The sequence below is a fragment of the Rhizorhabdus wittichii genome (assembly GCF_017607425.1).
GTDB lineage: Bacteria > Pseudomonadota > Alphaproteobacteria > Sphingomonadales > Sphingomonadaceae > Rhizorhabdus > Rhizorhabdus wittichii.
Genome location: NZ_CP059321.1, coordinates 57,356 through 115,026, shown reverse-complemented (window position 1 = coordinate 115,026; position 57,671 = coordinate 57,356). Strand labels below are relative to the sequence as shown.

Annotated in this window: 48 protein-coding genes (1 of these 48 cut by a window edge); 5 read left to right on the top strand and 43 right to left on the bottom strand. The window is 62.0% G+C overall.

The annotated features are described in order from the left end of the window. The 3 genes in view from HRJ34_RS28920 to HRJ34_RS28910 are tightly spaced (each overlapping or abutting the next) and all read right to left on the bottom strand, a layout consistent with a single transcriptional unit that may run on beyond the window. Positions 1-2,533 carry the 5' portion of an FtsK/SpoIIIE domain-containing protein gene (locus HRJ34_RS28920; protein ID WP_208634636.1) on the bottom strand. It extends 2,894 nt beyond the left edge of the window, so only the first 2,533 of its 5,427 coding nucleotides appear in the window; its start codon is at positions 2,531-2,533; its stop codon lies off the left edge, out of view. Then, entirely contained in the window at positions 2,530-4,080 is a 1,551-nt protein-coding gene (locus HRJ34_RS28915; RefSeq protein ID WP_319025647.1) for a hypothetical protein, read from the bottom strand. Before HRJ34_RS28915 ends, HRJ34_RS28920 begins: the two co-directional genes overlap by 4 nt. After that, on the bottom strand, positions 4,077-4,655 hold the full coding sequence (locus HRJ34_RS28910; protein ID WP_208634635.1) for a hypothetical protein: 579 nt from the start codon (positions 4,653-4,655) through the stop codon (positions 4,077-4,079). The genes HRJ34_RS28915 and HRJ34_RS28910 overlap by 4 nt, the downstream gene beginning before the upstream one ends. Positions 4,656-4,825: 170 nt before the next feature. Here HRJ34_RS28910 and HRJ34_RS28905 point away from each other — a divergent pair, with 170 nt between their 5' ends. Next, entirely contained in the window at positions 4,826-5,662 is an 837-nt protein-coding gene (locus HRJ34_RS28905; protein WP_208631555.1) for an IS5 family transposase, read from the top strand. Positions 5,663-5,669: 7 nt separating this feature from the next. Here the strand turns inward: HRJ34_RS28905 and HRJ34_RS28900 are convergent, their stop codons facing one another. Then, positions 5,670-6,797, bottom strand: coding sequence for a hypothetical protein (locus HRJ34_RS28900; RefSeq protein WP_208634634.1), 1,128 nt, complete (start codon positions 6,795-6,797; stop codon positions 5,670-5,672). A gap of 338 nt (positions 6,798-7,135) precedes the next feature. Between HRJ34_RS28900 and HRJ34_RS28895 the strand changes: the two genes are divergently transcribed. Both HRJ34_RS28895 and HRJ34_RS28890 read left to right on the top strand, forming a co-directional pair. Beyond that, on the top strand, positions 7,136-9,496 hold the full coding sequence (locus tag HRJ34_RS28895; RefSeq protein ID WP_208634633.1) for a sensor histidine kinase: 2,361 nt from the start codon (positions 7,136-7,138) through the stop codon (positions 9,494-9,496). Then, positions 9,493-11,496: a hypothetical protein gene (locus HRJ34_RS28890; RefSeq protein WP_208634632.1), complete on the top strand. Its 2,004-nt coding sequence runs from the start codon at positions 9,493-9,495 to the stop codon at positions 11,494-11,496. Before HRJ34_RS28895 ends, HRJ34_RS28890 begins: the two co-directional genes overlap by 4 nt. A 31-nt stretch (positions 11,497-11,527) precedes the next feature. On the opposite strand, the gene HRJ34_RS28885 is transcribed toward HRJ34_RS28890, so the two are convergent. From HRJ34_RS28885 to HRJ34_RS28805, 17 genes are all read right to left on the bottom strand, one after another. Further along, positions 11,528-12,361 carry a nucleotidyl transferase AbiEii/AbiGii toxin family protein gene (locus HRJ34_RS28885; RefSeq protein ID WP_208634631.1) on the bottom strand — a complete coding sequence of 278 codons (834 nt, stop codon included), beginning with the start codon at positions 12,359-12,361 and terminating at the stop codon, positions 11,528-11,530. Then, positions 12,361-13,191 carry a type IV toxin-antitoxin system AbiEi family antitoxin domain-containing protein gene (locus HRJ34_RS28880; RefSeq protein ID WP_208634630.1) on the bottom strand — a complete coding sequence of 277 codons (831 nt, stop codon included), beginning with the start codon at positions 13,189-13,191 and terminating at the stop codon, positions 12,361-12,363. Before HRJ34_RS28880 ends, HRJ34_RS28885 begins: the two co-directional genes overlap by 1 nt. Before the next feature lie 250 nt (positions 13,192-13,441). Continuing rightward, on the bottom strand, positions 13,442-14,392 hold the full coding sequence (locus HRJ34_RS28875; protein ID WP_208634629.1) for an LPD7 domain-containing protein: 951 nt from the start codon (positions 14,390-14,392) through the stop codon (positions 13,442-13,444). Then, entirely contained in the window at positions 14,373-16,343 is a 1,971-nt protein-coding gene (locus HRJ34_RS28870; protein ID WP_404947181.1) for a type IV secretory system conjugative DNA transfer family protein, read from the bottom strand. The genes HRJ34_RS28875 and HRJ34_RS28870 overlap by 20 nt, the downstream gene beginning before the upstream one ends. A gap of 7 nt (positions 16,344-16,350) precedes the next feature. Then, complete coding sequence (gene virB11 / locus HRJ34_RS28865; protein WP_024020093.1) at positions 16,351-17,355, bottom strand: P-type DNA transfer ATPase VirB11; 1,005 nt, start codon at positions 17,353-17,355, stop codon at positions 16,351-16,353. Positions 17,356-17,358: 3 nt separating this feature from the next. Next, on the bottom strand, positions 17,359-18,576 hold the full coding sequence (virB10, locus tag HRJ34_RS28860; RefSeq protein WP_208634627.1) for a type IV secretion system protein VirB10: 1,218 nt from the start codon (positions 18,574-18,576) through the stop codon (positions 17,359-17,361). Between the two features lie 5 nt (positions 18,577-18,581). Continuing rightward, positions 18,582-19,439: a P-type conjugative transfer protein VirB9 gene (virB9, locus tag HRJ34_RS28855; RefSeq protein WP_208634626.1), complete on the bottom strand. Its 858-nt coding sequence runs from the start codon at positions 19,437-19,439 to the stop codon at positions 18,582-18,584. Further along, on the bottom strand, positions 19,436-20,125 hold the full coding sequence (locus tag HRJ34_RS28850; protein WP_208634712.1) for a virB8 family protein: 690 nt from the start codon (positions 20,123-20,125) through the stop codon (positions 19,436-19,438). Before HRJ34_RS28850 ends, virB9 begins: the two co-directional genes overlap by 4 nt. Positions 20,126-20,457: 332 nt before the next feature. After that, the gene (locus tag HRJ34_RS28845; protein WP_011950748.1) at positions 20,458-21,402 is read right to left on the bottom strand and encodes a type IV secretion system protein; all 945 of its coding nucleotides are present in this window, start codon (positions 21,400-21,402) and stop codon (positions 20,458-20,460) included. Between the two features lie 14 nt (positions 21,403-21,416). Next, positions 21,417-21,635: an EexN family lipoprotein gene (locus tag HRJ34_RS28840; RefSeq protein WP_208634625.1), complete on the bottom strand. Its 219-nt coding sequence runs from the start codon at positions 21,633-21,635 to the stop codon at positions 21,417-21,419. Then, positions 21,632-22,348 carry a type IV secretion system protein gene (locus tag HRJ34_RS28835; protein ID WP_208634624.1) on the bottom strand — a complete coding sequence of 239 codons (717 nt, stop codon included), beginning with the start codon at positions 22,346-22,348 and terminating at the stop codon, positions 21,632-21,634. The genes HRJ34_RS28840 and HRJ34_RS28835 overlap by 4 nt, the downstream gene beginning before the upstream one ends. Before the next feature lie 4 nt (positions 22,349-22,352). Further along, entirely contained in the window at positions 22,353-24,770 is a 2,418-nt protein-coding gene (locus HRJ34_RS28830) for a VirB4 family type IV secretion/conjugal transfer ATPase (RefSeq protein ID WP_208634623.1), read from the bottom strand. Next, on the bottom strand, positions 24,763-25,098 hold the full coding sequence (locus HRJ34_RS28825) for a type IV secretion system protein VirB3 (protein WP_208634622.1): 336 nt from the start codon (positions 25,096-25,098) through the stop codon (positions 24,763-24,765). The genes HRJ34_RS28830 and HRJ34_RS28825 overlap by 8 nt, the downstream gene beginning before the upstream one ends. A 10-nt stretch (positions 25,099-25,108) precedes the next feature. After that, positions 25,109-25,450 (bottom strand): TrbC/VirB2 family protein, encoded by a 342-nt coding sequence (locus HRJ34_RS28820; protein WP_208634621.1) that lies wholly within the window; start codon positions 25,448-25,450, stop codon positions 25,109-25,111. Next, entirely contained in the window at positions 25,447-26,121 is a 675-nt protein-coding gene (locus tag HRJ34_RS28815; protein WP_208634620.1) for a lytic transglycosylase domain-containing protein, read from the bottom strand. Before HRJ34_RS28815 ends, HRJ34_RS28820 begins: the two co-directional genes overlap by 4 nt. After that, on the bottom strand, positions 26,118-26,480 hold the full coding sequence (locus HRJ34_RS28810; RefSeq protein ID WP_208634619.1) for a hypothetical protein: 363 nt from the start codon (positions 26,478-26,480) through the stop codon (positions 26,118-26,120). Before HRJ34_RS28810 ends, HRJ34_RS28815 begins: the two co-directional genes overlap by 4 nt. A 241-nt stretch (positions 26,481-26,721) precedes the next feature. After that, a complete protein-coding gene (locus tag HRJ34_RS28805; RefSeq protein WP_208634618.1) occupies positions 26,722-27,480 on the bottom strand; it encodes an autoinducer binding domain-containing protein in 759 nt (252 codons plus the stop codon). 264 nt (positions 27,481-27,744) lie between these two features. Between HRJ34_RS28805 and HRJ34_RS28800 the strand changes: the two genes are divergently transcribed. Together HRJ34_RS28800 and HRJ34_RS28795 are read left to right on the top strand one after the other, a co-directional pair. Continuing rightward, complete coding sequence (locus HRJ34_RS28800; RefSeq protein WP_208634617.1) at positions 27,745-28,311, top strand: hypothetical protein; 567 nt, start codon at positions 27,745-27,747, stop codon at positions 28,309-28,311. A gap of 161 nt (positions 28,312-28,472) precedes the next feature. Beyond that, complete coding sequence (locus tag HRJ34_RS28795; protein ID WP_208634616.1) at positions 28,473-29,867, top strand: ISNCY family transposase; 1,395 nt, start codon at positions 28,473-28,475, stop codon at positions 29,865-29,867. A gap of 210 nt (positions 29,868-30,077) precedes the next feature. Here HRJ34_RS28795 and HRJ34_RS28790 read toward each other — a convergent pair whose 3' ends face one another. The 22 genes from HRJ34_RS28790 to HRJ34_RS28685 form a co-directional block, all read right to left on the bottom strand. Beyond that, the gene (locus tag HRJ34_RS28790) at positions 30,078-30,764 is read right to left on the bottom strand and encodes a ZIP family metal transporter (RefSeq protein WP_208634615.1); all 687 of its coding nucleotides are present in this window, start codon (positions 30,762-30,764) and stop codon (positions 30,078-30,080) included. A 416-nt stretch (positions 30,765-31,180) separates the two neighbouring features. Further along, positions 31,181-31,666, bottom strand: coding sequence for an SRPBCC family protein (locus HRJ34_RS28785; RefSeq protein WP_208634614.1), 486 nt, complete (start codon positions 31,664-31,666; stop codon positions 31,181-31,183). Next, positions 31,659-34,193, bottom strand: coding sequence for a heavy metal translocating P-type ATPase (locus HRJ34_RS28780; protein WP_208634613.1), 2,535 nt, complete (start codon positions 34,191-34,193; stop codon positions 31,659-31,661). The genes HRJ34_RS28785 and HRJ34_RS28780 overlap by 8 nt, the downstream gene beginning before the upstream one ends. Next, the gene (locus HRJ34_RS28775) at positions 34,190-34,546 is read right to left on the bottom strand and encodes a DUF190 domain-containing protein (protein WP_208634612.1); all 357 of its coding nucleotides are present in this window, start codon (positions 34,544-34,546) and stop codon (positions 34,190-34,192) included. The genes HRJ34_RS28780 and HRJ34_RS28775 overlap by 4 nt, the downstream gene beginning before the upstream one ends. A gap of 14 nt (positions 34,547-34,560) precedes the next feature. Beyond that, the gene (locus tag HRJ34_RS28770; RefSeq protein WP_208634611.1) at positions 34,561-37,815 is read right to left on the bottom strand and encodes an efflux RND transporter permease subunit; all 3,255 of its coding nucleotides are present in this window, start codon (positions 37,813-37,815) and stop codon (positions 34,561-34,563) included. A 3-nt stretch (positions 37,816-37,818) separates the two neighbouring features. Then, on the bottom strand, positions 37,819-38,985 hold the full coding sequence (locus HRJ34_RS28765) for an efflux RND transporter periplasmic adaptor subunit (protein ID WP_208634706.1): 1,167 nt from the start codon (positions 38,983-38,985) through the stop codon (positions 37,819-37,821). A 125-nt stretch (positions 38,986-39,110) separates the two neighbouring features. After that, complete coding sequence (locus HRJ34_RS28760) at positions 39,111-40,373, bottom strand: TolC family protein (protein ID WP_208634705.1); 1,263 nt, start codon at positions 40,371-40,373, stop codon at positions 39,111-39,113. A gap of 66 nt (positions 40,374-40,439) precedes the next feature. Then, positions 40,440-40,775 (bottom strand): hypothetical protein, encoded by a 336-nt coding sequence (locus HRJ34_RS28755; RefSeq protein ID WP_208634716.1) that lies wholly within the window; start codon positions 40,773-40,775, stop codon positions 40,440-40,442. An 18-nt stretch (positions 40,776-40,793) separates the two neighbouring features. Continuing rightward, complete coding sequence (locus tag HRJ34_RS28750; protein WP_208634711.1) at positions 40,794-41,453, bottom strand: cation transporter; 660 nt, start codon at positions 41,451-41,453, stop codon at positions 40,794-40,796. A gap of 92 nt (positions 41,454-41,545) precedes the next feature. Further along, positions 41,546-43,489: an FTR1 family protein gene (locus tag HRJ34_RS28745; protein ID WP_404947180.1), complete on the bottom strand. Its 1,944-nt coding sequence runs from the start codon at positions 43,487-43,489 to the stop codon at positions 41,546-41,548. Between the two features lie 134 nt (positions 43,490-43,623). Beyond that, the gene (locus tag HRJ34_RS28740; protein WP_208634704.1) at positions 43,624-44,037 is read right to left on the bottom strand and encodes a MerR family transcriptional regulator; all 414 of its coding nucleotides are present in this window, start codon (positions 44,035-44,037) and stop codon (positions 43,624-43,626) included. 99 nt (positions 44,038-44,136) lie between these two features. Continuing rightward, positions 44,137-45,207 (bottom strand): DMT family transporter, encoded by a 1,071-nt coding sequence (locus HRJ34_RS28735; protein ID WP_208634703.1) that lies wholly within the window; start codon positions 45,205-45,207, stop codon positions 44,137-44,139. A gap of 89 nt (positions 45,208-45,296) precedes the next feature. Next, on the bottom strand, positions 45,297-45,869 hold the full coding sequence (locus tag HRJ34_RS28730; RefSeq protein ID WP_226949258.1) for a YgjV family protein: 573 nt from the start codon (positions 45,867-45,869) through the stop codon (positions 45,297-45,299). A 125-nt stretch (positions 45,870-45,994) separates the two neighbouring features. Then, positions 45,995-46,402, bottom strand: coding sequence for a copper-binding protein (locus HRJ34_RS28725; RefSeq protein WP_120252489.1), 408 nt, complete (start codon positions 46,400-46,402; stop codon positions 45,995-45,997). Beyond that, a complete protein-coding gene (locus HRJ34_RS28720) occupies positions 46,402-49,542 on the bottom strand; it encodes an efflux RND transporter permease subunit (RefSeq protein ID WP_208634702.1) in 3,141 nt (1,046 codons plus the stop codon). Before HRJ34_RS28720 ends, HRJ34_RS28725 begins: the two co-directional genes overlap by 1 nt. After that, positions 49,539-51,026 (bottom strand): efflux RND transporter periplasmic adaptor subunit, encoded by a 1,488-nt coding sequence (locus HRJ34_RS28715; RefSeq protein ID WP_024018519.1) that lies wholly within the window; start codon positions 51,024-51,026, stop codon positions 49,539-49,541. The genes HRJ34_RS28720 and HRJ34_RS28715 overlap by 4 nt, the downstream gene beginning before the upstream one ends. Then, positions 51,023-52,252 (bottom strand): TolC family protein, encoded by a 1,230-nt coding sequence (locus HRJ34_RS28710; protein ID WP_024018518.1) that lies wholly within the window; start codon positions 52,250-52,252, stop codon positions 51,023-51,025. The genes HRJ34_RS28715 and HRJ34_RS28710 overlap by 4 nt, the downstream gene beginning before the upstream one ends. Positions 52,253-52,380: 128 nt before the next feature. Beyond that, entirely contained in the window at positions 52,381-52,662 is a 282-nt protein-coding gene (locus tag HRJ34_RS28705) for a hypothetical protein (protein WP_024018517.1), read from the bottom strand. Positions 52,663-52,765: 103 nt separating this feature from the next. Further along, the gene (locus tag HRJ34_RS28700) at positions 52,766-53,125 is read right to left on the bottom strand and encodes a hypothetical protein (protein ID WP_024018516.1); all 360 of its coding nucleotides are present in this window, start codon (positions 53,123-53,125) and stop codon (positions 52,766-52,768) included. 43 nt (positions 53,126-53,168) lie between these two features. After that, positions 53,169-53,615, bottom strand: a complete 447-nt coding sequence (locus HRJ34_RS28695; RefSeq protein ID WP_031308719.1) for a DUF411 domain-containing protein — start codon at positions 53,613-53,615, stop codon at positions 53,169-53,171. 328 nt (positions 53,616-53,943) lie between these two features. Then, a complete protein-coding gene (locus HRJ34_RS28690; RefSeq protein ID WP_024018514.1) occupies positions 53,944-56,628 on the bottom strand; it encodes an NAD-dependent epimerase/dehydratase family protein in 2,685 nt (894 codons plus the stop codon). A 127-nt stretch (positions 56,629-56,755) separates the two neighbouring features. Further along, complete coding sequence (locus HRJ34_RS28685) at positions 56,756-57,313, bottom strand: DUF305 domain-containing protein (protein ID WP_037529695.1); 558 nt, start codon at positions 57,311-57,313, stop codon at positions 56,756-56,758. Between the last annotated feature and the right edge of the window lie 358 nt (positions 57,314-57,671).

Genomic DNA, 57,671 nt, shown 5'->3' with positions numbered 1-57,671 from the left:
TCTCGAGCAGTTCGGAATACACATTGCCGAGCTTGGAGCGGTCGCGGTGCCGGACCATCACATTGCAATGCACTTCATCCTGATCCTGGACCGAGTTGAGTGCATTAACGGTGGCGAGTGGGAGACCCGCAGCATCGCAATTATAGAGCATGATGCTGAGATTCGAGCGCTCATGCGGCTGAAGATCAAGATAGCGATCAAGAAGGCCTCGGATCTGCCGCGCCGCCTCGGCCGGATCGACATCGGTAGCCGTTTCCGACGGATCGCGTACCGGTCGTTCGAGTAGGCTATAGTCGTTTACGGTGCTGGTCTCAGCCAGCAGGACTGCCTCAGATCCGTTATAACCTACCGCGATCTCGGGATAGAGCGGATGGGCGAGCTCTTCGCGGAGATCCGAAAAGAAAAGTCTGGGATCCCCGAAATTCACGTCAACATCGGACAGCAGATAGTCGATTAGGCCAGTTAGCGATCGCATTTTGACCGCTGTTCCGGCCATTCGCAATGGGTGCCAGGGGGCGACGATCGCTGATGGCGCCGCTCCTGTGACCATGACAGCGCCGATGCCAAGTATCGGCTCCCACAGATCGCGCCTGCTGATATCGCCTGTGGCATTGACCGAAAGGGTGCGCAGCAACGCGCCATACGCTTCGGCCTGTTCAAGCAGCACCGATGAAGCATACCCCGAGCTCTGTAGTGCGCCGACGGCCTCGATATAGAGCAGCGAGAATCGTAGCCATGCCTCTTCGATCGCCTGTGCGCCTCCGGGGGAAAGCCGACCGGCAACCTTTGCTTCCTTCAGCTGGCGAGGAAATTGCTTGCCGATATCCGCGCCGGCATTGTTACGCGGAATGAGCGAACCGGAGTCCTGGCCGAACGCTGGTTGGAGCGTGCCGACCTCGGCGAGCGAGACAGCCTGAAGAGCGCCCTTCTGGCTGACAGGTAAACGCGCGACATTGGTGCGGACCAGCGGCCGCTTGATCAGCCGCGCCAGATCTCCTGGAAATTCAAGACCGATGGCATTGGGTTGCGCTTGCCAGACCAACTGGACGACTGCGCGCTCACCGCTCGCGCCGCTCCCGACCTCAAGTATTACATCGAACTTGATCTGGACGCTTGCGCGCGAGACCGACGTGTTGGGTTTGTATTTTTTCCGCCGTCTGGCGCGCTCAAGCAATTCTTCATAGGCGAACAGATAGGGTGCGTCCCATTGCACTGCAGGGCCCATGAGCGATTGCAGCCCACGATAGCGTAGCCCGAACGCCCGGCCGACATCAGCGTTGATGTCGAGCCACTGGCCACGCGTGCGGCGTGCCGACTTGATCTTGAGCGTGCGCTGGCTGCCATGCGCGTTGACCTGACCAAAGAGGCGCTCGATCGCCCGCAAAAGACCTTCCGCGAAATCGGTGCACTCGATAGGTCGCCCGAAGATGAAGCGCTCCCATTTTGCGCGGAGCGGCTTTTCCTTGGCGAGATCCTCGCGATGGGCCTCGAAAAACTCGCGGTCGTCGTCCCGGGCCTCTTTCAACGAGGTACGGGCTTTCAGCTGCGCAAGATATTGGAGATCGGTATCGCTCAGGCGGTCGGGAAACTCGAACTCGAAGAAGTTGATCGTCTCTTCTGGAAGGCGGGTTTTCTTTTGCTTCAACCCCGAAAAAAGCTGAAGGATGCTGTCGGATTCCCATTCGAAGGTGGCAAGGGTTTCGGCCTCATCACCCCAGCCAGGTGCCGCTTCGATAAAGGCTTCGATCCCCTCATAGGCATGCGGTGCGATATCTTCTCGCACCTGCTCGAACTGTGAGCGAAGCTCCTCACTCTCGATAATCTGGCGGTTGGCTCTCTGCTTGTTGAGCAGGGGCTTCCGATCGGAAACCAATTTCTCGAAAAGTTTCTTCCAGCGGCGCGACTGATCACTATCCTTGTCGGTCAGGCCGAGAAAATAGCCACTGTCCCGTGGCAAATGCAGAGCGGGAAGCGCCCAACCCAACGCTGCAGCCACTGGTGTTGACTGTTCCTCAATACGGGAACGGGTGAGGGCCACATAGTGGGCGATCTGATGGAGGGTCCAATCGTCGGCTTCATTCAACCCACGCAAAGCCGCAATCCAGGCCTTGGTCTGGCCTTCGAGCAAACCAAGGCCCGCGCTTGCCGCCTCAACCCAGGGCATGGGATCTTCGGTCAGCTGCTTGGCGCCGACCAAAGTGACATCGTGCAGCGAAGCGCCCTGGTCGTCATCAGCGTTGGCCATTAGCAGCGCCGGCCGATCGCACTCTGCATTGCGAACATGGGTCGTGCGCTCGTCCGTCAGGACATGCTCTGGAAGGTGGAAACCCGTAACGAGCGCGCGCGGGATTGCGATTTTCAGCAAAGCGTCTGTAGCGGAATCCTTGAGTAAGGCTGCTGCAATCGCTGCGACCTGCTCGCCCGAGAGACGATCGAGCAGGAAGCGTGCGACGCCGTCATCATCCGACGTCGTGCCAAGGCGCTGCCGCAGCGAGGCCGCGCCAGCGGCGCCGATAAGTTCTGATGGTTTCACGCCGTGTCCGTCCGCTGGAATGGGTTTTCGACATAGGCGCAGGAATCCGACAATCGCTTTAGCAGGCCGAGGCTCGCGAGCCGCTCTTCCAGCCTGCGGGCATTGTCGGAGAAATCTTCTTGGTCGGCGTTGCCGCTGGCAATCAGATCGCGCGCCTGGCCATCGCCAATGACCACTCCATAGCGCGTATAGAGCGCCTCAAGGAAATCCTTGAACTCCATGCGTCGCCCCACGCATGTCACCACAAGAGTTTTCAGAAGCCGGTCGGTCGGTGCGTAGCGAATTCGCCGGCTCGACCGCCGTGACGAGAGGCCGATCGCGCGCGACCAAGTCGCGTGCACCTTCCCGACATGCTGCTTGTGCCGGGTGATAGCGCGCTCTACCAAGCGGCTCACGAGCAAATCGGGATCTGTCCCAATATCGTCGGTGTCGTCAGGCTCCGGCCAGTCGAATGCCTTTTTCAGTATCTCGGCCGCATTGAACGCGGGCTCATCCGACGCCACCGCGTTTGTCCATGCTTGGGTTTCGGTCGACATTCTGATGAAGCGGTCCAGCGCTTGCTGTGGCAGCATATTGTTATGTTGGTAGGAGTCGCCCGAGAGATCACGGACCACCGATTTCTTGGGTGATACGATCTCGCAGACCAAGGTAATCGGCGGACGAGCGAGCACCTCGCGTGCTCTGTCGAGTTGATAGAGGACCAGATTGAGACCGGTAACCGTTACCAGGTGTGGGATCGCATCATAGGCGGGGATAGGCAGATCGAGGATCGCCAGCCAGTCTTCCGCAAGCCGGTCGAATACAGGATGGGTAGCGCAGGGCAGGAACGCCCCGCCCCGCTCGGCCCGGGACTTTTGCGGTTCTCCCTGCAGCGCCCGCACCATACCGTCATAGGGCGCTGGGTTTTCAAGAAAGCGCTCGATAAGCTTTGTGCGCAGCTCATCGGAGCGATTGCTGCGACAGAGCATCAGGTAAAGCAGCTCGCCGGTACGCGCGAAGAAACGTCGATCGGTCGAGATGCCACCCTTGGCACTGACGCTAACATCTTCATACAGTGCGTTCGGCCCGAAGGGGAAAACGAACTTTGAACTCCAGCGCTTGTTGCTGGTGCCTTCGATCGCCGATCCCTGCAGGAAATCGATTACCGCTGCGAAATCGTAGAAGGTTTCGAACCGCTCGCGCAGATAGGAAAAGTCGGGTTTGTCGATGCCGCCTGCCGACTGCGCCATTTTCTGCAGCCACAGCGACCAGGATGCGTCGTCTGACAGGTTTGCCGCCCGGACCGTGACGATATGCGGGTTGTTGAAGACGAGGTTGCGCAGTTTGAGCTGAACCTGTGGGCGATAGGAAAGCGTGTTCAACTCACCTTCGACCAAGGGTCTACCCGCTTCATGTTCGGCCAGCAGGACGGTCAGAAATTCGAGGAAAGTCAGCCAGGGTGATTGCTCATCATGAAGTCGATGACCCCATATGGCCTCATCGACCCATATGGCTGGGCCGCTCTTGTCCTCGAACAGCGATGGACGATCGAGCACTTCCATGGTCATGCTCGCACCATTACCCGACGTGGCGTGGCGCGCCCGTCATTGCCCAGTTCGATGAACCTCAGCACCAGTTCGCCCTCGGATGCCTGGTCATCGCCATCGAGCCGGCGTCTATTTTCTGTTTCACGCAGCAGCCTTGCCTTGAACGCGAGGAGATCCTCATGACATTCTAGTGAGAAGCTGCTGGGTAGTGCCCCCTCGGCAACTCGACCCAGAAATTCGAACCGCGTTGGTGATAGAGAAAGCGTCACGAGCGGGATATCGTTGCCGCGGACGAGGCGAACCGAAACGCCAAAACCACCAAAATCATCGGCGACCAGACTGACTTCCTCGCCAGCGGCTCGGGGTACTGAAATGAGTTCATCTAACAACGGGCTGCGCTTGCTCTGCGAATAGCTGCCAGATGTAGCGAGAACGAGTTCATCCTGATTTTGGACCAGCATGCCGGTGAATATCCGGTTCAACCCACGCACGACGAGCGACAGCGCGGTACGCGGAAGTTGCTGTCCGGCAGCTAGCTTTTTTGCCACGTCTAGATACAGGCCCGCAAACCGGAACACGGTCAGATCCCAGAACATATATTGGGCTTCGAGCGCCTTTGGCATCGTGAAAAAGAGTCGCTGGCGCTGTGATCGGAGCAGCGTAAGAGCCTGATCCGAAATTAAGTTGAGTGGTATCAGCAAGTTAGCTTGACGCTAGCGCCAGTCGTTGATTCAGGGGTTTTGCAACAAACTTCCGGAGATCGACGATGTGGACCGATACCACTCGGGCGCAATATGCCCGTACAGAACTGGCTTTGCCAAGCGATTTGACCGATGCCGAATGGGCGGTGCTGGAGCCCTTCTTTCCGCCGCCCTCGTCGGTGGGACGTCCGCGCAAGTGGCCGCTCAGGCGCATTATCGAGGCGATTTTGTATTTGCTGCGCGGCGGGCTGCCGTGGCGGATGCTGCCGCCGTGCTTTCCGCCCGTCTCGACGGTGCGGCGCTGGTTTTATCTGTGGCGCGACAACGGCCTGTGGCTGTCGCTCAATCATGCCCTGCTGTTGATCGGGCGGGAAGCTGTAGGCCGCGAGGCTTCGCCGAGCGCCGGGGTGATCGACAGCCAGAGTGTGAAGACCTCGGAAAGCGGCGGGCCTCGCGGCTATGACGCGGGGAAGAGGATCAAGGGGCGCAAGCGCCACATCCTGACCGACACCGACGGCAATCTGGTCCATGCCGTGATCCATACTGCCGATATCCAGGATCGCGATGGCGCGCCGTTGGTGCTGGCCGAGATCGTCCGTCGCTTCCCGTGGCTGCGCCATGTCTTTGCCGACGGTGGCTATGCGGGCGAAAAGCTCAGGGATGCCCTGCGCCGCATCGGCAAATGGACCGTCGAGATCGTCAAGCGATCGGATACGGCAAAAGGCTTCGTCGTGCTGCCCAGGCGCTGGGTCGTCGAGCGAACGCTGGCTTGGCTCAATCGAAACCGGCGCCTCGCCAAGGACTTCGAACAAACCATCGCTTCCGCAACCGCATGGCTCTTCATCGCTTCAATCCAGCTCTTCACACGAAGAATCGCAAAGCTAGGAAATTACGCCCGATAATTTTGAATCAGGCTCTAAGATACCGGTAACGGTCGCTGGTTTCGACCCCTTCGAGATAGGCGCGTTGCGCGCGTACATAGGCGGGCGTGGCACCATAGATCGGATCGCTCAGCACTAGCGCGGCATAAGCCTCGGCATAGGCCGGATCGTCCGCGCCATAGACTAGCAGATTATCGACCCGGTTGCTGGTCTCCGCGCCGATGCCGAAGATGTTCAGCTTCTTGAACAGTTCGGTTTTCTCGGCCCGGCTGGCCTTCAAATTTTCGCCGAAGATGTTGCGATAGATGCTGGCAAGATCCGACCGCCCGCTTTGCTGAATGTCAGGCACATCGGCGCACGACATCAGGCCATCGCGCGCATCCGGGTGCCCAAGAAGACTGTTCGACGCAAGCGCCAGAAGCTGGCGGACCGGAAAATGGCTGCCATTGCGTTCGCTCAGTTCGATCAGTGAGGATAGTCGGTCCTGGAACGGATCCTCCGGGTCTTCCGCCATCATTCGCCTGCGATTTTCGCGGATTGGACAGCATTGTTCCTCAGTTTGGGACGGGCATGTGTCGCACCCCTCCCAACCTTCATGCTGGGTAATTGCCTTGATTATATCGAGGGTCATCTTTGCCGCCGGGGCACGGCTGAGGTCACTCAGTTCGAGGCGTACGCCTGCATCCGCCGCCGTTCCGGTTACCAGCAGGTCTTCAATGACCTGCGCCAAGCGCTTCACGGCTGCCGTTTGGGGCGCGGTTTTGAGTTTTTCCAAGAGCTGGCCATGGTTGGCTGCAACAAGATAGACGGTCTTCGCGTCGGGCGTCGTTGCGTCCGCCGCGAATGTCTCGATCAGGTCTCCGCCTTCCTGATCCTTAAGCTCGCTGAGATCCTTGACGATGACAAGAGTGCGATCGCCGATGGCGATGCTATGAAGTTTGGCTCCCTGGTTCCAGATTGCGACATCGCCGCCAAGCTCCGTCCAAACTTCGCGGCAATGATAAGTTTTGCCATCTCCGGCAGTCCCGGTGATTATCTGCGATAGGGGCGCATCGCTGCGAAAATTCGCGAGGAGAGCCGGCAGAAATTGCGCCGGAAGCGCGATCGGCGCAATCTTATGACGCCTCAGCGCCCGCTGAATCGACTCGTCATACATGTTGTCATTGGTAGGAATTGGCCCGTAATTCCGGAGGAATCGAACCCATGCCGCTGTTGACGGTACCAATGACAATCTCTTCCCCCTCGCACTCCGGCTTTCGTTCTACGCAATGGTGGCGATCTAGCAACGGAAACCGAGAGACATCCATCATTGCGGGGACACTCCCAGGCAGCAAGTGTGGCGAACGCCGCCGACGTTATCGGCGAACTAGCAAATCCATCGTGTGTCACCGGCCAGCTCCCTACGCCATCCAGCTCTCCTTAGAAGGCAGCGGAACAGATTTCCTTGGCTGCGTTGGCAACCGGCTCTAGGTTGCCTTCAACGGGGGATCAGCTTTGTTTCGTATTACGGCCAGAACAGTATTAGAGCTCGGATCCGAGCTAATTAGCTCGGACATCATCGCATTCTACGAGCTTATCAAGAACGGCTTCGACGCGGGGACGAAAGCCGGCGTTGATGTGCGTTTCGATATCGCCCTTCCGCGGCGCGCCTATCTCAAGCTGGTCGAGAAGATCGGGGCGGGGGGCAGTGCCGAGGAAAACAAGGAAGCCGCGGCGGCAGCGCTTTTACACACGGCTAGCGATGAGGCGTTAGAGGGCTTTAGAGAAGCGATCGCGGCCGCCACGAGTCGGCGAAGCCTCCTCGACAATTTGGCAGAGGCCCAGAAGCGTTTCAACCGGATCATTGTGTCCGACACTGGCTCGGGCATGTCGCGCGATGATCTAGAGCGCAATTTCCTCGTGATCGGAACCGCTTCGCGGAAACGAGAGGTCGAAGCCGCACTGAAACGTGGCGATGCTCAAACCCCTTATCTCGGCGAAAAGGGTATCGGCCGCCTTTCTGCCATGCGTCTTGGTGAACGACTGCGTGTTGAGACAGCGCGAGCCGATGAAACCCATCTAAATCTGCTTGAAATCGACTGGCGCGCTTTCGGTGATGTCGATGCCATGCTCGATCAGATTCCCGTCGCGCCAACTGCAGGACCGGCAAAACCGTCTGAGACATGGTCTGGCACCTCTATTGTCATCAGCGACCTCACGGAAAACTGGACACAGGCCCGCGTTACCGAACTCACCGAAGACGATTTCGCTCGTTTAACCGATCCCTTTGCCGACGCCAGCACCAGGCCACGCATCGCGATATACTGGAACGGTGATCGCGTCGCCGTTCCGATCATGCCAACCGCCTTGCTAGAGGCCGCCCATGCCAAGGTCAGCGGAACTTATGAGATCATCGACAACGCACCGGTCCTGAAAATTGTAGCGGAGGCTCTGGATCTGGGTTTCGATCACCCTCAAGAGAAGCAGATGATCACCCTGACCGTGGATGATCTTCAGGGGGCGATCATCGGCAAAGAAGGGCATATCGAAGATAGCGCGCTCACTACGGTCGGCCCATTCTCGTTCGAGGCGCATTGGTACAACCGCCGCCGGCTTTCAGGGATCGATGCAATCGGCGAACAGAGAGCGGTTCGCGAGGTACAGGAACGTTGGTCTGGCATCCTCCTGTTCAGGGACCGCTATCGTGTATACCCCTATGGCGAGGAGGAAGACGACTGGCTCGAGCTTGATCGCCGGGCTCTGCGGCGTTCTGGTTACACGCTAAACAAAACCCAGTTCATCGGCCGCGTCAACATTTCGCGGATCGAGAACCCTTTGCTAGTCGACCAGACGAACCGGGAAGGCTTGCGCGTCACTCCGGAGCAACATGTTCTCCTCCAGGTGATTCGATATTCGATCCAGGATCTGCTGGCCGCCTTCCTGAAGGACGTCGAAAAACAGTACAAGCAGCAGAAGATCGATCTGAGCGACGCCCAGGAGCAGGTGACCCGTCTAGAAGACCGGGCAAAGACGGCCATCCGAAAGCTCAAACGACTGACACCGCCGGAAGGTGACGAAGCGATTGAAGACCTACAGCAGACGCTTCTCGAATTCTCCGAATTCGCCGCCAATGCCCGGCAACGTATCGCCGAGGTCGAGCAGGAAAGTCGGCAAATGATCGAGATGGCGGGCGTCGGTTTGATGGTTGAAGTGGTTGCGCATGAACTTGCGCGGGCCTCTGAAAATGCGCTCAAGGCCCTCGCAAGCCTGAAGGGTAAAGATGTGCCCGAACGGCTTCGCGCCCATTTTGCGACACTGCAGGCGGAAATGAAGAGCGTCAGCAAACGTGTGAGGATACTGGATCCACTCAGCGTTTCGGGGCGTCAGCGAACTGAGATTTTTACCCTCGACGAGCTTATCGCTGACACTGTTGAGGCCCATGAAGCCCAGTTCGGTCGCCATAAGATCAATATCGTTCTGGACAGACCAAGCCGCCCCGTTCGCATCCGTGCTGTCAAAGGTATGATCGTGCAGATTCTGGAGAACCTGATTTCCAATTCGGTCTACTGGCTTGATATGCGCGCTGATCGGGAGCCAAGCTTCAAGCCCGAAATCAAGATATCTATCCTGGGTGGCCCCCCGACGATCACCTTTGAAGACAATGGCCGAGGTATTGCGCCAGAAAACCGCGATCAGGTCTTCAAGCTGTTCTTTTCATTAAAGGACACCAGACGCCGGCGCGGCTTGGGCCTTTTCATCGCGCGGGAAGCAGCACAACATAATAATGGGACATTGTCGTTGGACGAGAACCCTTCACCCGAGACGGGGCGCTTGCATCGTTTCATTCTCGAGCTGCCTCTGGGGGCTGAACAATGAGCCTCGCAGATGCGCTTTCCGCCAACAACATCAAGTCGGCGCTGATCGTTGACGATGTCTGCGATGTTATCCCGACCGCTGCAGACCTCGGTACGGCGATTGACGATTGGTCTAACTTCAACGCCGATCTCCAGCCAGAGCACCGTGCCCGTATTGCCGAAAAATGCCCTGCGATCGCTCAAATGCGCTTCGATGAACAGATCAACGATGATCGATATGTAGCCGCTGTTTGGGAACTTAGGGAGGAACTCGGCGTCCTCGCTGAACCTGTCTTTGCGGGCTATATCCAGGATCAGGCGGGTGACGATCGGTACGTCCAACTTGCCAAGTCAAAACTGGAGGCTCTCGGGCTCGACTGCACAACGAGTGGGCGCGAGTTTGAAAAAGCGGCGGCCAGCGCAGACATCATTCTAATCGATCTGTTCTTCAGCAAAGCGCAAAATCCGCATGCGATGGATGAGTCCAAGGAACGTTTGAAGACAGCGCTCCATCAGCGGAAAGCCAATCCACCGCTCGTGATCCTCATGTCTCGCAGTCCCCGGCTTGAGGCAAAGCGCGAAGAATTCCGCGATGATGTCGGGCTGTTGGATTCCGCCTTCCGGATCATCAAGAAGGCGGACCTCGAAGAAACAGACAGGCTCGAAGTGCAGTTGGCCAGGCTCGCAGAGAATTCAGCAGATTCTCAAAATCTTGCCCAATTTTTTGCTGCTCTCGAAGCTGGGGTGACGGCGGCGGCCGACCGCACCCTCCGTGTGTTGCGAAAGCTGCGGCTCTCGGACATCGGGCAAATCCAGCAATTGCTGCTCAGCGCCGAGGGTGAGCCGACCGGCAGCTACCTTGTGGATGTGTTCGATCGCGTGCTGCAGCATGAAATTGAGGGGGAAAGGGGCATTATAGACGCCGCAATCGCGCTCAATGGCTTCGCTGCCGTCAATCACCCGCCACCTTATCTGGCAGGTTCACCCGAACTTCAGGAGCTTGTGCAAAAGCTGCTGAGCCAGAATGGGCAGAGGTTGAGATTGCCAGGTTCTCTCGATGCCATCGTTACGTTTGGTGACGTTCTGTTACTACCAGCCGGGACCAAAGCAGATGATGTAAAGGCAACGCTGATGGTCGATGTCGCTGATGACACCGCCCTTCTTGTTTTAACGCCAGTTTGCGATCTGCAGCGCAACGGTGCACCCCGTATACTTCTTCTCGTAGGATCTGTCCGGTCGTTGGCGGCCAGGGACTGGGAGTATGGCGAAGATGCACGCAGCCCGGCCCTCAAAATCGATGGAGAGTTGCGATGGATCAAGTGGAATCTCAAGCATATCGACACCGTCTCCCACCAGCAGTTGGAGGAGGCCCTGAAAAGCAATTCGCTGCGAATTGGCACAAGGTTGCGCGAAGCACATGCTCTGGAGTTGCAGCAGCGAGTGCTATCGGGGCTTGGTCGCGTTGGTCTGGTCGCCGCACTGCCGGCGACCTTTCCGGTAGATGTAGAGGCTTATTATGCTGGGTTAGATGAGAAGCCGAAACGGCTCGACGTTGCCGCGCTGAACGATGGAGCAGTTTGCTTCGTTGGCCGCGATGCGGATGGGAAGCAGGTGATCCGGCTCGTGCTGACTGAGGGAGGGGGGGATGGCGTCATCGATTCAATCGCCGCCATTCCTGAGAACGACGTCGCCGAGAAGGCGCGTACTGCTTTCAATCATGTTACCACTTCGGCAGATCTTCGCCGGATGCTGACAGGCGGGCTCGACCTGAAAAGTGTCACGTCCTCCGGATGGACACATATCCAGTCGGAGACAGGACAGGCCGCCGGGGCTCCGAAAATGGGGCTTCTGGCCTGGAACTATCAAATTACAGATGAGGTCTTGGCAAAGCATGACCTCAACAAGGCTGGCATCATTCTTCTCGTGAAGGACGCTAAGTCCGAGGTCGCGCCGGGGCTAGAGGACGTCATTCGGAACACGATGGCGGTTGAGAGTGGGATAGCGGCAGCAGCCAAAACCTAATCTTCTCCAAAGGTGAGAAGATTAGAAAAGTCTATTCCGGCAGATGGGCATCGCGCATTACACGCATGACCTCACGAAACACCCCTTCGAATGGCGGCAAATCGCTCATCTGCTGCTGCAACCGACCCGTCCAAAGCGTGCCTAGACGCTTTTCCTTGACGGCAATCGCGGCGGTCACGCCGTTAGGCGTACGTTCCCGAAGGGCGAGCTTCTGGCTGAACTCGGCAAGGTATTCCGCCGGACGGATGTCACGCTCATCGAGCAGATTCCAAAGGTCGTAGAGATCACGCGGCTCGGTGCGGGCCTTGTCCGACAGGGCCGCCAGCTTCTCGATGAAAATCTCCGCCAGACTGTAGGCCAGAATGGTCGGGCCATCCGGCAGATCGGCAAATTCCTCGAATGTCCGCAGGATCGGACGCTCGGCCAGCGGAAAGCAGAACACCTCATTGATCGTGATATCGACTTTCACGTCGTTGCGCGCGGGTAGCGGGCCTTTGTAGCTCAGATAGAAGGTGTGGGTGTTCTGATGGCCATGCCGGTCGGGCCGATCATAGGCCATGTTGATCCCCGACGCCGCCTCGACGATAGCAAAGATCTCGTTCAGGCCGGAGAGGATCGCGTCCAGTTCGATCGGCTTGATCAGCGAAAAATCGAGATCCTCGGAGAAGCGGTAATTCTCAAACCAGCAGCGGCGAAGTGCTGTCCCGCCCTTGAAGGCGAGAAATTCGCGCAAAGGATGCTGGGCCAGGCCGGTCAGGAACCAGGCCAGGCAATAATCGCGCTCGATCACCGCCTCGGGCACGCGGCGGCCGCGCGGCTTGAGAAGGCCGTTGGCGATACGGGAGAGATCGCGCTGGGGAATCATCAACTGCTCCGGATTATATCGAGTTCGTCGGGCTCGACGTTGAGTCGGATGCGCCATCGGGCCAGCATCCGGCCCTCATTTGGAAACAGAGGATCGAGACGCTGATAGGTCGGGGTCAACCGCGCGCGCAGCGGCTCTAATGCTGCTGCGTCAGCCAGCCCGTAAAATTCCAGCAGATAGCCCAGGCGGCGGATCACCGCGCCAACGCCGAGGCGAAGCGCATAGTCGATCATCAGTTCGACCCTCAGCGTATCGCGCTTCATCCAGAGTCCCTTGGCGACCTCCGTGACGCCACCGACATATTGCGGATGGTCGAGACCATCGATGATGGTCCGCTCGGGATCGCTGATCCGGACCTGCTCTTGGGGTGTGATCCATATCTCGGTCAGGCCGAAGAAGTCCTCCGGTTTGACGTCGACGAAGCGGAATTCATATCCGTGGATGTGCTGCGGGCGCAGGCGTTTGGCGCAGGAGACGACGATAGCCAACTGCGGTTGGGTGACCATGCGGTGCAGTTCGAGGGCGCTGCCGTGAGAGATGAAGTAGTCAGCGCCGCCAACCAGCGTTCTTGCGATGAGGTAGGGATCGCTCACATGCTCGGTGTCGCGGCCCCGCTCGAAGGGCACCAGATTATAGAGCCCGGGCTTGAGGCGCGTGACGATGCCGCGCGCTTCGGTGTTCGCGACGAGACTGCGTGCCGATGACGGGCTCAGACCTGTGATCTCCGTGACGTCCGCGAGAGAAAAGATCGGCTGACGGCGTTCGTTAAGTTCGACGATCAGCTGGGCGGCCCGAGGTCCAAGCGTCTTGAGATTATATCCTTCGCGCAATTTGAGCCTCGTTGAGCGATGTTCGGCACGGTCGATATAACAGCAATTATATTATCTGGCAAGATTGCCGCGCTATGCGGGACGGTTCGCGCGCATAGTATATCCGACAGGCTTAAGTTGCACCCCTCGTGGTTTACCAATCACAATAAATGTTCGTCCAAGCCGAACAAATGTGCCGACTCCTGAACCAGGAGCGATCGCCGGACCCGTTTGTCGCAGAGGGGCTACGGCACGAAAGACCGATTCCCAGTCACCGAGAGCGGCTGCGTTCCTGAGGTTTGGGCTCGCGACCGGGACGAGGGATGGGCGGCGTAGCTGGGTCACGGCCGCGGACCACATCCTGCCTGACGCTGGGGGCGGCATCCCTGACCATTGCCGGGCGGATGTTCCGGCCCGCCGCAATATGCGCATCAAGCTGAGTGCGGGCGACTGTCATCACCCGCGCAACCGCCTCGGGATTGTCGAACAACGTCCGTCGGATCACCGCTTCCATGACGCGCATCTGGCTATCCGCCGCCCGATCGTTCGGCGTGTTGCCACGATCGCCGCGCCGGGCATCCGATCGTTCTAAGCCACTGCCGTCGCTTTGGCGGCTCATCGCGGTTGACCCACGGGCGACATCGACGTCACGGGCTGCCATGGGCGCGATCGTATTGCGGCTCGTCTCCCCGCGCAGCCGGTCGAGCTCCTGGAGATCGCGATCGTTGGGCTTGTAGCCACGTACCTCCAGCCCCTTTTGACTAGCCTCGATCCAGACCGATCGCCGAAATTCTTCCGAGCCCGTGACGTGAATCCGATCCCAATTGCGGTGTTGTGCGATCGCTACCAAATCCTTGACGACTTCCTGGCTCTCCGTCGCCGTGACCAGACGTCGGCCCTGATCGCGAAACGCGGGATCCTTTGCTTGCGCCGTCGTGAAAAAGGCGGGTTCGCCCGACCATTTCGCCTTGTCGGCATAATAGCGCTTCCGCACGCTCTCCGGCACGTCGCCCGCCTCGAGGGAATGCACTTTGGGCGCAATTCGTGACGCACCGACAGCGCCGACATGACCAGGTGCTTCGGTGGGCCCGTCCTTTGGTCCCCCGGGCGAGGACTTTTCTGACGCAGCCGCCTTGCGCTGTTTGGCGTCGTCGAGGCCAACGCTATTGGCACTAGTCCGCGCCGTACCGGGTTGCTTGGAATCATTCTCTGCCATGGTCATGCCTCTCGGTCACAAATTCTGGAGATGGGGCACCCGCGCCCACGGGCTCGAGAACGGCCCGGGCCGTCATCGCCGTGACAAAGGCGATAGCAGCCTGTTCGTCGCCGGGCGGTGGTAGATCCACCATGTCGCCCAGAACCAACATGTCATCGGTGATTTCGGCAAAGCCCGAGAGTTCGTCACCGGTGAGCGCGCGCATGACAGGTTCCGTCCGCTCTGCCGGCGCGGTTGCTTGGCCGTCGTTCAACAGAGCAGCTCTCTTCGCGCTAAGAGCCTGCGCCAAAGGATCACTGCTGCTCGCCTCGCCTGCCAATTTGGCGGCTGACGACACGGCGTTGATCGCGATCGGACGGGGCGCGACCTTGGGTGGGTCACTAATCCGGCTCGTGAAGCGCTTCGAGCGGAAATACTCGATCTTGCGGCCCCTGACGGGCGGAATGCCACCGCGCAGCAGCAGAAGGTCGCCCTTGGGCATCTGCATCAGTTCCTGCGGCATCATCAGCGCGCGGCGCTGGTCTGATTCTGATATGCTGCGATTGGCGAGCAGGCCATGAATCGTCCGGCTCTTCGATTTGACGTTCATCGTGAAATAGCCAAGCCGCTCGGAGAGTTCGTTGGCGACTTTCAACTCCTTGGGCGTGAACACGATCTCCAGTCCGCAATTGGCAATGATCTCGTCGGTGACGTCCACGCCATAGATGCCGCGGGGCTGGGAACGGCTCTGGATGACTGGCAACAGGCGAAGCCCGTATCCTGCGACGTAGGAAAAGGCCGACGCGATGACCGGCGCCTTGCCGAGGCGGGCGAATTCGTCGAGCAGAATGAGCACCGGCACGCGACCGCCATTCTCGGGCAATTCCCGCGTATTGAGATCGATTAGCTGCTGGAGGAAGAGGTTATAGACGGGCGCGATGCGGTCGATGTTGTCCGGTGACACCCCAAGATAGATCGATATCCGCTCACGCCGGACCTGACGCAGATCGAAATCGGTCTCCGACGTCGCGGCATCGACATAGGGGTTGAGCCACAGATTGAGCTTCGATGTGATCGTCTGTTTGATACCGGAGAAGGTGTTGTCTGACGCGGAGGTGAAGTCGCTCAGCGCCGACACGCAGGCCTGGCTCAGCCGCTGGCCGCGGCGCTGGGCCTCTTCGACGACTTTGGGCAGTTCGACCTTGGGGTCGCCCGTCGTCAGTCGCCGATAGATTTCGCCAATCGTGAAGGGGAGGGCGGGATTGGCTGCGACGAGCGCGCCGACGCCGACAAAAGCGGCGCGCGCGGCTTCCGCCCAGAACGGATCGGCCTTTTCCGGCGCTGGAAACAGCATGCCGCCGATCTTCTGGAGTTCATTGATCACATCGGTGTCGTCGAGCCGGTCGATGAAGCTCAAGGGATTGTAGCGGGCGCTTCGCCCTTCAGGATCGAGCGGGTCGAACAGATAGACCGCCTGACCATGCCGTGCGCGAAAACCAGCGGTGATGTCCCAATTCTCGCGCTTCACGTCGAGCACGACCACCGAGTCTGGCCAACTCAGGAGATTGGGGATCACCACGCCGACGCCCTTGCCGGCGCGTGTCGGTGCCTCGAGCAGGACATGCTCGGTGCCGCCGAAAACGAGATATCGGCCGCCTTTCTGCCCGACGATGATCCCACTGTTGCTGCGCAGATGTTCGCGCCGGATTTCGCTTTCACGCGCAAACCGTGCCTCGCCATGGAGCGTGCGCCCTCGCTTCAGGATGATGAGCAGGATGACGAAAGCGATGGCGCCGCTGACCAACGCACCGCGCTCCAGCCACAGATGAAGCAGTGGATCGCTGCGGTAATACCAGAGCCATGCCGGGATCGCCGAGATCTGCATGCGCGGGCCGATCTGGTTCAGACCGACGAGGGCGACCAGCACCGCGCACAGGGCGCATGCTAAAAAGGTCGCCGCGATCAACCCCGTGACGATGGCGACCTTAGTGAGCGGTCGTGCGTCCGACAGCCGGATCAAAATACACCTCCTCGACTTCGAATTTTCCGGCGCGCTTGCGGGTCTGGACGACGACGTCGACGAGCATGTGCAAGAGCCCACGGATATCGTCGCGGGCCAGATCGCGGCCGCCCTCGGATTCCTTCACCAGCAAGGTAAGCTGCTCGAATGCGCCCATCGCCGAGCCGGCATGGACGGTCGTGATCGAACCCGGGTGCCCCGAGTTGACGTTGCGCAGATAAAAGAAGGCGGTGCCGTCCCGCAGTTCCTGCAAGAGGATGCGATCGGGCCGCATGCGCAGCGCACTCTCGAGCAATTGCTTGGGGCCCACCTTCGCCAGCCCCTGTCGCTCGCTCGAATAGACCATGTGCACGACATTGCGATGCTCGACGACGAGCTCGCGCGTATCCTCGATCGTGAGTAGCCGCTCGTCCGGCGGGATCAGCTGGATCAGCGCCTTGGCAAAGGTGGTCTTGCCCGAGCCGGTCGCGCCGCTCACCAGAATGTTCTTGCGGGCGGCAACGGCCGTTCGGAAGAAAGCTGGCCAATCGCCGACATCGCGCTGCGCGATCAGCTGCGCATCGACTTCGCCAAGGCCTTGCGCGGCGGCGCGCGTGCTCGTGAACAGACCCGAATCTGCGAGCTGGTCGATCGCGAGGGTTACGCGCGAAGGCTTGCGGACGGTGAAGGACGGCGCGCCAGTCGGCGTCACCGAGGGAATTACGATCTGGCAGCGCTCGCCCCCTGGCAAGATGGTCGAGCAGATCGGCGTCTCCGCATTCACGTCCTGCCGGGTGAAGCTTGCCGCTGCGACGGCGAGCGTCGCGAGCCATTCGCTATCGAGCTCGGCGACATTGTGCCAATGCCAGCCCAGATGGTCCTCAATGCCGACCTCGCCGGGCTTGTTGATGACAAGCTCCGTCACCTCGACCGGCTCCAGCAGCGGCAAGATCGGCGCGAGATAATGGCGTAGGACGGCGGTATCACTCACGGGTCAGCGCCGCAGCTCGAGATTGTAGACGTCAGCGAAGTTGAAGTCCTTGGCCACGAAGATCCCGACCTCTTCGCCTTGGTTCTTCTTCAGCACCGGACGGATGTTGATGCTGTTCTGGAGCGCGATGCTCGCCCCCTCGCTCGGCGTGCGCGTGGTGTTGTTGAAATTGTTGCTCCCGCCGGCGACGGACTGCCCGGCGATATAGGCGGCGTCGTCGACCAGCGAGAGCAGCAGTGCGCTACCGAAGCGCGCCCAGAAAAAGGTGTCCACGGACCCTGCGATGCCTGCGCGGCCAAGGGCGTCCGACCCCGGTGAAGCCAGGTCGATGCGCACGCCCTGCGGCGTGACGGCGCGCGTCCACAACACGAACAGGCGGTTCTGCCCCTGCTGGATGCCGCCATGATATTCGCCGAGGACTTTGGTGCCCTTCTCCATCAGCACGACGCGGCCATTCTCCGAATAGACGTCGCGCGGAATCAAGCACGACGTGTAACCGGGCTGCGCCGAATCCATGGCGGTCTGAAGAATGCAGGGGATCAGCGTGCCGGCGGTGACGAGATAGTTGCGATTGGGCAGCATCGAGGCACGCGCTTCGCCAACGGCCGAACTCTGACGAAGCGCATCGAGCGCATTGGGCGCGCTGCGGGCGGTCGGATCGGACGAGCCGTCGCCAGCTATGCCCGCATTGCCGGTGTCGGAGCCAGCCCTGTTAGAACCCGCTGGAGCTTGGAGCGCGTCGCGGCCGCCATAGGCGATCAAAGTTGAACGACGCGCCTGATCGGCCAGGTTCTGGCGCGTGTTCTGTGGTGCCGCCGCTGGCTGCGCTCCAGGCTGCATCGCCGGTACGATCTGTCCATCGGGGCCAACGGTCGGCGGAGGATTGAGGACAGGCGCGTTGGGATCAGCGCCCACGGCGCCGAGTGGCTTGGGTTTCGCTGCGACAGCATCATATGCGACCGTTTCGCGCGCCGCGAGATCCGGTCGTTTGGCCATTGCTTCGGGCTTTCCCATCAAACTCGAGCCGGTCTTGCTCGGTCCCGAATTCACCCACAAAATGCCGAGCACCATCGCCGTCCCGGCGAAGATCAGGGCGGTATTCCGCTTTGCCGGTGTGATCCCACCGATCGGGTCGATGCCGCGCTCGCGGATGATTTCGTCGCGTTCGGGTGTCGGATCGCCCTGCGGGCGGCGAGGGGCCTCGGCCGCAATCTCGTCCATCGCACTCACTCCTTCGGGTCTTGTATGGTGCGCTCGACATGCGGCGATGCGGTGTTGGTGCCGTGATCGACGCCATAAGGTGTCGGCGCGAGATTATAGATGCACAGCACCTCCCGGTTCCGGCGCAGGCGCAGTTGAGCCGCCACGGCGTGGACGACCACGAACTCGTCGCGGACATCAAACGGGACCAAGGACTCCGAGCCGTCCGGTCGCACCAGATAGATCGCCGGGATTTCATGGTTGCCGGGGAAACGCAAGACCGTGAACTGGCCATTGTCGGAGATCTCCGACGGCTGAAGGTCGCTCGCACCCTGGACCTTGTAGTTCAGATTGCGCGGTCCATCGATGACGCCATGGTCAAGAGCGCCCCGAACGGCGCTCGCCTGCAGCGCGGCAACGCGCTGCGCCTCCTGGGTGGCGCGCATGCGCGCGGCACGATCGGCCTCATCGCGCGGGTAGCGAAACCGAACCTGGAAGAATGTGTCGCGGCTCCCGCTGCCGATCGGTCCCCGGCGCGCGGTCAGCTCGAAGGCGTAGTTGCGCAGTTCGCCCCCGCGATTGGTTGTGACGATGAGGTTGGTCGGTCCCGCCCGCTCGCGGGGTTTCAGGAACAGGATATGACCGGCAACCGCCACTTCCCATGAGACGGTGTCGCCGAGCGCGACATGTTCGATCGTCTCGTCGGCCCCAAGCACTACCTGGGTCGCCGTCCGAAATGTGCCGACGATCCGGTAGACCTGGGTCTCCTGATATTCGACGAATTTCACGCGCGGATCCGCCGGCCCACCGCGCGGGGTGTCCTCCGCCAGGGCGGGTGTCGCTATAACGGCGAGAAGACTCGCTATGGAGAGAAGACGGTTCATCGCACCACCTCGGGGTCCGCGCGGTAATTCTCGACCTGGAACCCCAATGGGTTGCGATAGCGGTCGCCCTCCGCCATCGGCGCATTCGTGTACCGGAAGGTGACGGTCGCTATCCAGTCGCTGCTCTGAGTGTCGGTGTCGGTCTGCACCGTCCGCGTGAAGCGGACGTTGGCAACACGATCGTTGATGAAGGCGATATTGCGCACGCGGGCTTGGACGACCGCACCCTTGGCCCAGACGACCTGTGGGCTCGCGGCGTTGTTCGAGCTGAAAAATCGGCCCCAGCGCTGCTGCTCGCCTGGTTCGGACAAGATGGTGACCGCCCGGAAATTCTCCTCGGCCGCCGCGGGCAACCAGCTTTCCCGCGTCCGGACATATTGCGCGAGGAAGAATTTCGTAACCGCTTCGTCATAGCGCATCGGCTTCTGGGTGAGGGTGGTCTGCACATCGACCGCGCCCGTCGTCTGATTGACACGAATAATGTACGGCATGACCGTCTTCAGCGGGGCCAGCCCCGCGAGTGCAAAGCCCTCCGCGGTCGCGGCAAGCAGCCCCAGGCCGGCCACGACCCAGGCGATGCGTTCGGATCGTAACGATTTGCGCTGACGGTCCTGATCCCAGGATCGGGCATGCCCGAAATAGAGTTCAGCGTCTTTTGCCGGCACGCCTTCGGTCTGGTTCCGCATGATCAGCAACTCCCAAAGGTGCCGGGGGTAGCGCGCGCGGACGTCTTCTCGGCAAGCGGGGCGGGAACAGGCGGGGCGAGTGCCGGCATCAACTGGCTGTTTGATCTGCGGCACGGGCGGCGGGGCAGGGGGTGCGACGATTGCCGGGAGCGGCGAACCCGGCAGCACGCTCCCGTAGATGTTCACCTCGCGCAGATGTTTGCCGTTGCAGACGGGAAGTTTCTTTGGCCCCGATGCCCCTTGGGCGAGTGACGGGATCAGTGCGATGACGACGGCTGATCGCCGGAGCGCGCGGACTATCGTGGTTGGTCTCGTCAAAGGGTCTTCCTTCCTCATGCGCGGCTCACCGAACCACCGCGCTGGGCGGCACGTTCGAGATTGCGACTGTTGCGAGCGCTGCGGCGTTGCTGGAACGGTGCCGCCATGGTCCCCCAGGCCGAGCCGGCAAAAGCGCCGACGCCGGCCGCAGCGCCCCCCGCAATGCCGGTCGCGATCGACGGGGCCTGAAAGAAGAATATCGTCCCAAGGAAGATGTAGACCGCAAACAAGACAGCGCCGATCGTCACGTCCGGCGTGCCTTCGGCCGCAGTCAGCGCCGTGGCACCAAGATCGGTGATCAGAGCTGTGATGGCGATGATCACCGCCATTAGGACGATGTAGTTGAATACCTGCCCAAGCCATCCGTAGAAGAAGCGACGCGTGGTTTCGAAGAGCGATAGCGCTATGAAGATCGGACCAAGCGCGATCACGACGGCGAGCGCCACCTTCGCGAACACGGTTATCGCAAATCCGATTGCTGCGGAGAGGCCCGCCAATCCGTAAATCGCCACCGCCAGCGTGAGCAGAACGAGCTTCCACGGATTAATGTCGAGATAGGTCGCGGCTTCGGTTCGGATGATCAAAACGAGGGAATCGACCTGACCAAAATAATCGTCGAACACCGAACCGACGCTAGTGATGGTCTTGCCCGCCAGCGCCTGTGAGATGGCGTCCGGCATCCCATGAAAGAGCGGATTCGTGATCCACTCGGAGTAGGCGACGGTTGTGGCTGCAACATAGAGGAGGCAGAGCTTCACCATCCGGTAGACCAGCTCGCCCCAAGGCTCGCTGACGATACCGCGCATCACCATATAGCCGAACAGCGCGATGTAGATGACCAAGCCAAGCGCCAGCGGTCCCCGCACGACATCGATGACGTTGTTGAGACGCTCGTTCAGGAAAAGATCGAGCTTCCCGTCGATGTTGGTGTAGATATCCGCGAAGAGTGTGGACGCCATGGCCAATTGCCCGCCTATTTGTAACCCAGCGAACGCTCGAGCTTGTCGGCGTTCTCGACGTCCTTTGCGTTGCTGCATTCCTGGGCATCGGTATGGGTGCCGTTGGCGCACGCGGCGAGGATCTCAGCGCGTAACTTGGGATCGGACTTCAGGTCCGCCTTGCCGATCGGCTGCCCGCAACCACTAAGGAACGTGGCCGCCAGAACTGGGAGGGCCGCGGCGATCCCCTTCACGGCCGGCTACTCAGGCTCTGCTGAAGCTTGGCGAGGCCGGTCTCGTCATCTCGCTGCGAACGCAGTCTCGCCTCGGCGGTCTGCCGCATCTGAAGCGCCTGAAGCTGGACCGCATCGTTCTGGATATGCGCATTTTCCACGCCAACACGGGCTTGGATATCCATCACGTCCTTCGCGTCCGACGCGGTGTCCAGCGACGAACGCAGTTCCTCGAGACCCGTCGTTCTCTGGGCGGTGACGCCATATGCTGCCTCGGCAATGGCCGCGTCGCGCGCCGCCATGTCGCCATTGCGAGAAATGGAATCGCGGTTCGAGCGCTCGAAAGCCGTGGCGCCCGGGCGAAGCTCGGGAAGCTCGACACGATTGCTGCTGCGGATCCGATCTGCGGCCGTGCCAAGGCTGCCAAGCCCCGTCGTGTTAGAGGACATGAGGCGCTGAATGTCCCGGGCTTCGCTTGGCAAGAGGTGGCGAACGGCGTCGGTGTTCAGGGACGATGCAATCTGATTGACGTTCGTCAGCTTGTTGACGCTGTTGAACATCTCGGTCGCCTGGGAAATCTGCTGCTTTCCCTGTTCGATCATCGACAGGGTGTTCTTCACCGTCGAGAGGGTCTGCAGGAACGTGCTGGAATCATAGACCGGGATGCCCTGCGCGAAGGCCGGCACGGAGATCGCCAATCCGCCGACAACCGCAAGCGCTCGTAATGCTCTCATGATCTTATCCTTTCCTTCTGGTGGTGGCACGGCGGCGCTCGTGAAAGACGGGCAGCCAGTGGCTGGGATCGTCGCCATGCTCGCGGCGAACCTGATCGAGAATTCCGACGGTTTCGGTGGTGCCCGAGAGGACGGCCAGCTCGTCGGACAGGCCGCCGAGATCGAGCTCCACCACGATGGAATCGTGACCCTGCTTGACCAGAAACCGCCGACTTTCGGGGATCAGATCGTTTCTGATGAGCTTGAATTCGGCTCGGGTGAGGCCGAGTCCATCGATATAATCGACCTCCCGGCCATGGGGGTTAGGCAAAAGGATCTTGGTGGCGACCTGCTCCATTATGCTGTGCGAGATATCCGATCGCAGAGCGTCAGCCGGGCTTTGCGTCCCGAACACCAGAAAGGCATTCTGCTTCCGGTAGGTCTTCAGGCCATCCTGCGCGAAGGCGCGGAAGGCATCATCGCCCAGCGCCTTCCAGAACTCGTCGATGTCGATCACGAGGCGACGGCCATCGAGCAGGGCATCAATCCGGTGGAACATGTACATCATGAGCGGCGTGCGGATCTCGGGATTGTCGAGGAAATCCGTCATGTCGAAACCGATGAACCGAGCCTCGAGGGTCAAATCGTCCCGGTCATTGTCAAACACCCAGCCAAGTGCGCCGCCGCGCGACCATTTCTCAAGCCGCGCGCCGATCCCTTCCGGATCGCGCTGTCCGAGCAATTGACGAAGCGCCAGGATGGACCGCTCCTCCGGGGGAAGGCGTCCGATGGAGAGGATGCCCTCGTCGATCATCCGCTCCTGCGTGACGCCGAGCTGGGTGCCCGAGGGGGTCACCAGGTGACGGATCAGCCTGCCGAGGAAAACGATGTTGCCCGGGGTCTGCTCGAGCGCGCGCAGCGGCGCAAACCCGGTCGGCACGCCATTGCGCAGCGCCAGATAGGTGCCGCCGGATGACCGCACATAGATCTCGGCCCCTCGGTCCTTATCGATGAAGATCTGCTGCGCGCCGGTTTTCTCCAGCTGCGCCATCAGGAAATTCTGGACGACGGTTTTGCCGCCGCCCGACGGGCCAATGATCAGCGTGTGGCCAAGGTCGTTCACATGGAAGTTGAAATAGAAGGGCGACTGGGCCGCGGTCTTCATCAACGCGATCGCGGCGCCCCAATGATTGCCATCGGGCTTGCCGGCCGGGAAAGTGTGGAACGGGGAAAGCGCGGCAAAATTGCGTGACGTGATCGCCGCTGGCCGCGCACGCCACGCGAAGTTGCCGGGAAGCTGCGACCAGAAGGCGGCCTCCAGCGCCGGACCCTCCCGAGCAGCCACCAGACCCGCGTCGGCGAGCGCCGCCCGGGCGGTCGAGAGATTTTCGGCCAGGCGCTTTTGATTTTCACCGAAAACCGCGAGCGAGAAATGATGCTCGCCCAGGACAAAACGATTGCTCTGCAGATCGTCGGCCGCGTCGGCCAGTTCAAGCGCCTGGCTTGCAGCGGCATCTTCCGTCGAGGCCATCTGGTTCTGACGACGGCGCAGGCGCTCCGAAGCCCGAGCCTTGCCCATGAACGCGAAGGACTGCGTCACGACGAACGCAAAATCCTGGCTGAGCAGCGAGTTCATCTGGCCTGGCCGCGTCATCGCCGGATATTCGCGGATGCCGAACAGGCCGACGAACCGGCTCGTGTCATGCGCCCGCACCTCGACTGTCTCGCGGCCGAAAATCACCCGTTCCCCATAGATGGCGGAGCCGAGATGGCCGCGGACCAGGGGCACTCTGCCAGCGCGGCCCATCATCACCAGTTCGAGCACCTCGAGCGGCTGTGAGAACATCAGGCCATTATGCTCGTACAAGTGGAGGCGTTGGGGCCGACAGCGTGCGAGAAGTTTCTCGATGTCACGCGCCTTGTCCTCGAAGCGCGCAAGCTCGTCCTCGTCGACTTCGGTCCCCTCCTTGCGTGCCGATGCCAGACGTCGAAGCAGCACGCCGGTGCGATCGGCCGATCCAACGGATGGACGCATGATGAGCGTCAGGTAGAGCTCGTTGACGAACATGCGCTTGGCGGTCACCCGCGCCCGGTATTTTGCATCGAGATCGGCCGCAAAGGCCGAGCGAAACTCGCCTTCGGGATAGTCCGTGATCGGCCGGCGGACGATATGCGTCCAGATCGCGAGGCGGTCGTCGGCGATATTGCGCAGCGTGCCGTTGAGCTTTTCGTGCCAGTCGTTGAGATGGATTGGGTCGGCCGTCTCGAATGCGAGGCCGTCGAGCTTGAACATCATCATGAGGTCGCGCCCGTCGAGCGCGATGACGTTGTCGTCGATATGACGCGCATAGGGGAGATAGCGCGCGGGGTCCGCCTCGTTCTTGAGGATCCGCCACGGCGTCGGGGCGGCAGCGCCGCCCAACGAGCTGGCCCGGCTAGCCATGCGCAAAGCCCCGGCGTTTCGCCCCATCGATCGGCAGGGGGGAGTAGGAGCTACCGCCCCACCATCCTCGGTTGCGGCAGCGTGCCTTTGTCATTGTCCAGAGCCACAGGAGGCGGAAGGCGTTTGCGTCGTGCCGCACGATCAGCCGGGCTATGGCGAGAAAGGCCCCGGCTAGCGCAAAAGCGTAAAGCGGGTTGCCGGTGACGATGAGCGTCAGGCACGCCGCCAGCGCGATCGGCAGCGACGCTTCGATCGGAATGCCTAACCACATCGTCGGCCGGGTCACGGCCAGGAAGAGCGCTTCTTCCCTAAGCTTTTCGTCGTCCATCCCAGCGCACTCACGCGCCGCCAGTGATGGTATCGACGATCCACTGCGCGCTGAACACGATGAAGATGCCGACGATGACGGTGACCAGGAGCCCCAGGCTCGCCCGCCCGGTGAAGAACATGAAACCCACGATGACGACGGCGATCACTGCGATGGTTTTCGCAAAAGTGCCGGTCAGCCAGGTCTTGATGTTCTCGGCCATCGAGGTGACGCCGTCGGCCGCCTGGGCATGGGCCGGATCGGTAAGCAGGAGCGACACCGCAATGGCCACGACCAACAGTGTCAGATATTGCGCGAAAGCGCGCCGGCGCGGCGTCAGCCATATCTTGGAATTGGTCGCTAAGGCAGTCATTCGGCTTGTCCTTTCGTTGAACTGTTGAATGCTCCCCCAAAGACCATCAATGATGCCGTCTGCGCCCCCGCAGTGGTGTCCCATGCCTCTTGGACGCGCGGCGAGCGAACACCCGCCGAAGGCTGCGTAACTGTGGGTTCCGGCGTCACTGGCGCGGGCAAAGCGGCGGGTTCTGGCACAGCTCCGCGCCTGATCGCCGGCACGACGATACTCGACGACGCGTAGACGCGGCCGACATAGCCGTTTCCGAACCCGCGCGAACGGCTGCCCGTATTGTACATCGACATGGCGGTCGCGATGGCCACCTCTGTGGAGGGGCTAGACCGCGCAACGCTCAGATAGTTGGAAGCCAGCACGCGTGCGGCTGCGGCGAGATTGCGGCAGGGATCGAAGGCGTCCTCGACCGACAGGCCAAGCCACCTGAGATTTGCGCTGTTGATTTGCCCCAGACCAAGATCGATGTTGTAGCCGCGGGCGATCAGCGATCGAGCGACTGCGGCGGCCGACACCCGATCGCTGGGATTGGGTGCGGCAACACCGTTCGCATTCACGCCGATGGCGTAGGGGTTGAAATGACTTTCGGCGTGGACAACCGACACAAGCGTTTCGACCGCAACCGATGGTGCGCATTGCTGCGCCAGTCCGACCACGGTTGCGAGCTCGAGGATCACTGTGGTGTGGTCCCTCGTTCGCTGAGAGACGCTGGCAAGCTTTCAATATTCGCAAGCGAATAGGATTGCTGCCGCCCGTCGGTGAACGTCATCACCACCCGGCGCCGCGAAGCGGAATCGCGATCATAGACCTTGGTCTTCGCAACACCGCCACCGGAGCAGCCGGGAAATGAACCGCCCAATGCCAGACGCTCCCAGAGCTTCACCATAGGCGGCACGCAGGCGGGGTACTGGGTCGCACCGCCCGGGTTCGAGAGGCAAAGCAAAACCTGGCAACCCAGATCGTTGGCGGACGCAGGAGCCGCCTCGGCGGACATCGCCACGATCGAAACGGCAAGGGCAAGGCGCAGGCGCTGCATCTGATTTCTCCGCTTTTCAGCGCCGCTGCATTAAAAATGCGCCGACCACTCTCCGTTGAAAATCACCTCTCTTTTGAACCCGGTGCGGCAATTTCGGGCAATCCCCCCACAAGGGGGGAGCGGAGGTGCAAGGTCGTGCAAGACGGCAGGAATGCAGGGCGGCGTTGATCGCCAGCCACCCCTTGAGCCTCAAGTCGGAGAGACCTGAAGCGCCAATTCGCTATTGTGGGGGGCGACGCTGCTAGACGAGCGCGTCGATGTTCAGATGTCCGTCTCGGACAGCGCGAAGCACGAGCTGGGTCCGGCGACGCACGCCATACCGCCGGCGCGCACCTTCGACATATTCATGGACAGTGTCGCGGCTAAGACCCAGAATCTGTCCGATCTCCCAGTCGCTCTTGCCCTGTGCCACCAGATCAATGCAGTCGATCTGGCGCGGGCTGAGCGCTATCGGGACGTTTGCCAGTTCATCGGGACCGAGAAGGGCTCGAGCCTGGTCGAACGCAACCGTGCCAATCAAACGGGCAGAGAGAAGGTCGGGACTTGAGATCGTCTCATCGCCTTGCCGCGCTACTGTAAACATCGCGTCAGGCTCATCGCGCATCCGGATCGGCATAGTAAACCCAGATGCCAGTCCATGTCCGCGACCCCGTTCAAGGATCGAAAGCTGGCGGGCATTGGGCGCGATATAATCGCCGATTTGATCCCAGGTGAGGCCGGAGACGGTTTTGACGCAAGCGGCGTGAACCGGATCCTCAAGATAGAGTCGTGACTCCATGATTTCCTCGATCCACCGCACCGGATAGGTGGTTATTAGCAGGGCTTTGCGGGTGGTCCGCTTCAAGTCGACATTGTGCACCAATGCGAACCAGCGGAACCCGAACTGGCGCACAATACCATCGAGCAAGGATTTGAGATGATCGAGCGTCGCCGCCTGCCGGCATTCGGCTTCGAATGCGGTGATATCGCCCAAGCGGCCGGCATCTGCGAGACTGCTCATAGTGCGAATGATTCGCATTTCGATAGCGGTTTCGTCCAGTCACCGTTCGGCGAAGCCATTGAAAAACAAGACCGGATGCGTTCTGCGGGCAGCTCCCCGCAACAAATGCACAGGTCGTCCTAGCCGGAAGTTGCCCGGTGCGATGATGAAAGGGCGCGCGTGACACTTTACCTCCGGGCAAAGTGTCACAGCTGACAAAATGATGAAGCCACCGGCCAAATGGGATTCACTTCACCCCCCATATGTGCTTGATTCAATCCTGTTATGTTGCACGCTCCGATCATCGGCGACAGCCACCAGCAACTGGATATGCCGTCCTTGTTGGAGATGCTTGCGCGGTCCTCGTCTCGGCCGCGCTACGCCTTCATGGTGCTCAACCTGATTGCCCAAGTTTCCCGTTCCGACGGCAGCGCCGGGCCGTTGGTAGCCAAAGGCGGCGGGCTCATTCCCTTGCGTGACTGGCTTTGCGATGCGCTGACGCCAATGGGGCAGCGCGACCCCCGTCGCGTAGCCCTGGAAGAGCGGATACGCAGCGATCTGGCAATGTCCGGCGCTTTGCCGATGGATGAGGGTCAGGCCACGGCTATGGTCGAAGACGCCATCCGTGAGCAGGTACGGGCTTCGGGCAAGACGAATGTGAGCCGGGCGGTGTCGGAACTGGTGCGCGCTGGCTTGCTCAAGCGTCACTATCAAGGCTATTGCGTCGATCACCATAATCGCGGTGCGCAGCGCCAAGCCGTTTATATTTTGGCAGGGTGCGCGCGCGGTCTGATTGACGGCAGACAAGAACAGCCAAGAGCGGTTCCACGCCAGGCTGAACTCGTGTTCTGATAGCCCCGGAATTGGCAGAATTTAACATAACTATTATTATCAAACTGGCTGATCTGTAAGCGCAACTTAGAGATGTCACTCCCCGCCAGTTAGAGATGTCACAACCGGGACGTCTCGCGGTCCCGGTGGCATGTCTTCCTGCAAGGCGGGAGGACACGCTTATGACGGTAGTGGCGATGAGCCATGGTGAGCTTTCACGATACGATACGCTGCTTCGTTTCGAGCGTGGTGACCTGAGGATCGAGGATGCGGCGATGCTGCTCGGCGTCTGTCGGCTCCAGATCTACCGGCTGCTCGACCGATTGCGTGCGGACGGCCCCGATGGCCTCGTATCCTGGAAGCGAGGCCGCCCGAGCAACCGCGCGTTCAAGACAGAGTTGCGCGACCGGGTTCTCGACCTGGTCCGTCAGCACTACCATGATTTCGGCCCAACGCTGGCGGCCGAGTATCTGACCGAACGGCATCACATCACCATTTCGCACGAGACCCTGCGGAAGTGGATGATCCAGGCTGGTCTTTGGAAGGATCGCGATGCCCGCCGTCCGCGGCCCTATCAGCCGCGTTACCGCCGCGACTGCCGCGGCGAGCTGGTTCAGGTCGATGGCTCGAAGCACTGGTGGTTCGAGGATCGCGGGCCGCAGTGCACGCTGCTCGTGTTCATCGACGATGCGACCAGCGAGCTCATGCATTTGAAGATGGTCGAGAGCGAGAACACCTTCGCCTACATGGAGGCAATGACCGCCTACATCGAGGCGCACGGCAAGCCGGTGGCGATCTATTCGGACAAGCACGGCGTGTTCCGCAACAACACCGCATCGGCCAAAGGCGACGGCATGACCCACTTCGGCCGGGCGTTGGAGGCGCTCAACATCGAGATCATCTGCGCCAACTCGCCGCAGGCCAAGGGTCGGGTCGAGCGCGCAAACGGCACGTTGCAGGATCGCCTGGTCAAGGCAATGCGGCTCGAAGGCATCTCGACCATCGCCGAGGCCAACGCGTTCTTGCCGGGCTACATGGCGCGGCATAACCAGCGGTTCGCCAAGCCGCCGTTCGATCCACGCGATGTGCACCGCGCCCTCGCCCTGCACGACGACCTCAAGGCAGAGATGGTCTGGCGCGAGCAGCGCACGGTGACGCAGGCGCTGACGCTGCACTACAACAAGACGCTGATCATCCTTGATCCCACCGAGATCAGCCGGCCTTTGGCGGGCAAGCGGGTCGATGTGTGCGAGTATCCCGACGGCCGGCTCGAGATCCGTCATGGCGAGCAAGTCCTACCCTATCGGGTGTTCGACAAGATCCGGCACGTGAACCAGGCGGCGATCGTCGAGAACAAGCACCTCGATGCGGCGCTAGCGATGGCCAAGGCGATGCAGGAGATGCTTACGCCGCGGAAGCGCAACAACAACGAGCCGTGCCGCAGATCGCAGCCTGCGCATATGTTCCCTTCCCCGCCGCCGCAGGAAGGCACACCAATCAAGCGCAAGCGGGGACGTCCTCCCCTTCCCCGGCTCACCCCGATCGAAGCGGCGCAGCGCATGCTCGAGCCCGTGTGAGGGGGCCCACTGCAGAGCAGCGGGTCCAGGGCGCGTCTCCGCCAAACCAGCGCACCAGCAGGGTCTGCGCTGCGCAAGGCTGACGGGCTACGCACAGCCCCTGCTGCATCAAACGGTGACATCTCTATCTGGCGGAAATAGTGTCTTCTCTAAATTGCAGGAACACTGATCGGCCGTTTTGACGGACGACCGCAATGCTTTTGTTGCTGCCTAGCCCATGATCTCCTCGATCAGTAACAGGCCCAGGAAACCAACGAAAAACATAGCGCTGACCAGCGGGCTGTCAGGCCTCTCGTGGGCTTCGACCAACAGCTCCTCGGTGACCAGATACAACAGCGCCATCAAGCCAAAGCTCAGAAAACCGGCGATGACGACGGGTGGAAACATCGCCACCGGGGTCGCTACCAGTGCGCCGACCGGTAACAGCAGCGCCAGTCCGATTGTGATCGCGATCACCTTGCGACGTGACCGCACCGTTTCGCCAAGCTCAGCGGTCACGGTGAGGCCGAGGAACAACACTTCGAGGGTGAGCGCGATCGTGAGCAGCAGGCCTGCCTTGGCGCCAGCAACAAATGCCAGTCCAAGCACGAGGCCGTCGATGAGAATGTCGATGCCGATCGCACCCAGCATCGCGACCGGACCCTTGGTCCGTCCTTCAAGCGCCTTCAACGACAGCATCACGACCACCCCGAGCGTGCCGCCGATAAACGTCGCTATCGGCGAACCCTCGTGCATCACCTGCGGCAATATTTCGGCGGCGGCCGCCGCGAATACGACACCGGCCGCCAGATGCTGCATCGCGCTGACGAACGTGGCGCTCGGCCGACGCCAACTCGCCCAGAGCGTTCCCAAAATCACCGCGAGGACCGGGATCAGCGTATATTGCAGTGCCAGCATCTCTGTCTCCCTGTCCCTAAATCCGACGGCATGCCTGGGCGGCGTGGCCCGCACGGTTGATCGTCATCTCGCCGCCCGTTGCATCGGCGGTGATCTTGTCTCCGACATACCGAAGCCCCGCCCCGGTGCCGACAGCCACTCTGGCCGTCCGCCAGTGGAACTGCGCAACTCGATGCTCAGCCCATCGGCCAGAAAGTCCACGGTGATCTGGGCATCGTCATCGCATGCATAGATGTGGCGGCCGATGATGTGCGCGTTCAGTCCTGCAAGATGATCGCCCTCATGCGGATTGGCCGACGGCGCCTGACTGGAGCATCCACTCGCAGCCACGGCAAACAAGGCGGGCGCCAGGAGCAATGTCCGTGAGAAGCGACCCTGTCTCACATCTACCTTCCGCGTTTGGACGTACCGAGCATCTAGTGCGCCTTTCGCTTGGCAATGCGGCGATCAACACGCGACTGCCGCCGACCCAGGGGCGCACCCGGCCGAAGATAGCGCTCAAATGCCCGGTCGGCCTCTTCCATACTCGCCAGGATCCGGCCCTTCAGCTTGCTGGTCGCCACGCGCGAGAACGGTCCCCAACAGCGCGTGCTATGCCGCATCTGTGTGCCCGAAGTGATGGCGTCGATCCGAAAAGCTTCCTCGAACATCAGCAAACCCGGCATCCCGGTCTTCCAGCCAATCTCTTCCGGCTTTCGGCAGTGCGTAATCGTCGCGGGCGCGGTCATCGCGTTGCGCAGGAATGTGGTGTTGAACGTGTAGCCGATCGCGCCGCCTTCAACGGCTGCTCCCGACAGCCGGATAAAGGGGTGCCAGCGCGCGAAGCCCGCCAAGTCGGACAAAGCGGTCCACACCCGCAGCGGCGCGGCTGACAGCCACGTCACATGCTCAACCTCAAACATGATCGCGGTCCTTGAACGCGAGCAGTCGCAGCGCATTGAATACGACGACCAGGGTCGATCCTTCATGCGCCAGCACCGCCGGACCGATGCCGAGGCCCAGGATTGTTGCCGGCAACAGCACGGCGACGACCCCGAGGCTCATATAAAGGTTCTGGCGGATGATCCGGCTCGTCTGTCGGCTGAGTCCTACCGCGAACGGCAGATGGGCGAGATCGTCGGCCATGAGCGCGACATCGGCCGTCTCGAGCGCCACGTCCGATCCGGCCGCACCCATGGCAATACCAACGGTCGCATTGGCCATCGCCGGCGCATCATTGACGCCGTCACCGACCATGGCGACCTTGTCCTGCGCCTTCAGCTTCTTGATGGCTTCGACCTTATTTTCAGGCATCAAATCACCCCAGGCCTCGTCCAGTCCGACCTCCTTGGCGATCGCATCGGCAACGCGCTGGTTGTCGCCCGAGATCATGATCATTCGGGTGATGCCGAGCTCACGCAGCCGCGCCAATGTGGCGACGGCTGCGGCGCGGGGCGTGTCCATCAGTCCGATCACGCCAAGATAGCGATCTCCCATGCGCACAATCATCGTCGTGCGACCAGCCTCCTCCAGTTTCACGCCCGCGTTCCGCAGGCCTTCCGGCAGCGGCGCGCCATCGACCTCACCGAACAGTTTGGGGCTGCCGATGTGAACCGCCTCGCCTTCGACAATTGCCTGGACGCCCCGACCCGTAATGCTGCGCAAGTCGGTTGCCGCCGGGACCGGCGCATCGCCGTGCCGCTCGCGACCGCCAGCGGCGACCGCAGCAGCCAGCGGATGGTCACTCAGGCTTTCGACGGCGATGGCAATGCGGAGTAGATCCGCCTCGCTCGACCCCTCAGCGGCAACGACATCGGTTATCTGAGGCCGGCCTTCGGTCAGCGTGCCGGTCTTGTCGAAAGCGATCGCACGCAAAGTGCCGAGGTTCTCGAGTGGCCCTCCCCCCTTGACCAAGACGCCGCCACGCGCCGCCCGTGCAATACCAGACAACACCGCACTCGGTGTTGCGATCGCGAGCGCACAGGGGCTTGCGGCTACCAGCACGGCCATTGCGCGGTAGAAGCTGTCGCGGAACGGCTCATCGATCACAACCCACGCAAACAGCAGCAGCACGACGAGGCCCAGGACAGCGGGCACGAAAATGCGTTCGAAACGATCGGTAAAGCGCTGGGTCGGCGATTTCTGCGCTTCCGCTTCCCCAACCATCTGCACGACCTTGGCAAGGGTCGTGTCCTTGGACAGTCGGGTCACCTGCACCTCGATCGCGCCTGCCCCATTGATCGTTCCCGCAAAGATGCGGTGCGCGGCGGGGACCTTGTCCGGTTGTGCAGCAGACGACGCCGGATCATCGACCGGTCGCTTGTCCACCGGCATGCTCTCGCCAGTAACCGGCGCCTGGTTGACGCTGGAGGTGCCGACGACAACGAACCCGTCCGCCGGCATCCGCTCGTTCGGCTTGACGACGGCTATGTCGCCGATCGCCAGTTCCTCGACCGGAATCTCCTTTGTTCCCCCGTCGCGGCGCACGAGCGCGGTTTGCGGAGCAAGTTCGGCAAGTGCCTCGATGGCGCGCTTGGCCCGACCCATGGCGTAATGTTCGAGCGAATGGCCCATGCTGAACAGGAAGAGCAGCAACGCGCCCTCGGCCCAGGCACCCAGCGCCGCAGCACCGCCTGCAGCCACAAGCATGAGGGTATCGATCTCGAACCGCTTCATCCGCAGATTCTCGATCGCCTCGCGCAGCGTGAAATAGCCGCCGAAGCCGTAGGCAAGAATGTAGCCGGCCATCGGTATCCAGGTCGGCGCGCTCGTGAGTTTTTCGACGCCGAAGCCCACCGCAGCGAACAAGCCGCACAATATGGCGAAGATTATCTCGGTGTTTGCGCCGAATATCATCCCGCCATGCGCGTGATCATGGCCCTCGCCTTCTTTGCCCGCGCCATGGTCATGCCCCTCATGACCCTTTTCATCGCCATGAGCATGGCCGGTATAGGGGTCGGCAGCGCCCGCCGCCGCGGGCAAAGATGGCGCCCTTCCCGGCTCGGCACGGACGCCGACGCCCATTTCCCCGAGCAGACGACGAACATCGCTCTCCGAGATTGCTTCACGGTCGAAGTCCAACCGCACGACGCCGGCAGCAGACGCATCGGCCTCGACGATACCAGGAGCGCGGAGCAGTCGTTCCGCGACGGTACGCGCGCGGCGCTGGTTGGAGAGCCCTTCGACGTTCCAGCGCAGATGTCCAAATCGCTCTGTGATCTTCGCGCCTTCGCTTTGCGCGAGCTCACGGATACGCGACAAAGACAGGAAATCCGGGTCGTAATGGACACAAAGCTTTGCCGGCGCATCGCCTTGTGCCGCGACGATATGGGCGTCACGAACACCCTCCCGCGCGCTCAGATTAGCCACCAGGCGCGCCACACAGCCATCGGCTGTGTCGTCGACTTCGGGCAGGAGAAGCGGCAATTCCAGGCGCAGCTTTTCGGTCATTGCGCCTCTCCCGGCGTGTCGCTCGGGGCGAGGCTCGCGGCTTCGCCCCCCACGATCTCGACAACCTCCAGGGTCATGAGGCCGATGCCGGGCACATCCGCGAGCGAAGCGACAAAGGCACGAAGCCGTGCGTCCTCATCCACGATTTCGATAACCAGCGACTGATCATCCTCGAGGACGTGACGGCGGTGGACATGCGCTGATCGGCCGAAGCCGACCAATGCCTGAAGCACCGTTGCCCCGGCCATTTTCGCGTCGCGCGCGCGCGTGGCGACCACCTCGAACACCTTACGGTCGCCAAAGTAAGCGGCTTCGTCGGTGTAGATGCGGAGCAATTTTGCTTTTTCGTTCATCTTCTCATCCTCTCTCAGGCCGTTGCTGGCGAGGCATTCGGAGCCTCGTAATGCTGTTTTGCAGGCCGGCGACCGATCCGCTCGCCCAGGCCCAATACCACCTTGGAAATGGCAGGCAGCACGAGCAGGGTCAGGATCGTTGCCGCGATCAGGCCGCCGATCACGACAGTCGCGAGCGGCTTCTGCACCTCGGCGCCGGTGCCGTGCGCAAGTGCCATCGGCACGAAGCCGATCGCCGGCACAAAGCCCGTCATGATAACAGGCCGGACCTTTTCGAATGTGCCGTCAATGATGGCGCGGCTGAGCTCGACGCCAGCCTCGAGCTTCTCCCGGATCGCCGTCATCACCACGAGACCGTTCAGGACCGCGACACCGGCAAGACAGATGAAGCCGACCGCTGCCGACACGGAGAAGGAGATGCCTGTCAACCAAAGCGTGAACACGCCGCCCGCGAGGCCCAAGGGCACCGCAAAAAACACCGCCGCTGCCCGGGCAAGGCCGCCGAGCGCCATATAAAGCAGGCCAAAGATCGCGAGGAAACACAGCGGCACAACGATCGCCAGACGCTGCGACGCCGCCTGCAGGTTCTGGAACTGCCCGCCCCACTCCAGATAGGAGCCCGATGGCAAGGCCAGCTTGTCGACCCTGGCTTGGGCCTCGGCGACGAAGGAACCGACATCACGACCACGCACATTGGCCTGGATGACCACGCGCCGCTTGCCATTTTCGCGACTGATCTGGTTCAGCCCTTCGCTGAACCGGAATTGCGCGACCTGTGAGAGAGGCACGGAGCCTCTGTGTCCGCCGGCCTCCTGCGGCAACAGGACAGGGAGCGCGGCCAGCGCATCGAGGCTCTCGCGTGTACCCGCCGGTACGCGCACGGTGACCTCGAAGCGGCGATCGCCTTCGAAGAGCAGTCCTGCTTCACGCCCGCCCATCGCGGCCGCAACCGTATCGGCAACCTCCTCGATGGTCAGGCCGTACCGCGCAATCGCCGCGCGATCGAACTTCACGTCGAGCGTTGGCGAACCACTGGTTTGTTCCGCCTTTACGTCGGCTGCGCCAGGCACAGTCTGGAGGACGCGAACGATTTCCTGGGCAGTGGCCCCCATCTTGTCGAGATCATCGCCGTAAAGCTTGATCGCTACGTCGCCGCGTACGCCCGCGATCAGCTCGTTGAAGCGAAGCTGGATCGGTTGACTGACCTCGAACGAGTTGCCGATCTTCGCGCCAGATCGTTGCTCGATCCGGGCCAGAACGTCGGCCTTGGTATTGACCCCTTCCGGCCATTCGTCTTGCGGCTTGAGGATCACGAAACCGTCTGAAATGTTCGGCGGCATCGGGTCGGTCGCCACTTCCGCGGTGCCGGTCTTCGAGAACATGACCTCGACCTCGGGTAGGCTGGTGACCGCCTTTTCGACCTCGCGCTGCATCTCGAGCGACCGCTCAAGCGAAACAGAGGGGACGCGGGTCGAGGCGAGCGCGACATTCTTCTCGTCGAGCTGGGGAATGAACTCCTGTCCCAGAAAGCCGAACACCAGCGCCGAGGCTGCGAAGAAAGCGAAACCGGCACCGATGAACGGCCACGGCCTTGCCACCGCTTTGTCGAGCAAGGGCGCGTAGCGCGCCTTGGTCTTGGCGATGATCCAGACTTCCTTTTCCGAGACCTTCCCCCGGATCAGAAGGGCGACCATCGCCGGAACGAAGGTAAGAGCGAGGATGAAGGCCGCGACCAGGGCGAGCATGATCGTGATGGCCATCGGCGAGAAGGTCTTGCCTTCGACACCGGTGAACATCAGCAACGGCGCAAAGGCGAGCAGGATGATGCCCTGGCCGAACACCGTCGGCTTGATCATCTCCTGGGACGCCCGCATCGTCTCTTCGAGCCGCTCGCGCAAATTGAGCAACCGGCCTTCATGTTCCTGGCGATGGGCAAGCCGCGCCAGACAGTTCTCGATGATAATCACCGCGCCATCGACGATCAGACCGAAGTCGAGCGCGCCCAGGCTCATGAGGTTACCGGGCACGCGAAAGGCGTTCATGCCGATCGCCATCATCAGGAACGAGAAGGGAATGATGAGTACCGCGATGATCGCAGCGCGGACGTTGCCAAGCAATAGGAACAGCGCGGCCGCGACCAGGATCGCGCCCTCGATCAGATTCTTTTGAACCGTGGCGACGGTCGCATTGACGAGCTTCGAGCGGTCAAGGACCGTCGTGACCTTGATGCCCGGCGGAAGGGACTTTCCGACGCCTTCGAGCCGCTCACCGACATCGCGGGCGACCACGCGGCTATTCTCGCCGATCAGCATCAGCGCGGTGCCGATCACGGCTTCATGGCCGTTCTGGCTCGCCGCGCCCGTGCGCAGCTCGCCGCCGATCTTCACATTGGCGACGTCCTTCACGGATATGGGCAAACCACCGCGCGTTGCGACGATCGCGTCCTCGATCTCGTCGATGTCGCGGATGCGGGCATCGGCGCGGAGCAGAAACGCCTCGCCGCCACGGTTGAAGTAATTGGCACCGACGGCCAGATTGGACGCCTCCAGCGCCTTGGCGAGCTCGGAATAGGAGATGCCATAGGAGGACAGCTTCACCGGATCTGGCTCGACGATATATTGCTTGGCGTAGCCGCCAATCGAGTCGATGCCGGCGACGCCCTGTACCGTGCGCAACTGGGGCCGGATGATCCAGTCCTGCACCGTGCGGAGATAAGCGGCACGGCCTACGTCGTCGGTCAGCCGTGCGCCTTCCGGGGTCAGGAAGCTACCGTCCGACTGCCAGCCAGGCTGGCCATTGCGGATGGTGGCACCTTTCCCGCCGGGATTGGCGAAATCGACCGAATACATCAGCACCTCGCCCAGACCGGTGGTGACCGGCCCGATCTGCGGCTGAACGCCATCGGGAAGCGTATCGCGTGCCTGCGTTAGCCGTTCGCTGACCTGCTGGCGGGCGAAGTAGAGGTCGGTCTTGTCGGTGAAAATCGCCGACACCTGGCTGAAGCCGTTGCGCGACAACGAACGGGTGGTTTCGAGGCCGGGAATGCCGGCGAGAGCGGTTTCAATCGGGAAGGTCACGCGCTTCTCGATCTCGATTGGTGAAAGCCCGCGTTCGACCGTGTTGATCTGGACCTGGTTGTTGGTGATGTCAGGGACGGCATCGATCGGCAGCTTGGTGAGCTGCCACGCGCCGAATCCAGCGATCACGAGGAAAAGGAGAACGACCGCCCAGCGCGCGCGGACGGATAGCGCCATCAAATTTGCGATCATATTCTATTCCTCCTCGCCTGCGCCCTTGCCGAGCTCGGCTTTGAGCAAGAAGGCGTTGCGGGTAGCGATCGTCGTTCCGACAGGCAGACCAGACGCGATCTCGATCCGACCTGCGCTACGCTGCCCGGTGGTAACCGGCGTTGCCTTGAAACCATTCGCCGTGCGGACGAAAACGACATCGCGCCCGCCCACCGATTGCACCGCTTCTTCGGAAACGACGATCGCGCTCGTCGTCGCGCCACGGCTCGGCATCATGCGCACGCGCACCGCGAGACCGGGCTGCAGAAGGCTGTTGGTAACATCGAGCACAGCGGTCGCAGCGCGCGTTTCGCCGCTCAGCGTCGGCGTCACTGCCCGAACACGGGCTTCGACGGTGTGGCCATCGGGCAATTCGATGATCGCCTTGTCGCCTGCCGACAACCGTGTGGCGTCGGACGCCCCCACTGCCGCCTCGATCTGAATCTGGCGGGGATCTGCGACCCGGAACAGCTCGGTCTCGGGCTGTACATAGGCGCCAAGGCTGATCTTCATCGCTGTCACGCGCCCGGAAATCGGGCTTGCGAGAATGACGCCGCGACCATCACTGGTAATGTTCGCTGCACCCGCTGCAACCCGCGCACGCTGCGCCTCGGCCGCGGCGGAAGCCGCTTCCGCCTGGGCTGTTTCGAGATCCACTCGGGCGGAGACCTTCTGGTCGTAAAGATAGCGTTCGCGCGCCAATGCCTTCTGCGCCAGGGTCGCCTTCGCTCCTGCTGCCGTGCGATCGGCTGCGATCTGCGCTGCATCGCGGCTTTCAACCACCGCCAGCGCTTCGCCGGCCCGGACGGGATCACCAAGCCGCTTGAGAACGCGGGTGACGGCACCACCTGCGCGTGCAGTGACGATGGCCTCGCCCGTTGGTGACGGCGTGATGATGGCCTGGGCCACGATCTCCGCACCAAGTCCACCGGCGCTGATCATCTCGGTGACCACGCCGGAATCCTTGATCGCGGCAGCGCTCATCACCAGCGTATCGCTCGGCGTTTCCGCCGCAGCCTGCTCATTGGTGGCAGCGTCATCGGCCGATGTTGCGGGTGCCTCGCTCGTGCAGCGCGCCACACTGAAACCACCAACGGCCGCGAGCAGAACAGCGCCCGCCACTCCGCCCAATAGGCGTTTGTCCTGAATCATAGGATCTCTCCGAATAGGGGGCAGCCAGGGCGCAACGGCCCGGCAATCGACGGCGCTATGGCGGCCGTCATGAGGGGTAGCGGCGCGTTTGACGGCGGCGAAAAACGTAAGGAGCATGCCATGGATCAGCTCCCCGTTTCAGGCGCGGGCGCGGTCAGACGCTCGAGGCGGGCTTCGGCATCGTGATAAGCGGCAAGTGCATCGGTGAACGCAGCCCGTGTTTCAGCGAGGGTTCGTTCGGCTTCCAGCAGGTCGAGTTGGCTGAACTTACCCTGCGCATAACCAACCCGCGCGATGCGCGCGGCCTCCATCGCGGCGGCGAGCCCCGGTCCACCGGCCGATCGGGCGGTCGCGCCCGCATTCGCCAACTGGGCTTGCGCGCTCGCGATGGATTGCTCAGCCTCGATCACCGCCACTCTTCGATTGGCGTCGGCGCGATCTCGCTCTGCACGCGCCTGGCTCACCGCCGCAGCGCCGCTGTTGAAGAGGGGAAAGGGAATAGCGATCCCGACGACTGCCGCTGTATCGTTGGTCTGGGCCAGCCGCCGCGCGCCCGCGCTGATTGTGATGTCAGGCACGCGCTGGGAGCGTGCGAGACGTACCTGCGCATTGGCCGTATTCACGTCAGCCCTTGCCGCAGCGAGCGCCAATGTCCCCTCGGGCGAGACTGGCAAGGCGGGACCATAGCCCTCAACTCGGTCAAACCATGCAAGATCGAGGGAGCCCTCGATCGGTTGCCCGATCAAACGCGCCAGATTGCCGCGCGTGACCTCCGCCTCGCGAACCGCGCGCTCAAGTCCGACCTCTGCGTTGATACGCAGCACGTCCGCGCGCTGCTGGTCGATCGGCGCCCCTGCCCCTGCGGTCACGCGGACCCGTGCGGCCCGAAAAGCGTTTCCCGCGATCTCGGCCTGTTGCCGGGCAATATCCACGCGACGCTCGGCAGCGGCGGCTTCGATATAAGTCTGCGATATCCGCAGATTGAGATCGGCAAGCGCGATGGCCGCGTCGATCCGCGCCCGATCACTCCGCGAATCCGCAACTGCGATCCGTGCAGAACGCTTGCCTCCGAGCTCAATCGGCAGAGCGAGACTCGCGGTGGTCTCGGCGCTGCGAACACCGCGATACTGGCCGGAACCGGCGACATTCTCAGACTGTACCTGGATCTCAGGATTGGGACGTAGGCCGGCAACCGTACGGGCGGCCGTTGCAGCACGCACGTCGGCTGACGCAGCATCGATGCTGGGCGAAGTCCCACCCGCGACGGTACGAGCACGGTCAAGAGTAAAGATGGATGGATTCGCAGAGGGCGGCGATGTCGCCGTCTGCGCCTGCGCGATCGACGCGCAAGACGTTACGGCCAAAACGGCCGCGATGACGCGATGCATGGATGAAGAACTCCTGACGAACCTTTAGGAACCCGCCGGTTGACGCCGACGGGAGCTAGGAAATCGTCAGGCTTGGGGAGGTCGTAGGGCGGTCTCAGCCGCAGCGGTAGCCAAGGCGACCGAGCGCGTCGGACGCATCATGGATGCAGTCTTGTCTTGGCTGATAGACTCGGCTTTTGCCATCGGTGCAGCCACATGATGGCCATGACAGCTGCCGTGATGGTGCGGATAACCCTTGTCGCTATCAGCAGGAACCTGATCGCCGTCACCATCGGCATGGCCGATTTCAGAGGCGCTATTGGCATCAATACAAACGATCGGCTCCATCGCGTGCGAGACCGATCCGACCCCAAGGGTCAGGAACACGGCCAAACAGGCGAAAAGGATCGTCAGTCGATGCATCTATCAGGTCTTTAACAACTATAGGCTCGTAGAGGCCAGCGAATGTTGTGCCGAACCTTCACTTGGCGGTTTCGGCCGCAGTTCTGCACGGGCCTGCCCGATGATTTGCAGGCCGCCCCAGATACCGAGGCCCGCCATGATCAGGGCAACAGCGAGATCCGGCCAAGCCGTGCCCGTACCAACGACACCGGCGGCAGCGAGCAAGACCGCAAGATTGCCGATTGCGTCGTTGCGCGAGCAAATCCAGACCGAGCGCATGTTGGCGTCGCCACCGCGGTAGCGATAGAGCATGAGTGCAACGCTGCCGTTCGCGATCAGCGCGATCACCCCGACGATTCCCATCGTCTCGGCCTGCGGCACGCCGCGGCCCAGCGCCGCAAGCACCGTCGTGACGAGGACATAAAGGCCGAAGGCGAGGATCGTGCCGCCCTTGAGCAGCGCGGCACGCGACCGCCAGCCCAGTGCCATGCCGGCGACCCCAAGACTGATGGCGTAATTGGCGGAATCGCCCAGGAAATCGAGCGCGTCCGCCTGCAGGGATCGCGATCCCGAAGTGATGCCCGCGACAATCTCGCCCAGAAACATCGCCAGATTGATCGTGAGCGCGATCCAGAGCATGCGGCGCCAGCGCGGATCCGGCGTCGGCGGTACGTCGGACTGGCAGCTGTTACAGACCATGATCATCTACTCGAACAAGCATCATGGACTCTCTATGCACCCTCTAGCAACTAGAGGGTCAAGGCAAATCATCGTCGTTGTCCCCGGCTGCATCAGCCGACCGCCACAGCGGCACGGCGCCGGTTGAGGAGGAAGCCACCAAGCACCGCGATGAGCATCACGAGCTGCGCGCCCATTGACTGCAAGGTCGGGAAGATACCGAGCATGGAGACGCGGACGCCGCCGCCAAGCGGCGCGATGTCTATGATGCCGGCTTCCTGTAGCGCCGACACGCCCTTGCCGGCGAGGACGATGGTAAGGATCGCCATCAGCCACGCGCTGTAGGCGAAGAATTTCGCGATCGGCAGATCGCGGCTGTAGCGCAGCATGGCCCAGGCGATAAGTCCGAGCAGCAGCACGGCCGAGCCCGCGCCAGCCAACATCGCACCGCCATTGCCCTGGGTCCAGAGCGCTGCGTAGAAGAGGATCGTCTCGAACACCTCGCGATAGACGACGATGAAGGCCAGGCCGAACAGGAACCAGGCCGACTGCCGCGACAATGCGCGCGACATCTTCTCCCTGATGTAGCGTTGCCACTGGTCCGCCTGCGCCTTGCCGTGCATCCAAATCCCCACGGAGAGCAGGACGACGGCCGCGAACAGCGATCCGAACCCTTCGGTAAGCTCCCGGCTCGCGCCGCTGATTCCGATCGCATAGGTCGCAATTCCCCAGGTCAGGCCGCCCGTCGCCAGCGCCCCGATCCAGCCGCCATGGACATAGGGCAGCACCTCGGGCCGCTCGGCCTTGCGCAGGAAGGCGATCATCGCGACGACGATCAGCAGGGCTTCGAGTCCCTCGCGCAGCAGGATGGTGAATGCACCCAAGAATGTCGATGCAGTGCTCGCCGCGTCCGGGGACAAGGCCGCATCGGCGTCGTCGAAGAGACCGTCGAGCACCTGGGCGCGCGTGGCTATCTCGTCGGCGGGGCGACCTTGCTGGAGCGATGCCCGGAACTCGCCCATGGCGCTTTCGATGTGCCCCATGAGCGTAGCATCGCGCGCAGTCAGCATCGGCTCGAGGGGCTCGAAGCCATCGAGATAGGCCGAAAGCGCAAGTTCCTGGGCGGCGTGGCGGTCGCCACCACGATAGGCGGCAAGGCTCTGTGCCAGCTTTTCGCGCGCGACGGTCAGCGAACCGGGAGCCTGCTGGATCACCACGTCCGGATGGCGGCGCAGATAGGCGATCACAGCGTCGGCCTTGGCAACCCCAATCGACTTTGCCAGCACCTCGGGCGTCAGCCCCGCGAGTGTTGTCAGGTTGGGAATCATTTGCCGCAGGCCGGGATCGGATTTCCACAGCCGCTCGCCTTCGTTCGCGAGAGCTTCGGGAAATGCGAAGCGACCGGCATAGAAGGCCAGCGCCCAGCGATCTTCGCTCGGCAAGGTCGCAAAGCTTTGCATCGCGGTGCCGTCAATGCCCTGACCGATCACTTGGTAGAGCGCGAAGGGACTGCGCTGCCGCGCGCGCACGATCTCGCTAAAGGCGATTGGCGGCGTCGAGAGTTTTACGGCATCGGGGCCATGTCCATCTCCGGTCATGCCGTGGCAGCTCGCGCAGTTCTGCGCAAATAACGAGGCGCCGCGAGCAAGGTCAGGCGCCTTGCTCGGCGCGAGAGGCACCGGATAGGCCTTGAGGAGGTCGGCAGCGAGGCCATGGGCGATGCGCGCGACCTCCTTGGGTTCGCCCTTCGCGGCAATCACACCCCGGAGTTGGGTTGCTCGCGTGATCAGCTGTCCGCGTGCTGGCGTGGGTGGCAGGGCCATAAGGCGGGCGGATACCGAAGCCGCGAATTCGGTCATCTCGGCATATTCCGAGGTACTCTTGATCCGGCCGCCGCTGACGGCTCCGCCATAGTCGACCGCCATATAGTCGAGCAGCCGCCATGCGGTCTGTACGTCGGTGGTATCGGCATGGGCTACGCCGCCGATCCCGCCGAGGCAAAGAAATGCTGCAAGGATGGCGATGGCGCGCCGGATCGATGGCATCGGCGCGCGCATGAAGGCAAAGGTGGAACGGCGAGATTCGCCAAGGTCTGCACGGGACATCCCAGCCTCATAAACCCTCTAGCCGCTAGAGGGTCAAGCGGTTTTGCGACTTAGTTGCAATAGTAGCCAGCGCTTCGGCCTCAGTTTTAGCGCTCGGCCTCCGGCGCCAGCGTCTCGATGATGCGGCATTCGGAGATTTTGCCGTGCCCGCACTGGACGATGAGGCTGCTGAGTTCGGACCGCAGCGTTGTCAGATCCTTGAGCTTGCGATCAATCTCCGCAAGATGTTCGCGCGCGATCAAATCCACCGCCGAGCAGGATATATCCTTCTGATCCGACAGGCCGAGCAGCGCCTGAACCTGATCAAGCGAAAAACCCAGTGCCCGCGCGCGCCGGATGAAGCTGAGCCGCGCGAGATGCTGCGTGGAGTAGGCACGATAATTGTTCTTGGTCCGCTCTGGCGCGGAAAGCAGGCCCGCGCTCTCGTAATAGCGGATTGTCTCGACCTTCGTTCCCGTTGCGGCAGCAAGTTTGCCGATGCTGAGCGACCCTGGCGACATCATTAGCGACTCTATAGTGACTTCAGGCTTTCATAGGGCAGGTCTCGCGCAAATGTCGAGGCAGCGTCCATTTCTCGCCGGCAGGCCAACACGCACTATTCATGCGTCATGCCGGTGCCGATGGTGCAGGTCGGGATAATGGGCATGCCTGTGGACCATCGGCGCGTGCCAGTGCTGATGGCTATGCGGCTCGCCGGGTGCGGTGCCGGGCGCATGATCATGCTGATGATGGCTGTCATGGACGTGACGATGGTCATGCTCGAGCGGTTCGTGCGCATGCTCATGGCCGTGCGATTCGGTCAGGTGCAGCCACAGCCCGATCGCCATCAGGATGCCGGCGATGATGAGGGACACGGTGACCGCTTCGCCGAATATCGCGACGGCGAGCACTGCACCGATGAACGGGGCTGTCGAGAAATAGGCGCCCGACCGGGCGGTGCCGAGGTGCCGGAGCGCGAGGACGAACATAACGAGGCTGACGCCATAGCCAAGGAAGCCGATCAGGGCAGCGCCAGCAATGACCGGCACGGGCGGCAAGGATGCGCCAAGCGTCAGCGCCAGCATGAAATTGACGGTGCCTGCGGCCAGTCCTTTCAGCATCGCGATCTGGACGGGATCGGCGCTGCTGAGCTTTCGGGTGAGATTATTGTCGATTCCCCAGGCGAGGCAGGCGCCGGCAATCGACAGCATGCCGAGGCCGCCGCCGACCGGGCCGCCGCGCCACGATAGCAGCACCGCGCCGCCTAATATGGCCGTCGCTCCGATCAGCAGGCGACGATCGACATTCTCGCCAAACACCAGCCAGGCAATGGCAAGAGTCGCCAGCCCTTCGAGATTGAGCAGGAGAGACGCTGTGGATGCCGCCGTCGTCGCCAGCCCCACCATCAACAAGACGGGCGCGATCGCACCACCACACAGTATGACGAGCGCCAACCACGGCAGATCGGATCGAACGAGCGGGGCCTCCGCTTCTCCGCGTCCGATCGCCTTGCGCACCTGATGAACAAGAGCGAGCCCCATACCCGATCCGAGATAAAGCAGGCTGGCGAGCAGCCAGGGGTTCACGCCATTGCCAAGGACAAGCTTGGCGAAGGGCGTACTTGCGCCGAACAACAGGGCTGACAGCATCGCGAGGATTGGGCCCGCTCCTCGTTTGCCTGCTTTTAACATACGATAACGCCCCGTGTCGTGGAAACGCTCTCGAACAAGAGTTTCCCTGCAATATCATGTTCTGTAGCAGGCGACTAAGCGCCCTATGTCTAGACTGGCCTAGGCTGAGCAAAAATTCCGACGGGCGTCTCGACGGCACCGCTGGGCCTAGGGCTGAACGGAAAAGTTCTCCAGCGACGCGTCATAAGCCTTATCAGATTTGCAAGGTTTGACGCCAACGATACCGCATCTGTTCCCAACGCGAAAAGGGCTCCAACGATCAAATTATGGGCGAGCCAAAATGGAGCCCCCACGAGGAACAGACCCTTCATACGCGTCGTCGATGTCTGCAAGCGGGCTAGACTACCCAGCGAACTGCCGGTCAACGCCAGCGCGGATGGTATTCCGTGCCATGTTATGACCGATAGGAAGGACAACACAATGAGGCTGGCCCCATAGAGTCGCACGACGACATAGCGGTCACGCACTGACGCTGAGACGAGGAGTTGCGCGCAAGAAATGAGGCATGCCACCGCCGCAGTGGGCGATCCCAACATTAGAAAATATGTCGCAAACGCAGCAGCGCCCGCGCTCTGAATTTTTACGACCGTCTTGTAGTCACTGAAGAACGGCCAGATAATGACGCACAGAAGCGCCACGCAACCGAAGGCGGTGGCAATCACGACTGCCACCGCTCGGTTCTTCCAATCTTGATCTGCGTTTCGCGCCCAGCTCGTTCCTTTTTCATCACTCAAGCGTGAAGGAACGAGGTTAATTAGCCTTTAATGGGCCTTATAAAATCCCCTGCTTAAGGCTTCTTTTGGATCGCTGTTACCTCACCGGCGCTGCCCACAAGCGTGACATCAAAATCGACCTTGTCGCCCACCTTCGCCGCGTCGGTGATGGCCGGCGCGGCCTTGAACGCCATCGTCATCGCTGGCCACTTAGCTTCGGGGATGGGGCCATGGTTGAGGGTGATCGTGCCGGCAGCCTTGTCGATGGCGGTGACCGTGCCATGACCCTTGGCCATGATCGACGCGGGGGCCGCCGGCGCCATCGCCATGTTCCCCATGTCGCCACTCATGGCTGCAGCAGGGGCCGCCTGGTTGGTCTCGACCGCAACGGGTGTTTCCGCCTTCTTGCCGCAAGCGGCAGTCAAGGCGGCCAAGCCGAGGGCAATAGTCAGTCGTGCATGCTTCATGGTCTTCTCCGTCATTATATAAGGGGTTGAGATGTGGGCTTGCTCTTCGGCCGCCGGAGCAGAAGATAGGCGGCAGGGAGCACGAACATAGACAGGAGCGGCGCGGTGAGCATGCCGCCGATCATCGGCGCCGCGATCCGGCTCATCACCTCCGAGCCCGCGCCCGAGCCGAGCAGGATCGGCAACAGGCCGGCGAGGATCACCGCGACCGTCATCGCCTTGGGCCGGACGCGAAGCAGCGCGCCTTCGCGCACCGCGGCCTCTACCTCGGCTGCATCCGGATCGGCGACCCGCTCCTCAAGCGCGTTCTTCAGATAGATCAGCATCACCACGCCGAACTCCGCCGAAACGCCGGCGAGCGCGATAAACCCGACGCCGGTCGCGACCGATTGGTTGAAACCTAGGAAATAGAGAATCCAGATGCCACCTGTGAGCGCAAACGGCAGCGTGCCCATGATCAGCGCGGCTTCATCGAACCGGCCGAAGATCATGTAGAGCAGCACAAAGATGATCAGCAGGGTCGCGGGCACAACCAGCTTCAGCTTGTCGACCGCACGCTCGAGATATTCGAACTGGCCGGAATAGGCGATGCTGACGCCCGGCGAGAGCTTGACCTGCTTCGCCACCGCGCGCTGGAGATCGCCGACGACGGAGGCGAGATCGCGCCCGCGAACATCGACATAGACCCAGGTGGAGGGGCGCGCATTTTCGGTCTTGAGCATCGGCGGCCCTTCAGCGATCGATATGTTCGCGACCGTGCCGAGCGTGATCTGCTGCCCCGATGGCGTCAGGACCGGGAGCGTGCGGAGGCCTTCCAGGCTGTCGCGCACCTCGCGCGGGTAGCGCACGCTGATCGGGTAGCGGGCTAGGCCTTCGACCGTTTCGCCAATCGTCTCGCCCCCGATCGCACCCGAAACGATCGCCTGCACATCGGTGATGTTGAGCCCGAACCTGGCGGCGGAAGCCCGATCGATGTCGACATCGACATAGCGCCCACCGGTCAGCCGCTCGGCCAGCGCCGAACTGACGCCGGGCACGGTCTTCGCCACCGTCTCGACATCATGGGCGATCCGGTCGAGCTGGACGAGATCGGACCCCGACACCTTGACCCCGATCGGGCTCTTTATGCCGGTCGCCAGCATATCGATGCGGTTGCGGATCGGCGGCACCCAGACATTGGCGAGGCCGGGGAGCTTCACCGTGCGGTCCAGTTCTTCAACGAGCTTGTCGGGCGTCATGCCCGGCCGCCATTGATCGCGCGGCTTGAACTGGATGGTCGTCTCGAACATTTCGAGTGGCGCCGGATCGGTCGCGGTCTCGGCACGGCCGGCCTTGCCGAATACGCTCTCAACCTCGGGCACGGTCTTGATCAGCCGGTCGGTCTGCTGGAGCAGTTGCGAGGCTTTCGCCGCCGACAACCCGGGCAGCGCCGAGGGCATGTAAAGCAGGTCGCCTTCGTCCATATTGGGCATGAACTCACCGCCGAGGTGTGTGAGTGGCCAGGCCGTGGTCGCAAAGACCAGCGCCGCGATCAATAGCACGGTCTTGGGTCGCCGCATCGTCCAGTCGATCGCGGGCCGGTAGATGTTGGTGAGCCAGCGGTTGACCGGGTTGGATTGCTCGGGCGGGATCTTCCCGCGGATCAGCAGACCCATCAGGATCGGCACCAAGGTCACCGATAGGATCGCCGCCGACGCCATCGCGTAGGTCTTGGTGAAAGCGAGCGGCGCGAACAGCCGCCCTTCCTGTCCTTCGAGTGTAAACACCGGAATGAAGGAGAGCGTGATGATCAGCAGGCTGAAGAACAGGGCGGGGCCAACCTCTGCGGCGGCTTCGGTGGTGACAATCCAGCGCATCTCGCCCTCGAGATGCTTGCCCGGATGATCCTGTTCCCAGTGCTCGATCTTCTTGTGGGCATTCTCGATCATGACGACGGCCGCATCGACCATCGCGCCGATCGCGATGGCGATGCCGCCCAAGGACATGATGTTGGCATTCACCCCCTGGAAGCGCATCACGACGAACGCCGCCAGCACCCCCAGCGGAAGAGTGAGGATCGCGACCAGCGCTGAACGGACGTGCCAGAGGAACAGGCCGCAGACGATGGCGACGACGATGAACTCTTCGACCAGCTTGTGGGTGAGATTCTCGACTGCGCGATCAATGAGCTGCGAACGATCGTAGACCGTCACCACCTCGACGCCGGGTGGCAGGCTCTTTTTCAGTTCGGTGAGCTTGTCCTTGACTGCGGCGATCGTTTCGCGCGCATTCTTGCCCGAACGCAGGATCACCACGCCACCGGCGACCTCGCCTTCGCCGTTCAGCTCGGCGATGCCGCGTCGCATCTCGGGGCCGATCTGGATGGTGGCGACATCGCCCAACCGCACGGGCACGCCACCGGCGCCGGTCCTGAGCGGAATCGCCCGGAAATCGTCGAGCGTCTTCAGATAGCCCGAGGCGCGAACCATATATTCGGCTTCGGCCATCTCCAGCACTGAGCCGCCCGCTTCCTGATTGGCTTGGCTGATCGCCTGGACCGCTTGCTGATGGGTGATCCCATAAGCGGCCAGCTTCACCGGATCGAGCAGCACCTGATACTGCTTGACCATGCCGCCCATGCTGGCCACCTCAGCGACGCCGGTCACGGTCTTCAGCTCGTAGCGCAGGAACCAGTCCTGAATCCCGCGGAGCTGCGACAGGTCGTGGCGGGCGGTGCGGTCGACCAGCGCATATTCATAGACCCAGCCAACCCCGGTGGCGTCCGGTCCCAGCGCGCTGCGGGCGCTTGCCGGCAGCCGCCCCTGCACCTGATTGAGATATTCCAGCACGCGGCTCCGGGCCCAGTAGAGATCTGTGCCGTCCTCGAAGATCACATAGACGAAGCTGTCGCCGAAGAAGGAATAGCCGCGCACCGTCTTCGCGCCGGGAACCGACAACATGGTCGTGGTCAGCGGATAGGTGACCTGGTTCTCGACGATCTGCGGCGCTTGGCCGGGGTAGCTGGTGCGGATGATGACCTGCGTGTCGGAGAGATCGGGGAGCGCGTCGATCGCGGTCGATCGCACCGCCCAGACGCCCACGCCAATGAGCGCCAGTACGCCGATCAGAACGAAGAAGCGGTTCCTGACCGACCAGCGGATGAGATGGGCGATCACTGGCCAGCTACCTTCGCCATGCGACGCACCGTCGGCCCAGCCGGAGGTTGATCGAATCCGAAACGGACCCGATCGCCGGTCTTGAGGCCGCGCGCGACCTTAGGATCGGGAAGCTGGAAGGTCATCGTCATCGCTGGCCAGCCGATAGCCGGCACCGGCTCGTGACTCAGTGTTACCGTATTGGCGGTGATCTGCTCGATCTTGCCGACAGTCTCGTAGAGTCTGCCGATAACGGCGGGATTGGCGGCTATGGGCGCGCCACCCCCGATCGGCCGCGCCTGGACTCCGGACAGGCTCGCCTCGGAGTCTATCAGGAACTGGCCCGACGCCACGATCTTCTCACCCTCGCCCAGGCCCGCCAGGATCTCAGTCTGGCCCCCGGATTCCCGCCCGGTCTGGACCTCAGCCGGCCGATAGCGGCCCTTGTCGAGCGCGAGCATCACCAATGTCCGCTTGCCGGTACGGATCAGCGCTTCGGAGGGCACCAGCAGCGCCGGTTGCGTGACTCCGCCAAACGACACGGTGGCGAACATGCCGGGACGCAGGCGTCCGCTGCGGTTGGGCAACTCAATCCGGACGGTCAGCGTCCGGCTGTCGGCTTGCGTCTGCGGCAGGATCGCTGAAACGCGGCCTGACAAGATCTCGCCGGGAAATGCCGCGAGTGTCGCCCGCACGGTTTGCCCGGGTTTGAGCGGTCCGGCGATCGCCTCGGGCACGGCGGCATTGAGCCAGACAGTGCCGAGACCATTCACCTCTGCGAGCGTCTGTCCTGCCGTCAGTGTCATGCCGGCCCGCACGCCCAATGTTTTGACAACGCCGCCGATCGGCGTGGAGATCGTGATGACATTGTGCGGACGGCCGCCGCGCTCGACCGACGCGATGGTGCCAGACGGCATGCCAAGCAGCATGAGTCGCTGGCGGGCCGCCTGGGTCAGTGCTGCGTTGCCGGTGCGGCGCACCGCGAGAAACTCGGCCTGCGCCCCGCCCCACTCCGGCACCAGGATATCGGCGAGCGGCGCCCCCGCGCCGACCACGTCACCCGGCGCGCGACCATAGACTCGCTGCACGAAGCCCCCGGCGCGTGCCTGGACGACCGCGACATCGCGTTGGTTGAAGTCGATTGTGCCGGTCGCGGTGAGGCTGCTAGCCAGCTCGCCGCGTTGCACCGTGGCGATCCGCAGACCGAGCGCCTGCGAGGCGGAAGCGTCGACCGAAATGCCCGGCACCTGCGCGCTTGCTCCGCCCTCGTCCGCATACCGAGGGATCGTCTGCATCCCCATGGATGAGAGACCGGGGCCCTCATGGTGCTCGGCCGGTATCATCGGATCGTACCAATAAAGAATTTTGCGCGCTGCCGGCTTTACGGCCCCACCATCTTTTGTGCCCTGGAAGCCCGCTAGAGCGAACCCGAGACCGCCGGCAGCAAGCGCAAGAGCAGCAGCTGCGCCAAAGAGCCACCCGCGGGCTATCATAACCTGGCTCATCGATTTTCGCTCCGGTAGGTGAGTGTCAGCCGCGCACCGTCCGCGGTGACCAGGGCTTCACGATCAAGAGTCGTGATGGTGGCATCGGCCAGCGCGGCATAGGCGTCGGCGATATCGACGAGACTGGCACGACCAGCCGCATAACTGGCGGTTTCCAATTTCACGCGCTGCTCAGCGAGCGGTTGCAGTGTGCTCTGCGCACGCATCCATTGCTCATGGTGCATGACATGGTCGGCGATATCCGCATCAAGGTCGGCGGCGAGCGCGCGCCGCGAGGCCTCGCGTTCAGCCAGCACTCGTCCGGCATTTGCCTGGGCTGCCGCGATCCCGGCATTCTGGCGACTGCGCGTGAAGAACGGCAGGCTGACTGTCACACCGGCCGAGACATAGTCGCCGAACCGGGGATCGCGGCGCTGGTAGGCCAGGTTGACACCAAAATCGGAACGCCGGCCGGCATCGGCTACGCGCACATCGGCATCCGCCTGCCCGGCCTGGGCATCGATCATCTGGATGGTGGGGTGGCGGTCGAGTCCTGCGCGCAGACCCGCTGCGTCGACCGCAAAATCGGGGATCGGTCCGGCGATCTCCGGCGCGGGGTCTCCGGTCCAGCGGGTTAGCGTCGCGCGTGCCCGCGCCACGTTCGAGACGAGTTCACTGCGGCGATCCTGCATCGCGGCGACGGCTTGGCGCCCTGCAAGGGTCTGCGCCGGGCGCGCACCTCCCGATGCGACCGCGCCCGGCGTCGTTCCCACCACACGCTCGAGACGGGACAGAACATCGTCGAGCGCGGCAAGCCTGCGCTCGGCATAGGCCAGGTTGATCCAGGCTAGCGCGGTGCCAACCTCGACCGTGCGCGCCTCGACTGCGGTACCAGCCTCGGCCGCCAGTATGTCGCTGTCGGCGCGCGCCTGTTGCGCATGGCGCTTGGCGAGATTGGGAATGTCCTGGGACACGCCGACCCGCGCCATGCTGAAATTGTCGCGCTGCGGCTCGAACGCGAGCGGTCCCGATACCGGGAAACTGTCGATCCCAACTGCAAGCGTCGGATCAGGCAGGGCGCCGGCCGCGCCGCGCACGGAACGGGCGGCGTTGGCACCGAGCGCCTTCGCCTTGAGCGACGGCGCTTCCTGCCGGGCGCGCTGGAGGGCCGCGTCGAAGGTGAGCGGCTCGGCGAAGGCAATGCCGGGGATTGCCGCTAACAGCGGCATACACAAAAATAATCGCATGGAGATCTCCTGATCGGAGGTTCAGGCAAGCGTGGCACACCAGGCATGTCAGTGGCGGCAGGAAGGGGTATCCCGCCGCCACTGCTGGCCTAGCCGTCTATGCGACCTGAAGCGGCCAGAACCTGCTGCTAGCCAGCCGAGGCGCCGGACGGAGACATCATGCCATGCATCTCCTTCATACAATCCGCGGAGCTCATCTTCATCATGTCGCAGTCGCAGTTGGCCATCTTCGCGGTATCAGGCACCCAGACGCGCCGCTGAGCCGGTCCCGTGGCGCGCGGGCCATATTGGGGAACCGACTTCCACTCATAATGACCGGATTGTTGGCTGTGGTCGGGCTGGCCGGCGAATGCGGCGGCAGGCGCGGCAAGGGCTACGCCCAGCAGGGCGTAGAAAACACGGTTTTTCATGACTGTAATCCTTTGGCAAATCATCGTGGTAGCCGCAGATCGGACAGGATGTTTGAGTGCGCGATAGGCGCACCGATCCTGTCAGCCTGACGGCTGTGGTCGATCAGCCAAGGATAGTCGGTGGTTCAGGCTCGGGGGTCAGATCACTGCCATGCAGGGTCGACGTCGTGGTCCAGAATGCCATAGCTCCGTGAGCCACCGGCGATGCCGGGACGCGCGGCGCGTCGCGCAGAACCATCGGAACGACACAGCCCATTGATGCGACGCAGTCGAGCGTCAGCCCCTTGCAGGGCTTGCCCGAGGGCTGTTGTTTCTGAGCCATCGCATTCATGCAATCTGCGCTCATTCCCGAAATCGCCATCGGCGCGGAAACCGGGGCCGGGTTAGAGGCATAGGCCGCCGCTTGGCCCATGAGGCCAACCAAGGCTCCCAGCAGGAGGAAGAGATGCAGTACCCGTTTCACAGCCGTTACTTCTTACACCCGTCCTTATCGTAGAACAACGACATCATCGTCCGCCATGACGCGCAAAGACATGCTGTCCACCTGGACCGAAGGCGACGACATTATAGGGGTCCACGTGTTGCCCCGGGACTTCCATCCCCGGCGAGCCCATCGGCATCCCGGCAACCGCAAGTCCACGCACGCCGCGCGGCTTCTGGGCAAGGACGCGCTTCATGTCGGTAATCGGGACATGACCCTCGAATGCCATGCCGTCTACAATCGCTGTATGGCAGGATGACAGGCCCGAAGGAACGCCTTGGGTCCGCTGGAAGCTGGAGCGCTGGCGATCGTCGATGATGGTTACTTGGCGCCCGAACTGCTTACGCACCTGCGCCGCCCACTGCGCGCAGCAGCCACAGCCCGGATCGCGGTGAACCACGATAGGCGTCGCCGCCGCGCTGGCGACCGAAACCGACGCAAGGACCAACGACAATGCGACTTTGAGTTTCATATCGTCCTTCACCGCACCCATTCATCAAGGCTACCACTCTTCATAATACGCGCGACCGCCGCCTACCCCTCAAAAAGTGGCAGACGGTCGCAAGATTACCGTAGCGATCACGAACCGACATTCGTCGATGGGCAATCCAGGGTCGTTGCAGACCTCTCGCACTCGCGTCGATTTATGCAGTCGAAAAGCATTATTGCACCCGAGCAGGCCGCATTTCACATCTCAGCGACCCGGTCGCACGGCCGTAAGTTGACCGTTCGGAGTCCCGCATTCCCAACAGACGTGACGTATCTTTTCCTGTTCAATTCCACGTCGAGCAGAGCGACCCTCAGATCACATATTTGTCCCAGCTCGCATAATGTTCAGCGCTGCGCTTGCCGCGCGGAAGGCTGAGACCGACGAGGGCGAGCCCTATGATCACCGAAACGATCGTTCCCAGGTGGCCGGCCCCCGTCAGCAGGAAAGGGGCAGCAACCAGCCAGGCGCCGAGCGCGCCATTGATGAAGCGCACGGCGCGGGCAACTTCGGCGGTGGCGATGATCGCGACGGTGATGACCAGGGCACCAATGACATGGTCGCTGTTCGCCATGGCGCCCTCATTGCCCAGTGTCACCCGCGTGAGCATGAGGAATGCGCCGAGCGCGATACTGACCGCCAGCGTCCACGGCAGGGTCAGCCCCCGCTTTGCATCGGCCCAAAATGCGGCAGGCGACGACATCAGGTCGGAGGCGTCCTCACTGCCGGCCTCGCTCGCGTCGCCCTGGAAGAAGGTGCGAATCAGCGGCTTGCCGCGGCATTTCGCCCACACAAGGAACTGACCCATGGCGATGACCTCGTCGAGCGCGAAAGGGATCATGATCAGCATGGCGAGGGCGGCGATCAGCGCCAGCGTGCTCCAGGTGCCAATGACGATGGGCTGGCTGATGATGAAATAGATGCTGACCACGCCGAGTGGAATGACCAGGATGCCGAAGAAGGTCACCATCCACGGCATCGTGCGCCAGCGGTCGCGGGTGCCCATCACCGCCATCAGGATCTCGAGCACGTAGCTGATGGTGCCGAGACCGCCGTCGGGAATCGGCCACGCCTTTGACATGTTAGACGTGATGATCTCCTCGGTACCATTGCGCGGATCGCTCAACGAGCCGACAAAGAAGGGTTCCCAGACGCTATCGATGTGGCCCAGTTGGTATGCCGTCAGGATGCGCGAGGTAAGAAGACCTATCAGACCCATCACGACGATCGGCAGCCGCTGGGCATCGGTAGACGGGGAATAGGTCCAGCCGGGTGGGATGTTCTTGGGGTCCATCATCCCTGCCATGCTCATACCCGGCATCATCGGCACGAGCACCGACAGCGCGATCACAGCCGAGCCGATGAGCAAATCGTTGTTGTACTGCGCCGCGCTCGGGCTCCAAAAGATCAACGGCGCGAACAGCAGCCAGATCCCAACGAATGCGACCGCCCACTGAGCCCACGTCTTGGTGCGTGGTACAAGCGACAGCGCACCGAACAGCGCGATGGCAAGCCCGCTGACAAGATCGCTTACGGCCAGCGCGCTTGCACGCCACTCGATCGACGGCAGACCGCGATCGACCGTTACGAACCGCGCCGCCTCACCGACGCGCTGCGCGGTCATGGAGTCGTAGATGAGCGGGCTCGAGGCGAGCCACAGACCGAGGCCGATGTTGGCGTAGAGCGCCCAGCGCGCACGGCGCTCGTCGCGGTCCATCATGGCCATGTGATCGCCATGTGCACCGTGGCTGGACATCGCCATGTCCCCAGCCCCGTGCCCCACAGCGGCATGATCCATGTTGCCATGGTCCTTAGCTCCGTGCTCCATGCCGGGCATCGCGCCGGCTGCCGCTTCAGGCGGGTTATGGTCCAGCTCGGCCGGCTTCGGATCGGACTTGTCGTTCCAGGCGACGAGGTTTTCGTTGAGCTTGTTGTTCCGGTACCAGGCGCGCGGGTGGCGCTTCAACGCCGCAACGATCGTCGGAAGCGTTTCGCGAAGACTGTGCTTCGGCTCCCATCCAAGTAGCGACCGTGCGCGCGAGATATCGAGAATGTAGTGGTCGTTGCTGCTGTCGATCATCCAGGGCTGGATGAAATCGTCGTCGCCGAGTGCCTCGTTCTGAAGAACGATACCAGCCTTCGCGAGCGGCTGCGGGATGCGGATCGTCTTCCAGCCCTCGCCGTGGAGCGCCTCGCCGACGATGTCCTGGATTTCGGCGTAGCCGGGGGCATCGGGTTCGCCGATGAGCAGGGGCAGTTCAGACGGAAGATCGTGCCGCCGATCGACCAGGCGCACCACGGCTTCCGCCAGGTCATCGCGGTGCACCGATGATTGCGCCGCGCACAGCATGCCAGGATAGAAATGCGAGATCAGGCGGTGCTCGTAGATCTGCGATATCTGCTGTGCGAGGAACGCTGAGCGTCCCTCGTCGGCATAGACTCCTGCGGGTCGCAGGTAGACGACGGGTATCCGTCCGTGACGCTCGTGCAGCAGCGCCTCTGTGTCGACTTTGGACTGCGGGTACGCCCAGGAGGCACCGATCGGCGATTCCTCGTTGATGCGCTCCTGCGGAGTGGCGGTCGGTTTATGGACCAGCATCGTGCTGGCGAAGACGAATTGCTCGACATCGAACGACTGGAGTCCGTCGATCAGCCGCCGTGTCCCTTGGACGGTTACCTTGTCGTAGAGCGGATTGGGATCGCCAGAAATGTCATAATACGCGGCGAGATGAATGACGGAAGCAATGCGGTTGCCGTATCGCGCGCGAACCTCCTCGAGCGCAGCGTGAACCGCTTCATCCGAGCCGACATCAATGTCGATAGCGGCGGCGGGCGGTGGTGGCTCGGGCGGACCGGCGCGATCGAGACCGACGACCGTGTAGCGCTCGCCGAGCCGGGCGATCAGGGCCGCGGCGATAAAACCGCTCGCTCCGGTGACGAGGACGATCTCAGAAGCGCCTTTGGCGCCACTCGGACCGCTGCGCTCGATGTCGGTCATACTTCCACCATCCTGCTTCTTTCGCGAAGAGCGTCGATCGCTGGATATTTGAGCAAGATGCGCATGACGAAGCCTTTCCGACAGTACCTGATCATGTGCCCATCCTGTTTACTTCGAAGAACACACCTCAGGAAATCGGCTTTCGTGTATCTATTCCGGTGCTTTCGTCGGTTTGCGGTGGCGGGGGCGACGCACCGCGATCGCGATAGGAGGGCAGGTCCGGAGCGCCATCCGGCGCCGGGTTAGCTTGCAGGCGCGCGATCATCTGTTTCATTTGGGCGATCTCGCGTACCTGCGCGTCGATGATGCCATCGGCCAGCTTTCGAACCTCGGGGTCCTTGATGTGCGCGCGCTCGCTGGTCATGATCGCAATCGAGTGGTGCGGGATCATCGCCTTCATGTAGGAGACGTCGTCGACCGTTTCCTGGCTCCGCACCAGCCAAAGCGCTAAACCAAAAATGGCAGCGCTACCGAGCAGGATGCCGATATTGAGGCGGGTGTTCTTGTACATGCCCCACATGAAACTGAGCATGATCACCGCCATGACCGCGCCCATGACGAGCGCCATCCAGGTGCGCGTCTGGCTGAACTGGACATGGCTCAGCGCATAGGTGTTGAGATACATCAGCCCGAACATCACGACCGTAGACGTCGCAATCATCGCCACGAACCGGCCATAGCCCATGCCTATGCCCATGCCATTCTTCTTGTCTTCCATTGACCGACTCCGTCCTACCTCTAGGCTCCTCACCCTCCTCGGCTGCCAAGGGGGCATGCCTGCAACTCACTTCATACCCAAAGGGATCCAAGATCACCTGGAGTATGACCGGGAGGATGGACATTCAACTTTGATCATAGCCGGGTTTCCGCTGCGCCGTACCTCTGCATTGTTCAGCCAGGCTCTTGGGCGGCGACGCTTAACCGGCCAAGTTCTGAGGGCGCCCTGATGTCGACCGGCTTTGTCGCTATCAATTCCTTGAGCGGCCCGAGCAGCTATGATGATCCTGTTGCATACTGCGGGCGTGAGTGATTTGATCCTTGTA

Coding starts and splice junctions, on each gene's coding strand:
- HRJ34_RS28915 (WP_319025647.1), bottom strand. CDS start 4,080: ATGACCATGGAAGTGCTCGATCGTCCATCGCTGTTCGAGGACAAGAGC.
- HRJ34_RS28910 (WP_208634635.1), bottom strand. CDS start 4,655: ATGTTCTGGGATCTGACCGTGTTCCGGTTTGCGGGCCTGTATCTAGAC.
- HRJ34_RS28905 (WP_208631555.1), top strand. CDS start 4,826: ATGTGGACCGATACCACTCGGGCGCAATATGCCCGTACAGAACTGGCT.
- HRJ34_RS28900 (WP_208634634.1), bottom strand. CDS start 6,797: ATGTATGACGAGTCGATTCAGCGGGCGCTGAGGCGTCATAAGATTGCG.
- HRJ34_RS28890 (WP_208634632.1), top strand. CDS start 9,493: ATGAGCCTCGCAGATGCGCTTTCCGCCAACAACATCAAGTCGGCGCTG.
- HRJ34_RS28885 (WP_208634631.1), bottom strand. CDS start 12,361: ATGATTCCCCAGCGCGATCTCTCCCGTATCGCCAACGGCCTTCTCAAG.
- HRJ34_RS28875 (WP_208634629.1), bottom strand. CDS start 14,392: ATGACCATGGCAGAGAATGATTCCAAGCAACCCGGTACGGCGCGGACT.
- virB10 (WP_208634627.1), bottom strand. CDS start 18,576: ATGGACGAGATTGCGGCCGAGGCCCCTCGCCGCCCGCAGGGCGATCCG.
- virB9 (WP_208634626.1), bottom strand. CDS start 19,439: ATGAACCGTCTTCTCTCCATAGCGAGTCTTCTCGCCGTTATAGCGACA.
- HRJ34_RS28850 (WP_208634712.1), bottom strand. CDS start 20,125: ATGCGGAACCAGACCGAAGGCGTGCCGGCAAAAGACGCTGAACTCTAT.
- HRJ34_RS28845 (WP_011950748.1), bottom strand. CDS start 21,402: ATGGCGTCCACACTCTTCGCGGATATCTACACCAACATCGACGGGAAG.
- HRJ34_RS28835 (WP_208634624.1), bottom strand. CDS start 22,348: ATGAGAGCATTACGAGCGCTTGCGGTTGTCGGCGGATTGGCGATCTCC.
- HRJ34_RS28830 (WP_208634623.1), bottom strand. CDS start 24,770: ATGGCTAGCCGGGCCAGCTCGTTGGGCGGCGCTGCCGCCCCGACGCCG.
- HRJ34_RS28825 (WP_208634622.1), bottom strand. CDS start 25,098: ATGGACGACGAAAAGCTTAGGGAAGAAGCGCTCTTCCTGGCCGTGACC.
- HRJ34_RS28820 (WP_208634621.1), bottom strand. CDS start 25,450: ATGACTGCCTTAGCGACCAATTCCAAGATATGGCTGACGCCGCGCCGG.
- HRJ34_RS28810 (WP_208634619.1), bottom strand. CDS start 26,480: ATGCAGCGCCTGCGCCTTGCCCTTGCCGTTTCGATCGTGGCGATGTCC.
- HRJ34_RS28805 (WP_208634618.1), bottom strand. CDS start 27,480: ATGAGCAGTCTCGCAGATGCCGGCCGCTTGGGCGATATCACCGCATTC.
- HRJ34_RS28800 (WP_208634617.1), top strand. CDS start 27,745: ATGTTGCACGCTCCGATCATCGGCGACAGCCACCAGCAACTGGATATG.
- HRJ34_RS28795 (WP_208634616.1), top strand. CDS start 28,473: ATGACGGTAGTGGCGATGAGCCATGGTGAGCTTTCACGATACGATACG.
- HRJ34_RS28790 (WP_208634615.1), bottom strand. CDS start 30,764: ATGCTGGCACTGCAATATACGCTGATCCCGGTCCTCGCGGTGATTTTG.
- HRJ34_RS28785 (WP_208634614.1), bottom strand. CDS start 31,666: ATGTTTGAGGTTGAGCATGTGACGTGGCTGTCAGCCGCGCCGCTGCGG.
- HRJ34_RS28780 (WP_208634613.1), bottom strand. CDS start 34,193: ATGACCGAAAAGCTGCGCCTGGAATTGCCGCTTCTCCTGCCCGAAGTC.
- HRJ34_RS28775 (WP_208634612.1), bottom strand. CDS start 34,546: ATGAACGAAAAAGCAAAATTGCTCCGCATCTACACCGACGAAGCCGCT.
- HRJ34_RS28770 (WP_208634611.1), bottom strand. CDS start 37,815: ATGATCGCAAATTTGATGGCGCTATCCGTCCGCGCGCGCTGGGCGGTC.
- HRJ34_RS28765 (WP_208634706.1), bottom strand. CDS start 38,985: ATGATTCAGGACAAACGCCTATTGGGCGGAGTGGCGGGCGCTGTTCTG.
- HRJ34_RS28760 (WP_208634705.1), bottom strand. CDS start 40,373: ATGCATCGCGTCATCGCGGCCGTTTTGGCCGTAACGTCTTGCGCGTCG.
- HRJ34_RS28755 (WP_208634716.1), bottom strand. CDS start 40,775: ATGCATCGACTGACGATCCTTTTCGCCTGTTTGGCCGTGTTCCTGACC.
- HRJ34_RS28750 (WP_208634711.1), bottom strand. CDS start 41,453: ATGGTCTGTAACAGCTGCCAGTCCGACGTACCGCCGACGCCGGATCCG.
- HRJ34_RS28745 (WP_404947180.1), bottom strand. CDS start 43,489: ATGCGCGCGCCGATGCCATCGATCCGGCGCGCCATCGCCATCCTTGCA.
- HRJ34_RS28740 (WP_208634704.1), bottom strand. CDS start 44,037: ATGTCGCCAGGGTCGCTCAGCATCGGCAAACTTGCTGCCGCAACGGGA.
- HRJ34_RS28735 (WP_208634703.1), bottom strand. CDS start 45,207: ATGTTAAAAGCAGGCAAACGAGGAGCGGGCCCAATCCTCGCGATGCTG.
- HRJ34_RS28725 (WP_120252489.1), bottom strand. CDS start 46,402: ATGACGGAGAAGACCATGAAGCATGCACGACTGACTATTGCCCTCGGC.
- HRJ34_RS28715 (WP_024018519.1), bottom strand. CDS start 51,026: ATGAGCCAGGTTATGATAGCCCGCGGGTGGCTCTTTGGCGCAGCTGCT.
- HRJ34_RS28710 (WP_024018518.1), bottom strand. CDS start 52,252: ATGCGATTATTTTTGTGTATGCCGCTGTTAGCGGCAATCCCCGGCATT.
- HRJ34_RS28705 (WP_024018517.1), bottom strand. CDS start 52,662: ATGAAAAACCGTGTTTTCTACGCCCTGCTGGGCGTAGCCCTTGCCGCG.
- HRJ34_RS28695 (WP_031308719.1), bottom strand. CDS start 53,615: ATGAAACTCAAAGTCGCATTGTCGTTGGTCCTTGCGTCGGTTTCGGTC.
- HRJ34_RS28690 (WP_024018514.1), bottom strand. CDS start 56,628: ATGACCGACATCGAGCGCAGCGGTCCGAGTGGCGCCAAAGGCGCTTCT.
- HRJ34_RS28685 (WP_037529695.1), bottom strand. CDS start 57,313: ATGGGCTATGGCCGGTTCGTGGCGATGATTGCGACGTCTACGGTCGTG.